This is a genomic window from Gordonia alkaliphila, from assembly GCF_023017165.1.
Classification (GTDB): Bacteria; Actinomycetota; Actinomycetes; order Mycobacteriales; family Mycobacteriaceae; genus Gordonia; species Gordonia alkaliphila.
This window is the reverse complement of record NZ_JALKBW010000001.1, coordinates 3,151,975-3,208,793: the sequence shown is the minus strand read 5'-3', so window position 1 is coordinate 3,208,793 and position 56,819 is coordinate 3,151,975. Positions and strand designations below refer to the sequence as shown.

Below are 56,819 nucleotides of genomic sequence, written 5' to 3'. Positions count from 1 at the left end.
GTCTCGGTCAGGACGAAGTTGGCCTTCTCGTTCGCCACCTTCGTGAACTCGATGGAGATCGGTGTGGCCGGTTGTCGTCCGTCTTCGAGAGTGATGTCCGCGGCCGGGCCTGCTGCGGTGGCGAATTGAGCCCAGTCGCCGGGCAGCGCCGCCTCACTCGGAGTGACGGTGACCTCGGTGCCGACCGGCGCGACACCGCCGTCGGCGCGTACCACGAAGTCCTCCGAGGAGAAGTCGATCCCGGTGTCGGTCACCACCGAAGCGCTGGAAGCCGCCGTGGACGGCATGGCGCGGCCGTCTGTCGAACAGCCGACGATGCCCAGTAGTAGGACAGCGGTGCTGACGGCGCCGAAGCGGCGGCTCAAGGTGGTCACGAGGCTCCCAGCGGTCTCCGAAACTGTTGTAGCTGAAACTATCCCTTGGCCGAATGGAACGGTGACTCATCCGGGCCGTGTCGAACCTGGTCGGTTCGTGTTGGCCGCCCGTGTCAGGTGCCGCAGAAGGTACGAAATCCGGCGCTGAACGATTCCGGTGCCGGGTCAGCCAGATCCGACCACTCGTCGCGGGGCTCGTAGGGGTGGGTGACCGCGTCGAGCAGTCGGTGGAACGGGACGAGGTCGCCCGCGGTGGCCGCGCGCAGCGCGTCGTCGAGCCGGTGATTGCGCGGAATGTAGACGGGGTTCACCGCATCCATCTCGGCTGCGATCTGCGCCGGGTCCACACCGCGGTCGGCCAACGCCGTCCGCCATCGAGCCAGCCACGGAGCGCTCGCCTCTCGGGGCAGCGCGTCGTCGAGCGGTGCGGGATCGCCCCGCAGTTCGTCGGCCAAGGCACGGAAGGTGCCGGTCCAGTCGAGGCGGTGGTGATGCATCAACGTCAGCAGGTCGTCGAGCAGCGAGCGGTCGATCGCGAGGCCGACGAGGCCGACTTTGGCGCTCAAGCCGGTGGCGAAGTGGCGCTCGTAGTGGTCATCGAAGGCTTCGAGTGCGGCGGTGGCCGCGGCGATTCCGTCGTCGGGAACGGGGGAGATGAGCGTCAGCAGTGCCTCGGCGAACCGGGCCAGGTTCCACTTCAGGGCCGCGGGCTGGTTGCCCAGCCGGTAGCGGCCGCCGTGGTCGATGGAGCTGAACACCCCGTCCGGGTCGTAGGCGTCGATGAAGGCGCAGGGGCCGTAGTCGATCGTCTCCCCGGAGATGGTGGTGTTGTCGGTGTTCATCACGCCGTGGACGAAGCCGACGAGGATCCACTGGGCGACCAGTGCGGCCTGCCGCTCGATGACGGTTTCCAGGAACACGAGGTAGCGATTGCGGTCGCCGCTCTCCGGCAGTTCGGCGAGGTCGGGGTAGTGACGGTTGATCGCGTAGTCGGCGAGCGGCCGGAGAAGGTCCGGGTGCCGGACGGCCAACTCGAAGGTGCCCACGCGCAGATGGCTGGCCGCCACGCGTGCGAGCACCGCCCCCGGCTCGGCGCCGTCACGGTGGACGTCGCGCCCGGTGGCCACGACCGCCAACGATCGGGTGGTGGGGATGTCGAGCGCGTGCATCGCCTCGCTGACGAGGTACTCGCGCAGCATCGGTCCGATCACGGCGAAGCCGTCGCCGCCGCGGGAGAACGGGGTGGGCCCGGACCCCTTCAGTTGCAGATCGAACCGGCGTCCCGCGGTGTCGACCAATTCGCCGAGCAGTAGCGCGCGCCCGTCGCCGAGCATCGGTGCGTAGCCGCCGAACTGGTGACCGGAGTACGCGGTCGCGACCGGGGTGGCGTCGGCCGGGCGTGCTGCACCGGACAGGATCGCGACACCGTCGTCGCTGCGAAGAGCCGCAACGCTCAGTCCCAGCGACTCTGCGAGTTCGTCGTTCAGGATCAGAAGCGTCGGCTCCGGGACTTCGGCACCCTGCCACGCGACGGTCAGCGGGGCCAGCGCCTCGGCGAAGGTGTTCTCGAAACCCGCGATCGCGGTGCTGGTGGGTGCGGGGGACTCTGGTGCGGCGGACACGACTGCCAGGGTAGCCGGGTCGACGACTGCGCCGGTTTCATCGCGCTACGGGTAGACGATGCCGGTGTGGGTCTGGGCGAACTCCCAGAGCTGCGCGCCGACCGCGGAGTCGTGGACGACGGGACTGTCCTGGACCACTGCGGGAGCACCGGTCAGCTGGAAGGGGCCGGACGGCCCGAAGTACTGCCCGCCGTCGGCTGTCGGATCGGTGGCGGCGCGGAGCGTGGGAAGCGCTCCGGTGTACGCGTCGTTGATGAACAGGCGCAGGACCGGCCAGGTGAATCGGCTGTGGTAGGCGCGCTGGATCCACCTGCTGCGTTCGCGCATCACGCCGGTCCGGGCGGCACCGGGGTGAGCGGCGAGCGAGATTGCGCGCGCTCGGGTCGCGGTGAAGCGGCGATCGAGTTCAGCCGCAAAGATCAACTGGGCGAGTTTGGCTTCGGCATAGGCGCCCATCGGTGTGGTCGTGCTGCCGACGCCCAGTCTCGTCGGATCGAGGCCCTTCGCGCGATGTGCGAGGCTGCCGACCGTCACCACGCGCGCGGCGGGAGCGCGAAGCAGGCCCGGGCTGAGGAGTCCGATGAGCGCGAAGTGGCCGAGGAAGGTCGACGCGAAGCCCAGTTCGATTCTGTCGGCGTTCCGGACGACCTCGGTCGGGATGTACCCGGCATTGGCGACCACGATGTCGATGGTGCGGTACTGCGCGTTGATGAGCTCGGCGCACCGGCGAATGGAGTCGGCATCCGCGAGATCCAGCGACACCACGACGACGTCCGCACCTGGATTCTCAGCGACGATTTGGGCACGGGCCGTCGCGGCGGTGCTCTGCGTACGACAGGCCATCACGACAGTCGCGCCGAGTCGCGCCAGCCCGCGCGCGGTTTCGTACCCGATACCGGAGTTGGCGCCGGTCACCACCGCGACCCGCCCCGTGAGATCGGCGGCGTTCTCGAGCGTCCAGCGTGCACCTGCGTCCTTGCGAGACACCCACGAACTCCCGTCGTCATGATTGGCCGGAACCCGTGTTCGGCACGATCAGGTTACAAGGGGGCCGTTCGATGGCCGTCAGCGATGGAGCCGATCGGCTACGACTCATCGCGCGAGTTCGCGTGAGGGCGGCTGCGGCCACATTGTCACCCGGGCTAGCTTGGCATTGAGGTCGCGTGTTCCGTTCAGTACAAGCTGTGACGACGTTCGTACTACCGCTCGCCCAGTCGGCGGCCGAGATCGATCTCGGGCAATGCCACGGAGGACTCCACGTTGTCTATGTCAAAGAATCTTGACGTTAAGCCGATGTCATCGATTGTGATTCGATGGCGGAGTTCCGTCGGCCAGGCTTCCAAGTCAGGGTCGCGAGTTGACGGCTGTCGTTGCCGCTCGCTGGCAGTTCGGAGGTCGGGGAAGTCGCGGTTGATCGCGTAGTCGGCGAGCGGTCGCAGGGTATCCGCGCAAAGATCAAATGAGCGCGTTTGATTTCGGCGTAGGCGCGCATCGGTGCGGTGGTCTCGCCCCCCCGGTCCCCAGCACCATTACGTCACTGTGATGTAATGGTGGCCGAGGCTGCCACAGCGGGGCGGTTGGTTCCGGGACTGTTCTGGAAGTCGATCTCAGTGGGTCGAGATGCTGCGTTTGCGCTATCGGAAATCTGGCGACGAAGGTGCTGGCGAGAGTTGGCGGTCTTGTTCGGTGGCCAGGCCGGCGGAATCGGTCGCTGGCTTCAGCTTGCGTAGCGGTCGTTGCTCGAGTTCGGGTGAGGGCGGCCATCCATTGCCGGATCCAGCTACGCTATCAATCGTGCCGATAAGATACATTATGTCAGGTAATGGTCCAGGCGCCGCCGGCCACCATTCTCTGCGCGGGTCCCCACCTGTCGGTACATCAGCTTCGGTAGATGTGAGCTCGATGGTCGATGGCGAGGATGACGATGGTGTGTAGCTCGTCATCGATCCGAAACAGGACTCGGTAGTCACCGCGTCGTGCGCTGTAAGTGCCGGCGAGCTCGTTGCGAAGCGGCTTGCTGAGCTGGCGGGGATTCCCGGCGAGCGGCCCCGCAATGAACTCGAGGACTGCATGGACAATGCGGCCCGGCAATCGGGCCAGGGAGCGCTTGGCTGCCGACGCGAACTCGACTGCGTACGGCCCGTCGCTCATTCGCCGATGTTGAACTCGGACTGAAGGTCCGCGAGCGAGGTGGTCTGCCCTGCGGCGTACTCGCGATCGCCGGTGGCGATGGTCTCGCGAATGCCTGACTGCGAGAGCCAGTGGATCGTCTCGTTCAGCTCGTCGAGGTCGTCGGCCGAGATGAGCACGGCCGCCGGCCTGCCGTGCTTGGTGATGGTCACGCGGTCGTGTGTCTTGTCGACACCGTCGATCAGTGCCGACAGCCTGTCTTTCGCTTCGCCGAGCGGCACTGTCGTCATGCTTCGAATACTAGCCAATGTTTAGGCCAGATTCTAGATGCGAGTGGAGAGGTTGCGTGTTGCTGATAATGGGCAGGTGCCGGATATGGATGTGGAGCTGTACCTCGACGCCGTGGTGGCAGCTGCCCGTCAGGCGCTCGGTGCCGACTTCGTCGGTGTGTACGCAGCAGGCTCGTTGGCGCTGGACGCCTACCAACGTGGGCGCAGTGATATCGATATCGCCGTCGTCTCTTCACAACCGCTGACCATGTTCGCCAAGCATGACTTGGTCGCACGGCTACGACACAGCGCGTTGCCGTGTCCGGCTCGTGGCGTGGAGCTCGTCGTCTACACCCTTGCCACCGTGCAGTCCGGCACCGCCGATCCGGGCTTCGAGCTCGAACTGAACGACGGCGCAGCAATGGCGTTCCGGCAGACCTTTCACCCGGCAGACCGTCCGGCCGCTGATGGCGCCTTCTGGTACGGAATCGACCGCAGCATTCTGCACCAGAGCGGCCGGGCGCTGGCGGGTCCCCCGGCCTCGGACGTGTTCGCCGAGCTGCCGCCCGACGCGCTTCGAGAACTTCTCATCGAGTCGCTGCGTTGGTGGATGGCGCTACCCGGACAGGACGACGACAAGCCGGCGGTCGGCGCCGACGACGCGGTGCTCGGCGCCTGCCGGGCGCTCGTTCGTCACCGCTACGGGACATGGCTGTCCAAGGTCGCAGCGGGCCGCCGACTCCTCGCCGTCGGCGATCAGTGGAGTGACATCATCGAGCGGTCGATCGCAGCCCGCGCCGGTGGTCCCCCGCCCACCGGCCGACGGGCTCGGGAGTTCCAGCAGTCCGTTCTGCAGGAGATTCTCGCCTCGAATTGACCCGCAGCCGCGGATGGCTCAATCCTCGTCGAGCAGATGCGGCACGACGAAACGGTCGATGTAGGCCAGTTCTGCGTCGGCGTCGGGCTCGGGCAGGGTGATCAGTCCGACGATGGTGCGGGCCAGCCAGCGGGCCGTCGCTGCCGATTCCGCGGAGCTTGCCGAGTCCGCAGTGAAACCGTCGAGCGCGGCGGCGATCACCTCATGCGAGATCGCGATGCGGGCAGGTAGACCGGCCTCCAGCTGGAACCACGGACCGAGTGTCGGGTCGTCGCGGACCGCCGCGAGCGTGAACACCACGCTCATCCGTACCTGCTCGCGCCGCGGGGTCAGCGCCGCGACCTTGGCCGCTACCGCCGTCACGATCCGCTCGGTGACGAGCGCGATGTAGTCGCTGATCAGCTCGTCACGGGACGGGTAGTACCGATACAACGTGGCGCGCGAGCAGTCCGCGGCGGCGGCCACGTCGGCCATCGTCACGGCCTCCACCCCCGAGGTGGCGAACAGCTCCTCGGCGGCGGCCAGGATGCGCGCCGCGGCGAGCTGTCGGCGCTCCTGCGCCAGCCAACTCTTAGGCACGGGCGCCCATCCGCATCGGGACGACGGTGGGCCGTCGAACGTAGTTTCCGGCGGCGTACTCGATGCCGTCGACGTCGACCTCGAAGTCCGGATAGGCGGCCAACAGTTCTTCGAGTGCGACGCGGGCCTGCATGCGCGCGGCGGCCGCGCCGAGGCAGTGGTGGTTGCCCTTGCTGAAGCTCATGATCTGGGTGGGCGCGCGATGGATGTCGAGTGCTGCCGCGTCGTGGCCCCAGCGTCGCTCGTCGCGGTTCGCCGACGCATACAGCAGCAGCGTCTTCTTGCCGGCCGGGATGGTGGTGTCGCCGATGGTGATGTCGCGGCTGGTGCAGCGGGCCAAGCCCTGCACGGGCGAGGTCAGCCGCAGGAACTCTTCGATCGCATCCGGCAGCAGAGTGGGGTCGTCGATCAGTTCGCGACGCTGATCGCGGTACTCGCTCAGCAGTGCCGACGCACCGCCGAGCATGCCGGTGGTGGTGTCGTTGCCGCCGGCCACCATCGTGAAGGTGAACGCCAGGATCGACAGCAGTCCGCCGGGGTTCTCGGGGTCGTCGGCCAGCCCGGCCGCCACCAGGTGCGAGACCGTGTCGTCGCCCGGGTTCTTCTTGCGGAACTCGATCAGTCCGCTGAAGTAGCCGAGCATCTCCCCGACCGCCTGGCCCGCGGTGACCATCGCCCCCGCGAGATCGCCGCCCGGATTGGCGCCGACCACCGACTCGGTCCAGCGATCGAACTGCTGCCGGTCGCTCTCGGGCACGCCGAGGTAATGCGCGACGACCATCGACGGCAGCGGCTTGAACAGGTGCTCCACCATATTCAGTTCGTCGTCGGTGTCGATCGACGCCAACTGCGTCCGCACGTACTCGCGCACCGTCGGCTCCACCTCGCGGACCTGCTTCGGCGTGAAGCCGCGCGAGACCAGCTTGCGGAAGTCGAGGTGCTCTGGCGGGGCGAGCATCACCATCGGCGGGTTGTCGGCCATGCCGATCGCTTCGAGTTCCCCGTAGGTCACCGTGAGCCCGCGGCCGGAGATGAAGTCGGCGGCGTTGGTGGCCGCGGCGGTCACGTCGTCGTAGCGGCTCAGCACATAGAAGTCGGTTGCACTCCCCTCCTCGCCGACGCGGTGCACCGGCGCATGGTCGCGCAGCCACGCGTAGCTGCCGAAGGGGTCCCGCCACGTCGGTCCCGAACGCAGGGTGAAGCCGGCGTCGGCGTAAGACATAACCTCATTCATGTCTCAACTTTGAGTCGGAGCGGTCGCTATGTCAAGAGCTTGGCGGTGTTGCTGAACGCGACGGTCAGCCGAAGCCCTGCTCGCGTGCGGCGTCGACCTGCGCTTTGACCTCGTGGTATCCCGCGACCCGGGCGATCACTCGATCGGCGGCCGAGTCGCCCGTCGGTGACGGCATCGAAGCCTCGACGCCGTAGACCATGCCGTGGAGCTCGCTGTGCAGGCGTGCGCGTTCGGCGTCGTTCAGCGCGTCCTCGCGGTCCTGGCGGAGCGACTGGTCGACGAGGTCGGCCTCGGCCGCGCATTGCGCGATCAGGTCGACGCGTCGATTGGCACCGGCCTCGAGAGTCTCGGCGGCACGCTGCGCATCGGCGAGGAGTCGGCGATCGTCGTCGTTGGGGCGCGGCAGCGCCGCGAGGCGTGCGGCGGTACCGCGCAGCGCATACGCCTGCGCGAAGGAATCGGTGATGCCGGCGAGGTCGGAGGAGAAGTCGACGTCACCGAGCCAACCGGCCTTCGCCGCCTCCGACCGCGCGACCTGTTCGGCTGCGGCGACGGCGCCGTCGATCCGGGCGATCGCGCGTGGCCCGACGGTGTCGATGCGCTGCTGCTTTGCGGCCCTGGCTTCCTCTTCGCGTCGGCGCTCGCGCGAAGCCTTGGCGGACGCGGTGCCAGCGGTGATCGCCCAGACCACGAGGGCAATGACGATCGCGCCGACGATGATCGGCCAGAATTTGACGATCACGCCGAGTACGAGGACGACGGCGACGGTCGCGAAACACCCCACATTGCTGTCGGACTGCTTGGCCACGCTCGTGCACCTCCCCTTGTGAACCGTGTCCCCAGCCTATGCGGCCCTGCCGACAAAAGGGGGCCCGGCCGCATCGGCGGCCGGGCCCTCGAGGAGGTGCGGGGTCAGTTGGCGGGGACTTCCTTGCCCATCACGGTGACGGTGACCTTGTTGGTGGCAGAGTTCCAGGTGATGGTGCCGTGCTCGAAGGTCGACTCCCGGACGTCGCCGTTGACGGTTTCGTCGCTCGTCGCGGCGCCGAGCGGCCCCTCGGAGCCTTCCTCGCCGTCGTCCGACGGCATGCCCTCCGCATTGCGTTCGACGTTCCACGCGTCGCGGATCTTGCCCCACGTGATGTAGGCCGGGGTGCCGGCGTCGCCGTTGCGGGCGGTGATCACGCCGCCGTCGAACTGCTGGTACACCACGCCGTTGTCGCTGGTGCCGGAGGCGTCGTCGCCGGTGAGAGGCTTGCCCAGATCGGCCTTCTGTTCGTCGGTGGCCGCGCTGTACTTGGCAGCGATCGGGCCGGTGAGGGTCACGGTGCTGCCGTCGGCGGCGGTCAGTTCCACCTTGCCTGCGTCCTTGGCGTCGTCGACGGCCGACGAGGCTGCGGAGGCGACGGCTGAGGTCGCCGAGGCCGCGGTGTCCTTGTTGTCGTCGCTGCTGCAGCCTGCGGCGAGGAGGGTGACGGCCGCGAGGCCCGCGATGATTCCAGCTGTCTTGCGGTGAACGATCTTCTGCATGGTCCTCCTCCGTTGATGACTGGGACGACGGCGACCGAGCCTGCGCCCGGCCCCCCATCGAGGCTATCGGCCTGTCGGTAAGTCGGTGGAAAATTCGTGTCTCGAACACTTGAACTAATGGAGATTCGAGCGTAATGTCGAACATACGAACGACGACATAGTATGTGAAGGCATATTCTGAGGAGGTGGGCCGGTGGCTACTCGACGACCGTCGCGCCACACCGTCACCGTGCCGTGGTGTCCCCTGCCGCAGCCCGTGCCGTCGCCGTGGGTCTTGGAGGACCTGTCGCCGCTCGGGCTGGAGGATCCCGAGCCCACGCTTCCCGAGGCCGATCAGGTGAACGGACTCCTCGACGTGCTGGTGAACATCGCCGAAGGTGAGAGCTTCCTGGCCTACCGGCGGCTGCGGGCGGTCTGGGACATCGTCGACCTCGTCCTGCTCGAAGCCGGCGAGGAGCTGGCGGCGTCGCAGGAATCGGAAATGTTCGACCCCTATCGGCAGGCGGCGGCTCGGGTGGCGACCGCCCTCCGGATCTCTCGCGCGGCTTCCGAGAAGTTGGTGGCCTTCGCGGACGCGGGCACCAACCGGGTGCCCGCGTTGCTCTCTCAGCTGCGCGACGGCCGCCTCACCCCGATGATGTTCGAGACCTGCGTCCGACGTGTCGAACTGGTCAGTGTGGAACACATCGACGAAGTCGACTACACGCTCGCCGAGACTTTGGGCGGCGTCGGCGCACTCTCGCAGCGACGCACCGAAGCCATCGTCGACCGTGTGGTCTACAAGATCGATCCCGACGCCGACCGTCATCGCCGTGATCGTGCCGAACTGCGGAAGGATGCCCGGGTCAAGCCGATCGACGACGGGCTCGCGAGCCTCATGGTGATCGCGTCCGCCGAGGACGCGGCCCTGGCGATGGGTGCCGTGGAAGCACTGGTGGACGCGTGCTGCGACCACGATCCGCGTTCCAAGCGAGCTCGCCGGGCCGCCGCGGCGATCGCCCGGCTGCGCGGGCTGCCCTTCACCTGCGCGTGCGAGCGCGACGACTGCACGGCCACGCTCGACGACGACGGCCTGTCCACTGCGCAGGCCAAGATCGTGCTGTACGCGATCTGCGATTCCAGCACTCTCGCCGGCGGTGACGAACCCGGCTACCTGGACGGCCACGGCGTGCTCTCCGCCGAGCACGTTCGCGATATCGCCCAGCGTGACGAGACGATCGTCCGCCCGGTGGATCTCGCCGATCTGATCGAGCCTGCTGCGCCGGTGGCTCCGGTCGATACTTCGGCGGAGGCGTCTGATCCTCCGCCCGGCGCCCGACAACGACCCCGCCCCGACAACCCGGACGCCCGTCTGGGCGAGGAAACACGTCCCGAGCCGGAATTTCGGATCTCCCGGACCGCGCTACCCAGCGATCCGTACCGGCCCACGACCACCACCGCGGTGATCGCCCGATTCCTGTTCGGAACCTGCACCACGCCGGGCTGCACGCGGCCTGCGTGGCGGTGCGATCTCGACCACGTCGAAGAGTTCGACCAGATCTGCCCGGATCGGGGCGGGCCGACGTGCCTGTGCAACCTGAATCCGAAGTGTCGGCATCACCACCTGCAGAAAACCCATGGTCGGACGCGCATCATCGACGGCAGCGTGGGTGCCGAAGCGGACTGGCGCGTGGAGTCCTGGTGGTGCGACGACCAGTTCGTCGACGAGAACGGCGACTACTGGACCTCCACCACCACGCCGGAGGGCTACACGGTGGCGCAGAAGGCGCTCAATCAGTGGCTCTTCCCCGGACTGGGCCGGCTCCGCTGCCCGCACATCGAGAACGGCGTCCGAGTGTCGACGACGAGCAGCGCTCCGGCGCCGCGACGAGCGCAGACCCGGACCGAAGCCAAACACGCCTGGCGCCGGGCACACCGAGCACGCAACCGTAGGCGGTCGGAGGCCGAAGCGATCGCCAATCCCCCGCCGTTCTGACCGCGGCGGCGGGGCCCCGGCGACGGACCTACCATGCGTGCATGGACCTCTATGTCGCCCCGGACGGACAACCGCGCTGCGGCTGGGCCGCCGACGGGCCGCTGATGCTCGGCTATCACGACACCGAGTGGGGCTTCCCCGTGCACGACGACCACCGTCTCTTCGAAAAGGTCAGCCTGGAGGGCTTCCAGTCCGGTCTGAGTTGGCGCACCATCCTCACCAAACGGCCCGCGTTCCGGGAGGTCTTCGAGGGCTTCGACCCCGTCCGCGTCGCCCTGTTCACCGACGACGACGTGGAGCGACTCCTGACCGATGCCCGGATCATCCGGCACCGCGGGAAGATCGAAGCGGTGGTCAACAATGCGGCCCGTGCACTGGAGCTGATGGACGACGCCGGCAGCCTCGCCGCGTACTTCTGGACGTGGGCGCCGCCGGCGGGCGAGATCGTCGCGCCGGCGACCATGACCACCTCGCCGTCGTCGATCGCGATGGCCAAGGATCTGAAGAAGCGAGGATGGAAGTTCGTCGGACCGACGACGGCGTTCGCGTTCATGCAGGCGATGGGCCTGATCAACGATCACGCCGAGGGCTGCACCACCCGCGGAGCGGTCGAGGAGGCCCGTCACCGCTTGTGACAGACTGGGTTTACGTGACCAGACTCAAACGGGGAGAGTTGTGCTCGGCATCATTCTGTTGATCATCGGCGGAGTCGGTCTTGTCCTGACTCTGCTGTCGCTGGTCGGTGCCGAAATCGGCAGCTTCGACGTCGACCTGGGCGATTCCGGAGTCGGCTGCACCTCCATTCTCATGCCGTTCGTCACCGGCTTCGGCCTGCTCGCCGGCGGGCTGATCGTCTTCGCCGACGCCAATGCCGCCGGTGCACTGATCTCCGGTGCTCTCGCCGGCCTGGCCCTCGCCCTCGCGGCCGGCGTCACCGCGCGCTGGCTGTGGCGCTCGGGCCAAGAACTGCCGGAGATCGACGTGATCGGCAGCTCGGCTCGCATCGTCGACCCCGTCGGCGCGGGCCGCTTCGGCACCGCCGAGGTCTCCACCACGCTCGGCGACCAGCAGATCACCGTCACCGCCGACCGGGACTTCACCCACAACGAGCGCGTCCGCGTCGTCGCCAAGCTCGACGACCGCGATGCCTACCTCGTCGAACAACTTCCCTTTTCCGACCTCGATTAAGGAACCGCTTCACCCATGTCTTCGATACTGATCGCCATTGTCGTCGTTGTCGTTCTGCTGGTGCTGATCGTGCTGCTCCTGCTGTCCCGCTACCGCGTGCCCGGTGCGGAGGAGGCGTTCATCGTCACCGGTACCGGCAAGGGCCACCAGGGCAAGGTCTACCGCGGTACTGGAACCTTCGTCCTGCCCGTGGTGCAGCGCGCCACCCGGGTCCAACTGTCGTCGATCAAGGCCGACCTGGACACCTCGACGCCCGCCAACGACGGCATCGAGCTCAAGGTCCGCGGCGTGGCCGTGGTGAAGGTCGGCGATACGCCGGAAGCCATCCTCAAGGCCGGTCCGCGTTTCGGCGACGACCTCAACCGCGTCAAAGCCCTTGTCACCGAACAGCTTTCCGGTGAGCTGCGCTCCATCGTCGGCACCATGACCGCCAAGAGCATCCTCGTCGATCGCCAGGCGCTGGTGGATCAGGTGGCGCAGTCCATCAAGGAGATCCTGGGCAACCAGGGTCTGCTGCTGGACAGCTTCTCGATCAACGACGTCCAGGACTCCGACGGTCAGTACTTCAGCGACCTCGCGGCCAAGGAGCGGTCGGATCAGGCCGCCATCGCCGCGCAGTCGCGCGCCGAAGCGCACCGCGTCGCCGAGCAGAGCCGTATCGCCAACGAGCAGGCCATCATCGAGCAGCAGCGTGAGCTCGACATCGAGCGCGAGCAGGCCCGTCAGGCCACCGACCGCGCCGCCGCCGAAGCCGACGCCGTGCGCCCGCTGGTCGAGGCCGAGCGTCGCCGCATCCAGGTGGAGAAGGACAACGAAGTGGCCGAGCAGACCGCACGTCTGCGCGACACCGAGCTCGACGCCGAGGTGCGTCGCCCGGCTGAGGCCGAGCTGTACGCCGCGCAGCAGCGCGCCGAGGCTCGCAAGGCCGAGATCGTCGCCGAGGCCGCCGCGCGCGCCGAAGGCATCCGGATCACCGGTGACGCCGAGGCGCAGGCCCTCGAGAAGCGCGCCGAGGCCCTCGGCAAACTCGACTCGGTAGGTCAGCTCGAACTGGTCCTCGGCAAGCTGCCGGCCATCGTGGCCGCGGCAGCCGAGCCGATGCGCGACGCGTCGATCACCCTGGTCGGCGACGGCGTGGATCCCCTCTCGCGCAGCGCGGGCACCGGTGTGGCCAGCAGCCTCGAACTGATTCGCGGCACCACCGGCATCGACGTCGCCGAGATGCTGAACAACCTGGGCGGCAAGGACACGCAGGAATGAGCCTCGGCAGCGCGCTGTCGTTGGCGCGCGGACCCCAGTGGCGGAATCGGATGGTGTTGGCGCCGCTGACCAATCTGCAGAGCGGCGACGACGGCGTGCTGTCGAACGACGAGTACGACTGGTTGGTGCGCCGCGGCGACGGCGGCTTCGGCCTGGTGATGACCTGCGCGGCGTACATCCGCGACGACGGCCACACCTTCCCCGGTCAGCTCGGTGTGGCCGGACCGAAGCACCTGCCCGGACTGCGGCGCCTGGCCGACGGCATCCGCGCCACCGGGGCGGTCAGCTCGATTCAGCTGCAGCACGGCGGGCGCCGCAGTGACGGTGCCCTCGACTCGGCGCTCGTCGCGCCGTGGGACGACGCAGGCAAGGGCGCGACGGCGCTCACCACCGAGGGGGTGGAGCAGGTGGTCGCCGACTTCGCGGCCTCCGCCGCACTCGCCGAGCAGGCCGGTTTCGACGGCGTGGAGATCCACGGCGCCCACGGCTACCTGCTCTCCCAGTTCCTCGACGTCCGCAGCAATCAGCGCACCGACCGCTACGGCGGGAGCACCGAGAACCGGTTCCGCGTGATCCACGAGACGGTGGCCGCCGTGCGTGCGGCCACCGGCCCGAACTTCCAACTGGGGCTGCGCTTGTCGCCGGAACGCTACGGCGTGCCGCTAGTGGAGGGGCGGGCGCTGGCTGCCGAGGTGCTGGCCGACGGCCAGATCGACTACCTCGACCTCTCGCTCTGGGATGCGTTCAAGGAGCCCTACGAGGGCGAGCACCAGGGCACGGGACTGTTGGACTACTTCACCGACCTTCCGCGCGGGCACGTGCGGCTCGGCGCCGCAGGCAAGATCCTGTCCGCGGCGCAGGCCGCCGAGATCCTCGAGCGCGGAGCCGACTTCGCGGTGATCGGCACCGGCGCGATCATCCACCACGACTTCGCCCGGCGGGCCACCGCCGACCTCGGTTTCGAGTCCGAACCCCAGCCCTTCCCGGCTCAGCGCTTGCGCGACGAGTCGGTCGGGCCGGAGTTCCTGAACTATCTGTCGACCGGCTGGGACGATTTCGTCCTCGCCGACTGAGCTCGTCTACCGGGCGCGGCGGCGGGGACGCAGGCGGCTGTTCGGCAGCGGCGGCGCCGGGATCCGCTCGTCGGCGGTCCAGCCGGCGACGGTGCCGAAGCGCTCGGCGTGCTCCTCCCACTGCTCCCGGTATTCGACGATCTCCTCGTGGGTGCGGCCGACGAAGTTCCACCACATGATGAGGTCCTCGTCGAACGGCACGCCGCCGAGCAGGATGATCCGGGCCTGCGTGGCGCCGGGATTGGCCAGGGTGAGCGTGCTGCGCCCGGGTCCGGCGTAGCCCATCGCCGACCGCTCCAACTCCACGCCGTCGAACCGCAGGGTGTCGGTGTCGAGCAGCGCACCGTGCTCGAAGCTCGGATCCACCTCGACGGTCACCTCTGCGCCGGCATCGAGGATGATCTCGGCACCCAGCATCGGGGTGGACGTGGACACCGGCGACGACGATCCGACCAGCGTGCCGATGAATACGCGCACGCTCCCGACGTCGCCGGGCAGCGGCACCGACTCGGGCGCATGGAACTGAAAGTCCTTCTGCCCGTTGCGATCTGCGTCGGGCAGTGCGAGCCATAACTGCACGCCGTGCAGCACGTCGGTCTCCGGCGTAGAGATCTCCGAATGGCTGATGCCGTAACCGGCCGACATCAGGTTCAACTCCCCCGGACGCACCATGGCATGCACGCCATTGCTGTCGGTGTGCTCGATCTCGCCCTCGAAGAGCCAGCTGACCGTCGCCAGTCCGGTATGCGGATGCGGCAGCACCCGCATGCCCCCGGAATCGTCGACGCGATCGGGCCCGTAATGGTCGGCGAAGCACCACGCGCCGACCATCGAGCGGTCCTTGGTGGGCAGCGTGCGTTGCACCAGCATGGCGCGCGGACCGCCGAGCGGCACCCTGCGCGCCGGGATCACCTCGAGGCCGGACTCCGGTGCTCCGGTGCATTCGGTCTCGACGGGGCCGACCTCGACGTTGCTCATGCCGCGAGCCTCGTGTCCTCTTCCCGCTACAGGCCCAAGACCTGAGCCTTCTTGGCAGAGAATTCCTCTTCGGTCAGAATCCCCGCGTCGCGCAGCTGCGCGAGCTTGGTCAGCTGCTCCACCTGATCGTCGATGGCGGTGGACGCCGAGGTCGCGGGAGCTGCAGGGGGCGCCGGGGCGACGTACTGCGGAGTAGCGGCGCCCTGGGCGGCCCACCGCTGCTGCTGGCGGCGCTGGACGCGGCCGTGCACGGCGCTGGCGACTCCGGCGCGGGCGGCTGTCTTGAACAAGCTCATGGATGACTCCTTGCAGAAAGTGTGCGGAAAGTGGGGCCGGGCAGGTCAGGCGTCGAGAGAATCGAGCGCGGCTTCGAGGTCGTCGATCGCGACCGGGCCCTCGGCGATGACGGCGGCACCGTCGGCGGCGAACGCCTCCAGCACACTGCGCATCCCGAGCTCTTCGTAGATCACGACGCACGCGAGCGATCCACTGGTGACGGCACCGCTCACGGTGGCGATGTCGTCCTCGTCGAGCAGGCCGGTCACCGCGCCGTCGAACTCGGCGAGGTCCAGACCGTCGATCGAACCGAGGTCGTGCGGGACCACCGTCGACAGCGTGCCGTCGGCGTTCTTGCGGAAGAACTCCAGGTCGATGAGATAGAGCGAACCGCGATCGACGCGCTCGACGAGGGCGGCGAAACCACCCGCGCCGATCTGGCCGCCGGGAAACTCGAGGATCAGGTAGCCCACGGGGCCGAGATGCTGTTCTGGCATGAGGCCACATTACCGTGGCCGCACGTCAGTGTTCGGCGGTAGCGGTGATCGCCCCGATACTAGGCACGAACCGCGACGGGAGCAGACACCACGAGTGCGGGGATGTCGGCGACCGAGTCGAGGATGTGGTCCGGGCCGGCCGCCGCCAACAGCGCGCGTCCGGTCTGGCCGGTCAGCACGCCGACCGCGGTGGCCCCGGCGTTGCGCCCGGCCTGCACGTCGACGGCGGTGTCGCCGACGGCGATCACCCGGGACACGTCCTGCACGCGGCACCGCTCCATCGCGCGGAAGATCATGCACGGCGCCGGACGGCCCGCGGGCACGTCGTCGGTGGTGACCACTGCGTCGAGCTGCTCGGCACCTCAGCCCAGCGAGGCCAGGAGCGGCTCGGCGACGGCGCGGTCGAAACCGGTGGTCAGCGCCACCTTCACGCCCCGGGCGCGCAGTGCGGCGAAGGTTGCGGCGGCGCCGTCGATCGCCTGCGGCGGATGCGCGGCGTAGGTCTCGGCCAAGATCGCGCGGAAGCGGTCGAAGGCGGCGAGCACGGTGTCGTGGTCGGCCTCGATGCCGCCGAGTCGGGCCAGGTTATCGATGGCGGTCACCTTGTCGGTGCCCATCCAGTGCTGCAGGTCGGCGGGAGCGACGGTGGCGCCGAGCTCCTCGACGCAGATGCGAAGGGCGTCGTACACGGCGCCGCCGTCGTTCACGGTGGTGCCGGCGATGTCGAAGGCGACGAGGTCGAAGGCCGTGGGGTCGGGCATGAGAGAAGATCCGTTTCTGTGCGGGTGGTTGGTTCAGGCGAGCCGGAGGAGGGAGCGGCCGCCACCGGCGGCGGTGAGCCGGTTGTCGATGGTGATGACGCAGTGGCCGGGTACGTAGCGGTCGTCGGCCGACTCGAGGATGCGGCCGGTGGAATCGGAGGTGATCCGGCAGGCCCGCAGCAGCGGGGAGCCGACCGACACAGCGAGCTGTGCGGCGTCCTCGGCGTCGGCGGCCACGGCGTCGACGCGATGGCGGGCGCTGTCGAGGTCCACGCCGGCGGCCAGCAGGAAGCGGTTGAGCGACCCGGCATCGGGGTCGAACTCCATCAGGAGACGGCCGACGTCCCAGATGAACGTCGAGCGCTCCAACAGGGCTGGCGTGCCGTCGAGCGTCCGCAGCCGCACCAGGGACAGCACCGGATCACCCTCGGCGATGTGCAGTTCTTCGGCGGTCTGCGCATCCGCGCGGTGCCGCGACTGCAACAGCGTGTGCTGCCCCGGTTCGCGACCCTGGGCCCGTGCCCACGCGGTGAACGAACCGAGCTCACTCGACGGATGGGCGGCGCCGCCGCGGACGGTCGGCGCCTTGCCCCGGCCGCCGACGAGGAGGCCTTCGGCGCGCAGCGCGGCCAAGGCCTGCCGGACCGTGCCGCGGGACGCGCTGAACTCGCGGCACAGCTCGGCTTCGCTGGGGGCGCTGGACCCGGCCGGCCAGGCGCCGGACGCGATGCGTTGCCGCAGTTCCTCGGCGAGACGCTGGTGGAGAGGGGAAGTCACACACTTGAGCATACAAGTGGAGTGAACTTGTGCGTGATCATCAAGTGAACAGCAGAAGTACAGCATGGACCTGGATGAACGATTGTTGAACTTGTCTGAACAAGCTGCTCCTCGAGTTGCCGAGCCGCCCTCGGGGCCGCATGGTTCCAGTCGTGAACAACGAATGTGATGTCCTCGTCGTCGGCGCCGGAGTGCTCGGCCTCGGCCACGCCCTCGCCGCACTGGAGCAGGGCCAGCGGGTGATCGTGCTCGAGCGTGAACACCGGATCGTGGGCGCCTCGGTCCGCAACTTCGGCCACGTCGGCGCCACCGTGCAGTCCGGTGAACTTCGCGACCTGGCTCTGGGCGCTCGGCAGCGCTGGCTGTCGGTGGCCGACGCCGCCGGTATCGAAGCCCGGCGCGAGGGCGCAGGCCTGGCCGTGGCCCGTCGCACCGACGAACTCGAGGTGCTGACCGAGCTGGCCGGCAGCCGCGACAGCGTCCGGTTGCTGACCCCGGCGCAGGTCGTCGACCGCCTCGGTGGCGCCGGGGCCGACGACATCGTGGGCGGCGCCGACCTCGGCGACGACCTGCGGGTGGATCCGCGCACCACGGTCCCCCGCCTGGCCGCCTGGGTCGACGCGCAGGACGGTGCCGAGATCCGATGGAACACCGCCTATCTCGGCGCCGAACCCGTGGGCGACGGAGTGCGCGTGCGCACCTCCCGCGGCGAGATCCGGGCCCGCCGGGTGTTCGTCTGCGTGGGCCACGACCTGGACCGGGTGGCCCCGACGGTGGCCGCCGACGCCGGCGTGCAGCGCTGCGGGCTGTCGATGATGCTCACCGAGGATCCCGGCTTCCGCGTCGCCCCCGCAGTCCTGACCGCCACCTCGCTGCTGCGCTACGGCGCGTTCGCCGACACCGCCGCGGCGGCGGTGCTGCGCGAGCGCCTGTCCGCCGAGCGCCCGGACCTCATCGCCGCCGACACCAACATCATGTTCACCCAGCGCCCCGACGGTGGTCTGCTGATCGGCGACTCGCACCTGCTCGACGATTCCCTCGACCCCTTCCTCGACGAAGCGGTCTTCGACCTGCTGCACCGGGAGGTCGAAACGGTGCTCGGTCGTCGGCTGGCCATCCGCCAGCGCTGGCAGGGCATCTACGCCGCCCGCCCGGACGGGCCCTACCTGGTGGCCGAGCTGGCACCCGGCGTCACCGCCTGCTCGGTCACCACCGGTGTCGGTATGACGGTCGGCCTGGAACTGGCCGCCCGCACCGTCGCCGCCGTCCCCGCCTGATCCCGCACCTTCTCTCCTTCTCCTCCCCCAGACTCTCCCTCCCAGACGAAAGCGAAACCTCATGAAGACATTCCTGCGCGGAGCGGTCGCTATGGCGACCGCCCTGTCTCTCGCCGCCGTGACCGCCTGCGGCGGCACCGGATCGGGCGCCTCGGACCCGAACTCGGTGACCGTCTACAGCGCCGACGGCCTCGGCACCTGGTACGAGACCCAGTTCGAGGCGTTCACCGAGCAGACCGGCATCACCGTCAACTACGTCGAAGGCGGCTCCGGTGAGGTCCTCTCCCGGGCGGAGAAGGAACGCTCCAATCCGCAGATGGACGTGCTGATCACCCTGCCGCCGTTCATCCAGCGCGCCGACGACCAGAAGCTGCTGGCGCCCACCAAGGACGCCGACGGCAGCACCGATGCCAACTACGTGGCCCTGGCCAACAACTACTTCGCGATGATCCGCGGCACCGGTGTGGCACCGGCCCCGCAGACCTGGAACGACCTGCTCGATCCGCGGTTCGCCCAGAAACTCCAGTACTCCACCCCCGGGCAGGCCGGCGACGGCACCGCCATGCTGCTGCTCCTGCAGCACGTGATGGGTGAGCAGCAGGGCCTGGACTACCTCGGCGCGCTGCAGGCCAACAACGTCGGCCCGCCGGCGTCGACCGGCAAGCTCGGACCCAAGGTGGCCAAGGGCGAGCTGTCGGTGGCCAACAGCGACGTGCAGATGGCGCTGGCCGCGATCGCCGCGGACAAGGCCGCCTACGAGGTGTTCTTCCCGGCCGGCGCCGACGGCGTCCGCACCACCGTCGCCCTGCCCTACTTCATGGGTCAGGCGGCCAGCGCACCGCACGCGGCCAACGCCGGCAAGCTGATCGACTTCCTGATGTCGGTCCCGGTCCAGCAGACCCTCGCCGAGCAGGTCTACGGCACGTCGCCGCGCGCCGACGTCAACGCCACCGGCCCGCAGGCCGCGGCGATCACCAAGGCCCTCGACGGGGTCACGATCTGGGAGCCGGACTGGACCGCGGTCAACGCCCGCTTCGACGCGCTGATCGACGCCTACAACCAGGCGACCGGCCAGTGAGCGCCCCGGCTTCCGCGGCGTCGACCGCCGCCGTCGACGTCGCCGCCCCCGCCGTCGCACTCCGCGGGGTGAGCGTGGCCTACGGCGACACCGTCGCCCTGGCCGACTGCTCCTTCGAGGTGCGGCGCGGCGAGACCCTCGCCCTGCTGGGCCCGTCCGGCTCGGGCAAATCGACCGCACTCAAGGCCATCGCCGGCTTCGAGAACGTCGTCGGCGGCACCGTGGAGATCGGCGGCCGCGATGTGACCGGACTGTCCCCGGCCGCCCGCGGCACCGGCTTCGTGATGCAGCAATACGCGCTGTTCCCGCACATGAGCGTGCGTGCCAATGTGTCCTTCGGACTCAAGGCGCAGAAGGTGGCGCGCGCCCAGATCAAGCCGCGGGTCGACGAAGTGCTGCGCATGGTCGGCATGTTCGGCTTCGCCGACCGGCTGCCGCGCGAGCTCTCCGGCGGCCAGCAGCAGCGCGTGGCGATCGCGCGGGCGTTGGCACCGAGCCCGTCGTTGCTGCTGCTCGACGAACCGCTCTCCGCCCTGGACACCCGCCTGCGCGAGGAGATGTTGATCGAACTGCAGCAGCTGCGGCGCGACCTGCCGGGCATTGCGATCGTGCACGTGACCCACGATCAGGCCGAGGCCCTCGCCCTGGCCGACCGGATTGCGATCATGCGCAACTCCCGGCTGGAAGCCATCGACACCGCCGACCGGCTGTTCCACCAGCCGCCCAGCGAGTTCGCCGCGACCTTCCTCGGCGGTGCTGACATCCTGCCCGCCCGGGCCACCGCGCCGGTCGTCGCCGGCGGCGTCGGCACCTTCGAGCACGGCGGGCTGCACCTGCGCGCCGTCTCGGCCACCGCCCTGGCCGGCGACAAGCACGTCGCCCTCGCGGTGCGCCCGTGGGCGTGGGAACTGTCCGAGCAGCCGCGCGACAACGCCGTCCAGGTGCTCGTGCACGACAGCCAGTGGCGCGGCGCCGTGCGCCACGTGCGGGCCCGGGTGGCCGCCACCGATCAGTTCATCGGCGTGGACGTGCCGGTGCTCGACGCCGCCCCGGAGTCCGGTCGGCAGATGTGGGCGCACGTCGCACCCGAGCACGTGCACGTGGTGCCCGCGGAGAAGAGCGCATGACCGCCGTCCTGGACCGGCCCGCGCCGAGCACGCCGCCGCGCCCGCGCGCGGTGGCGCCGCGGCTCCGCAAGACCCTGCTGGTGGCCGGGCCGCTGCTGATCCTGGCCCTGAGCCTCGGCTACCCGCTGATCTGGGCGGTGTCGTCGTCGTTCACCGATCGGTCCGGCGCGTACGTCGGCACCGCCACCTGGCAGGCCGCCCTCGGCGACGACGCCGTGCAGAAGGCCTTCGTCAAGACCCTGCAGATCGCCGCGCTCTCCACCGCCGGCTGCGTGGTGGTGGGCACCTTCCTGGCCTTCGTGCTGGCGTTCATCCCGTTCCGCGGGTCGTCGCTGGTGGTGCGCATCATCGAATCGGTGGTGGCGTTGCCGTCGTTCCTGATCCCGTTGGCGTTGGGCGTGCTGTTCGGTCCGGTGGGCGTGGTCTCCAGCGCCACCGGGCACCGGTTCTCGTTCATGAGCTCCATGCTGGGCGTGGTGCTGGCCGAGATCGCGTTCTACACCCCGTTCGTGGTGCGCCCGCTGCTGGCGGCGTTCACCTCGTTCCCCAGCGCGCACATCGACGTGGCCTCGTCGCTGGGGGCAGGGCCGCTGCGGATCGCCGCCCGCGTCATCGCCCCGCGGGTGTGGCCGGCGCTGGCCGCAGCGGCCGCACTCACCTTCCTGCTGACCCTCAACGAGTTCGGCATCGTGCTGTTCACCGGCGCGAAGGACGTGATGACGCTGCCGATGCTGATCTACACCAAGTCGATGGTGTCCTCGGACTTCGCCACCGCCGCGGTGCTGGCCACCATTCAGCTGGTGCTGTCGGTGAGCGCCTACCTCCTCTACCGGACCATCGTGCGCCGCTTCGGCGCCACCACCTAGGAGCCCTTCGATGCTGATTCGCAGCTCCACCGGCCGTCGCCTCATCTGGGCGGTGTTCGCGCTGGTCCTCGGCGTGCTGGTGATCTCCCCGATCGCGGTCACCGCGATCACCGCGTTCGCGCAGACCTGGAACTCGGCGTTGCCGTCCGGTCTCACCACCGACCACATGGCCAGCACGCTCACCGCGTCGAACATGCAGAGCATTCTGGTGTCCATCCAGACCGCACTCATGGCGTCGGCGGTCGCGGTGGCGCTCGGCACCTGGGCGGCGTTGGCCGCCCGGTCGGCACGGCCGCGCCTGCGCGCCGTGATCGACCCCGCCTTCCACGTGCCGGTCGCGGTGCCGTCGGTGGTGATCGGTCTGGCCGTGCTGATCGCCTTCTCGCGCTCGCCGCTGATCTTCAACGGCACCCCGTGGATCGTGATTCTGGTGCAGGCGCTGCTGGTGCTGTCGTTCGCGTTCTCGATGGTGTCGGCCGCGGCCAAGGGCCTGGATCCGGCCCTCGATCAGGTCGCCGGTTCGCTGGGCGCCTCGGGCCGACGCACCCTACCCTGCCGCTGCTCACCCCGGCCATCGCCGCGGCCGCCGGACTATCGGTGGCGCTGTGCATGGGCGAGCTCGGCGCGACGATCATGGTGTACCCGGCGTCCTGGCGGCCCCTGCCGGTCACCATCTTCACCCAGTCCGATCGCGGTGACCTGTTCGGCGCGGCCGCCAACACCCTGCTGCTGGTCCTGGTGACCGTCGCGATCCTGGGCGTGCTCAGCCGGTTCCGGTCGCGCGCCCAGGTGCGGTAGCGGATCAGAGCCCGGCGGCGGCCACGATCTGTTCGGCGGCCAACGCCGGGGTCAGGCTGCCGTCGAGCACACCGCGCTCGGCGGTGGCCCGGACCTGCTGCACCGCGGGATCGTCGGCCAGCTTGGACAGGAACGCCTCCTGCACCATGGCCCACGTCCACTCCACCTGCTGGCGGGCGCGGCGCTTGTCGAACTCGCCGGCCGCGGTCAGCACGTCCCGGTGCTCCAGGATCTTGGCCCAGTACTCGTCGACGCCGGTGTTCTCCCGGGCGCTCATGGTGAGCACCGGAGGAGTCCACAGGGCGTCGTGCGGGTAGATCAGCCCGAGGGCGTTCCGCAGCTCGCGGGCCGCGCCGCGCGCCTCGTTGATGTGCTTGCCGTCGGCCTTGTTCACCACGACGATCTCGGCGAGCTCCAGCACGCCCTTCTTGATGCCCTGCAACGAGTCACCGGTGCGCGCCAGCGTCAAGAAGGTGAAGGTGTCGACCATGCCGGCCACACTCACCTCGGACTGGCCCACGCCGACGGTTTCCACCAGCACCACGTCGTAACCCGCGGCCTCCACCAGCACGATAGTCTCGCGGGTGGCCTTGGTGACGCCGCCGAGCGTGCCCGACGACGGCGACGGCCGGACGTAGCCCTGCGGCGCCGCCGACAGCTGCCCCATCCGGGTCTTGTCGCCCAGGATGGAGCCGCCGGTGCGGGTCGACGACGGGTCGACGGCCAGCACCGCCACCCGATGACCGAGGTCGATCAGGTGCATGCCGAGCGCCTCGATGGTGGTCGACTTGCCCACGCCGGGTACACCCGTGATGCCGACGCGGAACGACTTGCCCGCGTGCGGCGTAAGGTTCAGCAGCAGTTGCTGCGCCGCGGCCCGATGGTCGGGGCGTACCGATTCGACCAGCGTGATCGCGCGCGCCAGCAGCGAGCGGTTGCCGGCGAGCACGCCCTCGGTGAGGGCGTCGACGTCGACCTTGCTCATACAGACAGGTCCAGGCCCTGCTGATCGGCGAGCTTGCGGATCAGATCGACGGCCGAGTCGGCGATCACGGTGCCGGGCGGGAAGATCGCCGCGGCGCCGGCCTCGTACAGTTCGTCGAAGTCGCCGGGCGGAATCACACCGCCCACCACGATCATGATGTCCTCGCGACCCACCTCGGCCAGCGCCTGCTTCAGAGCGGGCACCAGCGTGAGGTGACCGGCCGCCAGCGACGAGACACCGACGACGTGCACGTCGTTGTCCGCGGCCTGGCCCGCCACCTCTTCCGGGGTCGCGAACAGCGGCCCGACGTCCACGTCGAACCCGAGGTCGGCGAACGCGGTCGCGATGACCTTCTGGCCGCGGTCGTGGCCGTCCTGGCCCATCTTGGCCACCAGGACGCGGGGACGACGACCCTCGGCGTCTGCGAAGGCGTCGACGACGGCCATCGCCTCGTCGATGTTGCTCACCGAATCACCTGCTTCGTTGCGGTAGACACCGCTGATGGTGCGGATCTCGGCCTGGTGGCGGCCGTAGACTTTCTCCATGGCGTCGGAGATCTCGCCGCCGGTGGCACCGTGGCGCGCGGCCTCGATGGCCAGCGCCATCAGGTTGTTGTCCAGGTCGCTGCCACCGGGCTCGGCGGCAGCGCGGGTCAGATCGGCCAGCGCGGCGTCCACGGCGGACTGATCGCGCTCGGCACGCAGCTTCTCCAGCTTGGCCAGCTGCTCGGCGCGCACCTTCGAGTTCTCGACCTTGAGGACCTCGATCTCTTCGTCCTCGGCGACGCGGTACTTGTTGACGCCCACCAGCGGCTGCTGGCCGGAGTCGATACGCGCCTGGGTGCGGGCGGCGGCCTCTTCGATGCGGAGCTTCGGCAGGCCCTCGTTGATGGCCTGCGTCATGCCGCCGGCGGCCTCCACCTCGGCGATGTGGGCGCGGGCCTTGTCGGCCAGCTGCGCGGTGAGCCACTCGACGTAGTTCGAGCCGGCCCACGGATCGATCGGGCGGGTGGTGCCCGACTCCTGCTGCAGCAGCAGCTGGGTGTTGCGGGCGATGCGCGCGGAGAAGTCGGTCGGCAGGGCGATCGCCTCGTCGAGCGCGTTGGTGTGTAGCGACTGGGTGTGGCCCTGGGTGGCGGCCATCGCCTCCACGCAGGTGCGGGCCACGTTGTTGAACACGTCCTGCGCGGTCAGCGACCAGCCGGAGGTCTGCGAGTGGGTGCGCAGCGACAGGCTCTTCGCGCTCTTCGGCTCGAACTTCTCGACCAGTTCGCTCCACAGCAGGCGCGCGGCACGGAGCTTGGCGACCTCCATGAAGAAGTTCATGCCGATGCCCCAGAAGAACGACAGGCGCGGCGCGAACTTGTCGATGTCCAGCCCAGCCTCCAGACCGGCACGGATGTACTCCACGCCGTCGGCCAGGGTGTAGGCCAGCTCCAGGTCGGCCGTCGCTCCGGCCTCCTGGATGTGGTAGCCGGAGATCGAGATGGAGTTGAACTTCGGCATCTTGGCGCTGGTGTAGGCGAAGATGTCGGAGATGATCCGCATGGACGGGGCCGGCGGATAGATGTAGGTGTTGCGGACCATGAACTCCTTCAGAATGTCGTTCTGAATGGTTCCGGCCAGCTTCTCCGGCGGCACGCCCTGCTCTTCGGCGGCCACCACGTACAGCGCCAGGATCGGCAGCACCGCGCCGTTCATGGTCATCGACACCGAGACGTTGCCGAGATCGATGCCGTCGAATAGCTGACGCATGTCCAGGATGGAGTCGATCGCGACACCGGCCATGCCGACGTCACCGGCCACGCGCGGGTGGTCGGAGTCGTAACCGCGGTGGGTGGCGAGGTCGAAGGCCACCGACAGGCCCTTCTGACCGGCCGCGAGGTTGCGGCGGTAGAAGGCGTTGGACTCGGCGGCGGTGGAGAAGCCCGCGTACTGGCGGACCGTCCACGGCTGGTTGACGTACATCGTCGGGTACGGGCCGCGGATGAACGGCGCCTCACCGGGGATGGAGTCGAGCGGGTAGCTGTCGGCCGCGGCGGTCTCGTCGCGGTCGGCGCGGGTGTACACCGGCGCCACGTCGATCTGCTCGGGCGTATGCCACACGGTCTGCTCGGCGGTGTAGCCGTGCGTCCCGGCGAGGGAGTCGACGAGGGCTGAGGAATCGTCGGCGTCCGGGGTTCCGGTGAGGCCGTCGAGATCCAGTTCGACGTCGGAGAAATCGGGAATCATGTTCTCGCTCATGGTCTTTACTCCCCCGCCTGCGCGGTGATGGTGTCCAGCAGCTCGGTCAGGGTGGCGACGGCGTCGATGCCGACGCGCAGGGAACCGTCCGGGGCGTCGCCGCCGTCGGGCCATTCCTTGTCCGGACCGGCCAGCAGCACGCGGTCGATACCGGCGGCGCGGGCCGCGGCCAGCACGGCCGGACCGTCCTGCGCGTACCGCGCCTTGGTGCCGCACAGCACGGCGATGGTGCCCGCACCGGTCGCGACCTGCGCGACGGTGTCGGCGGTGACCGGACCGGGGTTGACGGCCTCGATACCGCCGGCGGCGAGCAGGTTGGCGACGAAGGTGGTGCGGCCGTTGTGCTCGGCGACGCTGCCCAGCGGCAGCAGCAGGACGGACGGGCGCACGGTGGCCGCGTCGGCGCGGTCGCGCAGCTGCTCGAAGCGGCGCGCGACGCGGGCCAGGCCCGCGGTGGCGGTCGGCACGTCGGTGGTGTCGGCGAGGGCTTCAGCGAAGGCCGCTTCACCTAGATTCGGGAACTCGGAGACACCGGTGATCGGGGCGCTGCGGTCGGCGACGGCGGCGTCGCGGGCGGCCAGCGCCTCGTCGATCCAGGTGCGGATCGAGGAGAGTGCCTCGGTGTAGCCGCCGAGACGCTCGACGTCGGTGAAGACCTTCCAGCCCGCCGCGGCCAGGTCGGTGGTGAGGTCCTCGACGAACCAGGAGCCGCCGGCCGGATCCAGCACACGGCCCACGTTGGACTCCTCCAGCAGCAGCAGCTGGGTGTTGCGCGCGATGCGGGCGGAGAAGGAGGCCTTGGACGAGCGGGCCGACAGCGGCAGCGCGGCGTCGTAGCCGAGGACGGTCACCTGGTCGGCGCCGCCGACACCGGCGCCGAAGGCGGCGACGGTGGTGCGCAGCATGTTCACCCACGGGTCGCGCTGGGTGAGCATCGACAGGTCGGTGACGGCGTGGGTGAGGGCGGCTCCGGCGTCGGGGGCGCCGAGTACCTGGGCGACGCGGGCCCACATGAGCCGCAGCGCGCGAAGCTTGGCGATGGAGGCGAACTGGTCGTCGCCCACCGAGACCGCGAAGGTGATCTGGCCGAGCGCCTGCACCGGGGTCCGGCCGGCGGCGACGAGATCGCGGACGTGGGCGAGTCCGGCGGCGACCAGCAGGCCGATCTCCTGGGCGTTGGTGGCGCCGGACTGGGCGAAGTCGGTGCCGTCGACGCGGAAGGTGCGCACGCGCTCGGGGGCGTTCACCGCGAGGGCGACGGCCGCCTCGACGGCGACGGTGGCTCGCCCGGAGAAGGCTGCGGTGTACGGCGACAGGCCCAGGCTGTGCGTGGTGGACGCCATCGCGGGCGCCTCCTGCGGCGGTGCCGGGCGGTCGGCGAGGACCCGGAGGAACTGCTCGGCGGCGGCGATGCCGTCGGCGCCGGCGTCCAGGGTCACCGGAAGCAGGTCGAGGTAGATGTCGGCCAGGATCGTCGCCAGTTCCGCGTCACCGGCGGCCGCGAGCCACACGCCGCTGGCACCGTTGCCTGCCGCCTCGAGGATGGCTTCGTTGAGGTCGGCCGCGCTCTGGCCGAGCAGATCGCCGAAGCGTTCGGTGACGCGCCAGCCCTGGTGGACGTCGCGCTGCGGATCCGCGCCGCGGACGAACGGGAAGCTGCCGGGCAGACCGCGTTCGCTGTTCTCATCCTTGCGGGTGTACAGCGGGCGGACCGTCACGTCGTCGCGGGTCGGCGTCGACAACAGAGCTTCCGGGGTGTCGGGCAGATCGGCCGGATCCACCCGGCGGCCCTTGGCGAGGACGGCCGCGGCGGCCGTCGACCACCGCTGGTAGTCCTGGTCGAGTTGCTCCCGCGTATGCGGTGTGCCTGCTGCGGTCATAGCTGCCGATGTCCTCCGTGCTCGCTGGCGGTGCGCCTTCGAGCACATTATCCGATAGTGACTGTCCCTCTATCCGCCCCGGCCTGTGAGGCCGCACACGTGGGGGCGGGCCCTAGACTCTTCGTGTGCGCCGCCATCTTCGTTCCCGAGTCGTCGAGGAGCCCGTCGACCTCGCGACCGGGACGGTCGGCCCCGCTGCCTCGCCCACCGGTCGGCGGAACGTCTGGCGGGCGGTCCTCGGTCTGGCCGCGGTTCTCGTGGTGCTGGTGGCCGCCTATTTCGTCCCGCTCCCCTCGATCGAGGTGGTGCGGGAATGGTCGGACTCGGTCGGTTCGTGGTTCGTGGTCCTCTTCTTCGCGGCGTACTTCCTCGGCGCGATCGCGCCGCTGCCGCGGTCGCCGTTCACCGTGATGTCCGGGCTCTTGTTCGGGCCGCTCGTCGGTTTCGCCGGTGCCATGCTGGCGTCCTCGGCGGCCGCCGTCGTGGCCTTTCTGCTCGCTCGACGACTGGGCCGCGCCCGCGTGCAGCGGCACTTGGACCGGGCGGTGTTCCGGTCCATCGAGGAGCGTTTGGAGCGACGCGGCTGGCTGGCGGTGGGGTCGCTGCGGATGATCCCGGTGGTGCCGTTCGCGGTGGTGAACTACGCGGCGGGCCTGTCGTCGGTGCGGCTGGCGCCGTACACGGTGGCGAGCATCCTCGGCACGATCCCGGGCACCGCGGCCGTCGTCTTCCTGGGCGACGCGTTGGCCGGCGAAGCCGATCCGGTGATGGTGATCGCCTCGGGCCTGCTGTTCGCGGTGGGCGTGATCGGGCTCATCGTCGACGCCCGTCTCCCGGTCGCCGAGTAGCCTTCGTCGGCAGGAACTCCCCGGGGCGGTGCGGGTCTCCGGTGATCAGCCCGAACCCTTGACAACCAATTTTCAAGCTTTGATACTTGATTGATAGAAATCAAGATCTAGGGCTTGAGGGGTGCGGAATGATCGTTCTCACCGCAGATCAGCGATCCAGCCGGACCGACGTCGACCGGGTACCCGACCTGCTGCGCCGGTACGCCGACCTCCCCGCCGTGCGGGGCTTCGACCGCACCGCCGGCGACGAGGTGGAGGCAGTCTTCGACGACCCGGAACGCGCCGCCGCGGTCGCCGTGGAATTGGCCGCCTCCGGGTTCTGGAGCGTTGGCCTCGGAGTGGCCGACGTCGAGACTCCCCTGCCGTCAGCGGCGCGCGCCGGCCGCGGCACCGCGTTCATCGCCGCGCGCGAAGCCGTCGAAGCGGCCAAGAACCGGCGCGTCCCGCTGCAGGTGGTGGGCCCGTCGCCGTGGTGTCTGCACGCGCAGACCGCCGCCGCACTCCTGGTGGACCTGCTGACCGAGCGCACCGAGGCCGGCCGCGAAGCGGTGGCACTGGTCGCCGGCGGTATGACCCAAGCGCACGCCGCGAAGAAGCTGGGGATTACGCCGCAGGCGGTGTCGCTGCGACTGCGCACCGCGCGCTGGGATCTGCAGCGTGACACCGAACGCCTCGTGGTTCGGCTGTTGACCCTGAGTGAGGAGGACCGATGATCGCGCTGATCCTATTGGTGGTGGCGACCGTCGTCGCCTTCGTCGGCGTGCCGCTGCGCACTCGCCTCGTCGTGGATGAGCGGCGCAGCGATGCCGATGTCCGACGCTACGACCTCGTCATGGCGGTCGCGATGGCGGCCTTCGTCGGCGCTGCGGCGATCGCAGTCGGGGTCGCCGGCGGGCTGAGCGGTGCAGCGGCCGTCGCCGGCCAGGTGATCGCGGTGATCGCGTCGGCGGTGACCGGCGGCTACGTGGTGCGCACCGTCCTCGCGTTCGGTGGGATCCCCACGCGCAGTGAGAATTTCGACGATCCGGCCCCCGACCCACCGCTGCGCGGCGGCCGCGTGATCGGCCTGATGGAGCGCGCCGGCGTGACGGTGAGCCTGCTGCTCGCGTGGCCGGCCGGCATCGCGGTGATCCTCGGGATCAAGGGCCTGGCCCGCTTCCCGCAACTGCGCGAACATCATGCGAGCGAACAGTTCATCCTCGGCACCTTCGCCTCGGTGCTGTGGGCCTGCGCGCTCGGCGGGATCGGCTACCTGCTGGGCCGCTGAGTCGCTGCGCTCGGTCTACTCCGGGGGCTCGGTGACGAAGTCGAGGAGTTCCTCGACGCTGCGGATCAGCGGGACCTCCAGCTCGCGGTAGCTGGACACCGCGTTCAGCACTCGACGCCACCCGTCTTGCGGTGTGCCCCAACCCAATTCGTCGCAGATACCGGTCTTCCAGTCCGTGCCCATCGGGATCGTCGGCCACGCGTCGATCTTCACCGCGGCCGGCTTCACGGCCTGCCACACGTCCACGTAGGGGTGCCCGCACACCAGCACGTGCGGGCCCACCTCGGCGGTGAGCTTCTCCTCCTTGGAACCGGACACCAGGTGATCCACCAGGACGCCGGCCCGACGGTGCGCGGCCGGCTGGAAATCGGCCAGGGCGTCGTCGAGATTGTCCAGACCGTCCAGGCTCATCACCACGATGCCTTCGGCGCGCAGATCGTCGCCCCAGACGCGTTCGAGCAGCGTCGCGTCGTGCACGCCTTCGACGAAGATGCGGCTCGCCCGCGCAGTCCGCGCCCGCTGCTTCGGCAGCGCCCGCGAACCGGACGCGGTCCGAATGGTCTGCGGCGCGTTCGGGCCGCGCCCGCGCGGACGGACCAGCGTGACCGGTTTGCCGTCGATCAGGAACGCGGCGGGGTACGCGTGGAAGACGCGGGTGGCCCCGCGCCGATCCTCCAGCCGCACCATGTCGGCGGCGTAGGTCTTCTCCCAGCCGACCACGGCGCCGCAGAAACCGGTGGCCGCATCCTCCACCACCAGGCCCGGTTCGCCGGCCACCTCGGGAGCCTTCGGCTTGCTGCGGCGCGGCTGCGCCAGAACGTCACGTCCGTAGCGATCATTGGTCACGAGTCCCCAGGCTAGGCCACGCGGAGGGTTCGGCGGCGACGACGCTCCGCGTATCGTGGAGAGGTCATGTCACGATCACTGCCCAGCCCCACGACCGGCCTGCTGCGGGCCTGGCCGGCGTCCGCACTCGCCGTGTGGAGCGCCGCCTGGCGCGCCGGTCTCGCCTCCCCCGACGACGTCCTGCACACGCTCCACGACTACGCCGAGACGCACGACGTCGACACCGGCGGCACCGCGTTGGACCTGGTCCGGCTCGTGGGCGCCGCCCGACGCAGCGCGGTGGTGTTCCCCGCGCCCGGCGATGCGCAGGGCCTGCCGTCGGAGGCCGAGGACGTACTGATTCTGGACCGCGCGGACGGCCCGCCGCTCGCGCTCACCGCGCGCGGCACCGCCGAGCGGTGCCGCTGGAGCGTGCGGGAACTCGGCCCCGACGTGGACGTCCTGGCGCTCGGCGGCGACCAGACCGCGGGCGAACTGGAATACGACCTGCGGGAGGCCGTCGGCGAGGCGGCGACGGTGATCGCCGGCCTCGCCGGACCGCGAGTCGGCGGTCCCGCCGACCTTCGCGACGCACTCGCCGCGCGGACGGCGGCCGTCTCGCTGGACCTGCCGCCGCACGACCGGCAGCGCGTGGACCGGATGCTCGCCACCGCCGCACAGATCGACGCCATCGTCGAGCTCGCCGGTGGCGGTCTCGGCGCCTCCGCGCAGCAGGTGGAGAATGCCGACGCTCAGCTCCGCCGCCTCTCGACGCTGACCCGCCGGGCCCGCGCCGCCGCGATCAACACGCTCCTGCGCGACTACTACCGCGACTGACGTCCTACCGGGTGGGGCGCGGCGGCAGCTGGCAGCAGCCCGGCCGGCAGAGCGCGCCGTTGTCGCCGCAACCGAGTGCGGACGTGTCACCGCCGCCGTCGGCGTAGTCCTCGATCAGATCGGCGATCATCGCCAGGAACGCCGGGTCGGTGCCGACCGTGTCGGCGCGGGCATAGCCCATCCCCAGTTCCTCGGCGCGCTGCCGAGCCTCGGTGTCCAGATCCCAGACCACTTCGAGGTGGTCGGAGACGAACCCGATCGGACACACCACCACGCGACCGACGCCTTCCTCGGCCAGCGCGTCGAGGTGGTCGCAGATGTCCGGCTCCAGCCAGGGCACCTGGGGCGGACCCGAGCGCGACTGCCAGACCAGATCGTGGTTCTCGACGCCCAGCTCGTCGGCGACGCGTTGCGCCGCCCCGGCCACCTGGCGCGAGTACAGGTGCCCGCCGTCCTCCGGCGGCCCGGCGGTCCGGTCGGCGCCGAGCGGAATCGAGTGCGCGGTGAACACCAGTCGAGCCGGGGCGCCCTCCCCCAACTCGGCCAGCGCACGACGGACCGCCGCCGCGGCCGCGGCGACGAAACCGGGGCGGTCCCAGAACTGCGGAAGTTTGCGCACCAGCAGGTCCGACGAGCCGTCCACCTGCGCCAGCGCACCGGCGAGGTCCTCGTGGTACTGGCGGCAACCCGAGTAACCGCCCCACGCGGACGTCGGGAACACCAGAACCCGACGGTGGCCGTCGCTCCGCAGAGCGGTCAGCGCATCGGCGACGAAGGGTGTCCAGTTGCGGTTACCGAAGTAGATCGGCAGATCCGTGCCGCGCGAACGCAGCTCGGCCTGCAGCGCCGCGATCATGTCCAGGTTCAGCCGGTTGATCGGTGAGATGCCGCCGAAGTGCAGGTAGTGCTCCACCACCTCCTCGAGCCGCTCGGGCGGCACCCCGCGACCGCGCGTGACGTTCTCCAGGAACGGACGAACGTCCTCGGGACCGTCCGGTCCGCCGAAGGAGTGGAAGAGGACGGCGGTGAACTGCTCGGATGCGGCCGCCGTCATGTCAGCTCAGCAGGTTCTCGGGGAACCAGGTGTTGTGGCTGGCACCGCCGTCGACGTAGACGATGGAACCGGTGGTGGCCGGGAGCCAGTCCGACAGCAGCGCGACGACGCTCTTGCCGACCGGGGCGGGATCGTCGACGTTCCAGCCGATCGGCGACGCACCGTCCCAGTACTCGTTGAGCATGTTCAGCTTCTTGGCATCGTCGGTCGCGGTGCCGGAGATCGCCTTGGCGGCCAGGGTCTTGATCGGACCGGCGGCCACCAGGTTGGAACGCACCTTCTTGGCGTACCCCACCTCGCGGGCCACGTAGCGGTTCACCGACTCCAGCGCGGCCTTGGCCACGCCCATCCAGTTGTAGTCGGGCACAGCGGTGCGCGGATCGAAGTCCATGCCCACGATGGAGCCGCCCTCGTTCATCACCGGCAGCACGGCGCGCGCCAGCGACGCGTAGCTCCACGCCGAGATCTCGAAGGCCTTGGCCGCGTCCGGGCCGGGGCCGTCGAGGAACGGCAGCGCATCCGGACCCATCAGGGTGCGCGGGGCGAAGGCGATCGAATGCACCACGCCGTCGATGCCCTCCGGGGCCAGTGCGCGCACCTGATCGGCCAGGGCGCCCAGGCTCTCCTCGTCGGTCACGTCCAGACCGATCGCGTCGGGCACTTCCTGCGGGAGGCGCTTAGCGATGCGGTTGATGAGCCGCAGCCGCTCCGGGATGCCGGTGATGATCACCTTGGCGCCGGCCTCCTGTGCCTGCGCCGCGGTAGCGAAGGCGATGGAGGCGTCGGTGATGATGCCGGTGACGAGAATGGTCTTGCCTGCGAGGATTCCGCTCACGGGATGCTCCTAGAAAGTAGTGGGGTGGGTCAGTGACCCATGCCGAGGCCGCCGTCGACGTTGATCACGTTGCCGGTGACGTAGGCGGAGTCGTTCGAGGCGAGGAAGCTGACGACGGCCGCCACCTCTTCGGGCTGGCCCATGCGCTTGGCCGGAATGGCCTGGTCCACCGCGGTCTTGGTGTAGTCCTCGGGCAGCGCGCGGGTCATGTCGGTGTCGATCAGGCCCGGGGCCACCACGTTGGCGGTGATGTTGCGGCCGCCCAGCTCGCGGGTCACCGAGCGCGCCAGACCGATCACGCCGGCCTTCGACGCGGCGTAGTTCGCCTGGCCGGGGGTGCCCATCATGCCGACAACCGAGCCGAGGTAGATGAACCGGCCCCAGCGCTTCTTCAGCATGTCGCGGGTGGCGGCCTTGGTGACGCGGAAGGCGCCGGTCAGGTTCGCGTCGAGCACCGTGGCGAAGCTGTCCACGCTCATCCGCATGATGAGGGTGTCCTCGGTGATGCCGGCGTTGGCGACGACCACCTCGACGGGGCCCTGGTGCTCGGCGACCTCGGCGAAGGCGCGGGTCACCGACTCGTCGTCGGTCACATCGCACTGCACGCCGAACAGGCCCTCGGGGGCGCCGGAGCCGCGGTGGGTCACGGCGACCTTGTGGCCGTCGGCGGCGAGGCGCTGGGCCACGGCCAGGCCGATACCCCGGTTACCGCCGGTGACGAGCACCGAGCGCGGAGTGAATTCGGGGGTCTGTGCATTCTCTGACATGGTTGTCCAACCTATCTCACGGAAGTCGGCGGTTGAGGAAGAGGGCACCCGCGGTCCCGGCGAGCACCAGCAGCGTTCCCGCGATCATCCACGGGCGGGAGTTGTCGCCGCGCTGGCGTTCGGTGCCGATCTGTTCGCGCAGCGTCGAATAGACCTTGTTCAGCTCGTCCAACGACGACGCGGTGTAGAAGTTGCCGCCGGAGATGTTCGCGATCTGGCGCAGCGAATCGTCGTCGACGGGCACCGGCACGCGCTGCATCTGGCCGTTCGGCCCCTCGAGTTCGACGGTGCCGCTGAGTGTTCCGAAGGAGATGGTGGAGACCGGGATGTTCTCCTCCTTGGCCTTGCGGGCTGCGGTGAAGCCGCCGCGCTCGGCGTTCGGGCTCTCCGGCACGGTCTGCTTGCCGTCGGACAGCAGCACCACGTGCGCGGGCGGCGCGTGCGAGTCGCCGCCGAGCGCCGAGTTGAGCGTCTGAATCTGGTCGAGCGCCGCGAAGATGCCCTCGCCGGTGGCCGTCTTGTCGGCCAGCTTCAACTTTCCCAGCGCGTTCTTGGTGGCGTTGTGGTCGGGCGTCGGCGACACCAGGGTCGACGCGGTGCCGGCGAACGACACCAGACCCAAATTGATGCCCGCGGTCAACTCGTCGGCGAAACGCTTGCCCGCCGCCTGCGCGGCTTCCAGGCGCGACGGCGCCACGTCGGTGGCCATCATCGAGTTGGAGACGTCCACCACCAGCATCACGGTGGCGCGGTTGCGCGGCACGTCGCGTTCGGCCAGCGGACCGGCCATCGCAATGGTCAACAAGAGCAGGCCGACGGCCAGCACACCGAACGGCACGTGCCGGAACCGGTCGCGCGCGCCCGGCGTGACCGACCGCAGCACGTCCAGATTGGCGAAGCGCAGGGCGCGGGTCTTCCGCCGCCGCATCTCGATGACGTACGCCGCCACCAGTGCGACGACCAGCAGGATCGACAGCAGCCACCACGGGTGGCCGAACCAACGGCTCATCTACCGCACCCCCGCCGCACGACGTCGACGGCCCACGAATCGCACGGTGTCGGCGATCCAGTCGCGATCGGTCTGCAGCGTCAGCACCGCCCCGCCGCAACTGCGGAACGCGGCGTGCACCTGCTCCCGGTGGGCGGCCGCGGCGGCCGCGAAGTCCGCGCGCACCTGCGGCGTCACGTCGATTTCCAGCACGTCGCCGGATTCGGCGTCGGCCAGGGTCACCGGGCCCACCGGGGGCAATGCGATGTCCAGTGGATCGAGCACCTCCACACCGAGCAACTCGTGGTGGGCGCCGATGGCGCGCAGCGAACGCGTCCAGTCGAGGGGGCCGAGGAAGTCACTGATCACCACGGCCAGGCCGCGGCGTCGTTGCGGACGACGCAGGGCTTCCAGACCCGCGTTCAGGTCGCCGCGGACACCGGCGTTGCTGCGATGGGTGGTGGCGAGCGTCTTCAGCAGGTTGCGGTCGTGGGCGCGGCCCGAGCGTGCGGGCACGCGCGCGATGGTGTCGCCGGTGACGACGACGGCGCCGTGCCGATTACCGCCGCCGGCGGTCAGGTGGACCACCGCGGCCGCCGCGGCGACGGCGAGGTCGCGCTTGGTGTGCTCCCCCGACCCGAAGTCGAGGCTGGCGGAGGCGTCCATCACGAACCAGGTCTCCAGCTCGCGGTCGGCGATCATCTGCCGGACGTGCGGCTGCGTGGTGCGTGCGGTGACCGACCATTCCATCCGCCGGATGTCGTCGCCGGGCTGATACGGTCGCGCCTCGCCGGGCTCGGAGCCCGGCCCCGGAATCAGGCCGAGGTGGGCACCCTGGAGCACGCCGTCCAGCTTGCGACGGACCGTCAGCTCCAGGCTGCCCAGCGCCGCCGTCAGCTGCGGGTCGTCGAGGTCACCTCCGCGCAGAGACGGCAGATCGCTATTGGCCGACATGACCCTCCGGGGTCGGCGCCTGCTGCGGCGCGGCCTGCTGCTGCGGGACCGGCTGCTGCTGCGGTGCTTGCTGCTGCGGGACCGGCTGCTGCTGCGGTGCTTGCTGCTGCGGGGCCTGCGGGTACTGCTGGGGAGCGGGCTGCTGCGGCACCTGCTGCTGCGGTGCCGCGCTGACCTGCGGAAGTCCGACGGTCTGCAGGATCCGGGTGATGATCTGGTCCGGCGTCACCTCGTCGGCGAGCGCGTCGTAGCTGAGCACCAGGCGGTGACGCAGCACGTCCGGAATGATCTCGACGACGTCCTGCGGGATCACGTAGTCGCGGCCGCGGATCACCGCGAGGGCGCGGGCAGCGGCCACGATGCCGAGGGTGGCGCGCGGGGAGGCGCCGTAGCTGAGCCAGGTCGCCACGTCGGTCAGGCCGAGATCGGCCGGACGCCGAGTGGCGTCGACGACGCGCACCACGTAGTCGACCAGGGCGTGGTGCACGAAGACGCCGGCGGCCACCTTCTGCAGGCGGATGGTGGTGGCCGGGTCCAGGATCTGCGAGGCGGTCGGCGGCTCGATGCCCATCCGATAGACGATCTCGCGCTCCTCCTCCACCGACGGATAGTCGACGAGGACCTTGAACAGGAAGCGGTCGCGCTGCGCCTCGGGCAGCGGGTAGACGCCCTCGTTCTCGATCGGGTTCTGGGTGGCCATCACCAGGAACGGATCGGGCATCGGGTAGGTGATGCCGCCGATCGACACGTGCCGCTCGGCCATCACCTCCAGGAGGGCCGACTGCACCTTGGCCGGAGCGCGGTTGATCTCGTCGGCCAGCAGGAAGTTGGTCACCACCGGACCGAGCTCGGTGTCGAACTCTTCGCGGCCCTGCCGATAGATGCGGGTACCGATGAGGTCGGTCGGCACCAGGTCGGGAGTGAACTGGACGCGCGAGAAGTCGCCACCGATCACGGTGGCGAAGGTCTCCACCGCGAGCGTCTTGGCCACGCCGGGCACGCCCTCGAGCAGGATGTGGCCGCGGGCCAGCAGGCCCACCATGATCCGCTCGACCAGTTCTTCCTGACCCACGATGACGCGCTTGACTTCGTACATCGCCCGTTCGAGGAGTTTGACATCCTCGGGGGTGAGTGCGTTTTCCGCGGCGGCTGAACTCAAACCGGTGACTCCTCTGTAGCTGACGGTGCTGCGAGCGACTCTACCGACCGCCGCGACGGTCAGAGTAGACGCACGACATTCGGCATGGCGCCATCGGTCCGCACCGGCGAGATCTTCACGACGCTGCCCGACTGGGGCGCCTCGATCATGGTGCCGTCGCCCAGGTACATCGCCACGTGGGCGCTGGCGTTGGGGCCGTAGAAGATCATGTCGCCGCGGCGCATCTCGGCCAGCGGAACGTGCGGCCCGGAGGTGTACTGATAGCCGGAGTACTTGGGCAGATCGATGCCGACGCCGGCGAAGGCGTAGACCATCAGGCCCGAGCAGTCATAGCCGATCTTGTTGTAGTCGCCGTAGCTGTCGGCCACGCCGCCGTCGCGGATACCGAGCGTCGGGCCGTCGGCGTTGCCGCCGCCCCAGGCGTACGGGATGCCCATCTGCGACTTCGCGCGATTGACGACGAGCTCGACGGCCTGCGGTCCCCGCAGACCCGGCCGGGTGATGCCGCCGCCTCCTCCGCCGCCGCCGAAGAGCGCACCCAGCGAACCGGTGCCGAGGCGGGAGATCACGCCGTCGGGACCGTCGCCGATGCTGGATCCGCCCAGACCCAACTCGTCGAGCAGTTCCGAATGCGGGATCTGCTGCTCGCCGATCAAGCCGGCCAGCAGTTGCGTGCCGGTCTCCAGAGCCAGCTTGGCCACCAGGGCTGCGGCCTCGGCGGCCGCGTTCTCGGTGCCCTCCACCTGCGTGGACGGGAGCTGTTCGAGGACGTCGCTCAGCACGGGTGGGGGCGACGTCGGGGTCTTGGTGCCCCGCTGCTTGTCGAGCTTGTTCACCAGTGCGGTGCGCTGGTTGAGCAGGCTCGACCGCTTGGTGTTCTGATCGGTGACGGCCTGGCGGGCGTCGTTCACGGCGGCGATCGCATCGGCGCGACGACTCTCGGCGCCCTTGGCGGCCGCGGCGGTCTGCTTCCGCGTCGCCGACGTCGCCGCGACCCGCTTGGCCTGCTGGCCGCGCATCGCCTGCAGTCGTGCGACGGTGGCGCGCTGTTCCCGGCCCATCTGCTCGACGCTGGTGAGTTGGTCGAGCACCTTGCCGGGATCGTCGGACGAGACGTAATCCGACATCGTGCCGAGGCGATTGTTGCCCTGCCGGTTGACAGCGCGCATGAAGTCGTCGAACGTGCGCTGCGCGTCGGCCACCTGCTGGTTGGTCTTGGTCAGTGCCGCCCGTGCGGCGTCGTCCGTGGCGGCGGCCACCTGCTGGGCGGCGAAGGCGTTCTGGAAGTCGACCAGCGCCTTGTTCACGGCCTGCTGCTTGATGGCGACCGTCGTGGTCAGCTGCGACAGGTTCTGGTCGATGGTCGCGATGTCGTTGATCAACTCCGCGACCGGGGACGGCTTCTTCGCCGGGTCGGCCACCGCGTGGCCTGCGGTCAGCGTGCCCACCACCAGCAAAGCGCTGAGAGTGCCGCCGCGCATCGCCTGACGTGCGGTACTGGTTGCTCGCTTCAACAGAAGTACTCCCTTTGTGTCCCTGTTGAGTACCCGCGACGCATCTGTCTCACTGACACGTCCATCCCCTGGTTACTCAAAAGTGTCTACTGCACCGTACGTCACATCGGACACACCAGGAACCCGACAGGATGAATTACAAACGAGTGATTACCTGCGGAAATGCACTGAACAGCGGAAAGAGTGCTCGCCCCTTGCCCGTCACAGTTGGGTAACGCCGAAGGCTCAGCCGCGACGGCGAACCATGGCGATGCGAGCGCCGACCGCACCCAGTACGACGAGCACGATCAGCAGGATCGTCAGGACGGTCCAGTCCACGTGCGGATCGGTGGCGCGGTCGTAGATCTGCTGCGCGGCGACGGCCGGGCTGGTGCCCGCTTTGACCTCGCCGGTGCCGTCCTCGAGTTCGACGCGGCTGAACTCGTCGGAGGCGGTACCCATGCCCGACGGCCCGATCACCAGCACGGTGCCGCCCACCTGCGACTGCAGTTCGGTGGCGATGTCGCGGTACACGGTGAACGGCGAATAGCTGGTCTCGAGCACCACGATCTGCAGGTCGTATCCGTCGGAGGCGGCGCCTGCGACCACCTGCTCCAGCGCGGACACCTGGTCGGCGGGGGCGTAGACCCCGGTGGACTGCAAGGCCGCAGCGATCGCCGGAATGTCCAGATCTGCCCACTGCGCGGTGGTGTCGATCGGTGCGGCGAGCACGAAGGTGGCCAGTGCCGGCGTCATCTGGAGCTCCTGCGAATCGGAGAGGTACGGACGCGCTCACCTTACGGCAGGCGTGTTCGCTCACTTGATGGCGACGCGCTACCCGCCGTTCCCGCCAACCAGTACGCCCGTACTGCTATGATGTGCGGGTAGCAGTTCTTCCGTCGACACAGCCCGTCGGCGATCACCCGCGATGAGAGTGGAGCACACCTTGAGCAAGGATTCGTTTGGCGCCCGCGGCACGCTGGAGGTGGGAGACGACTCGTTCGAGATCTTCCGCCTGTCGGCCGTCCCCGGCACCGAGAAGCTGCCCTACGCGCTGAAGGTTCTCGCCGAGAACCTCCTGCGCACCGAAGACGGCGCGAACATCACCGCCGATCACATCAACGCGCTGGCCAACTGGGACCCCAACGCCCAGCCGAGCGTCGAGATCCAGTTCACCCCGGCCCGCGTCCTGATGCAGGACTTCACCGGCGTGCCCTGTGTCGTCGACCTCGCCACCATGCGTGAGGCCGTCAGCGCCCTCGGCGGCGACCCGAACAAGGTCAACCCGCTGTCCCCCGCCGAGATGGTCATCGACCACTCGGTGATCCTCGACGTCTTCGGCCGCGCCGATGCCTTCGAGCGCAACGTCGAGCTGGAGTACCAGCGCAACGGCGAGCGGTACCAGTTCCTCCGCTGGGGCCAGGGCGCGTTCGACGACTTCCGCGTCGTCCCGCCGGGCATGGGCATCGTCCACCAGGTGAACATCGAGCACCTGGCGCGCGTCGTGATGACCCGCAACGGCCAGGCCTACCCCGACACCTGCGTCGGCACCGACTCGCACACCACCATGCAGAACGGCCTGGGCGTGCTGGGCTGGGGCGTGGGCGGCATCGAGGCCGAGGCCGCGATGCTCGGCCAGCCGGTGTCCATGCTGATCCCGCGCGTCGTCGGCTTCAAGCTGACCGGTGAGATCAAGCCGGGCGTCACCGCCACCGACGTGGTGCTGACCGTGACCGACATGCTGCGCCAGCACGGCGTCGTCGGTAAGTTCGTCGAGTTCTACGGCGCCGGCGTGGCCGAGGTCCCCCTGGCCAACCGCGCCACCCTGGGCAACATGAGCCCCGAGTTCGGCTCCACCTGCGCGATCTTCCCGCTCGACGACGAGACCATCAACTACCTGCGCCTGACCGGCCGCACCGAGGAGCAGCTCGCTCTCGTCGAGGCGTACGCCAAGGAACAGGGCATGTGGCACGACACCGAGAACGAGGCGCAGTACTCGGAGTACCTCGAGCTGGATCTGGGCACCGTGGTGCCGTCGATCGCCGGCCCGAAGCGTCCGCAGGACCGCATCCTCCTGTCGGAGTCGAAGGTGGCCTTCCGCAAGGACATCCACAACTACGTCGAAGAGCACATGCCCGCCGAGCACACCCAGCTCGACGAGGCCGTCGAAGAGTCCTTCCCGGCTTCTGACCCGGCCGCGCTTTCCTTCGCCGACGACGGCGCAGTGAACGTGCAGTCGGCCGCCAACGGCGCCGAAGGCCGCCCGAGCAAGCCGGTCACCGTCACCTCCGACGGCAACACCTTCGTGCTCGACCACGGTGCGGTCGCGGTCGCCGGCATCACCTCCTGCACCAACACGTCGAACCCGTCGGTCATGATCGGCGCAGGCCTGCTGGCCCGCAACGCCGTCGAGAAGGGCCTGACCTCCAAGCCGTGGGTCAAGACCAACATGGCGCCCGGTTCGCAGGTCGTGTCCGACTACTACGACAAGGCCGGACTGTGGCCGTACCTGGAGAAGCTCGGCTTCTACCTGGGCGGCTACGGCTGCACCACCTGCATCGGCAACACCGGCCCGCTGCCGGAAGCGATCAGCAAGGCCGTCAACGACGAGGACCTGACAGTCACCGCCGTGCTGTCGGGCAACCGCAATTTCGAGGGTCGCATCTCCCCCGACGTGAAGATGAACTACCTGGCGAGCCCGCCGCTGGTCATCGCCTACGCTCTGGCCGGCACCATGGACTTCGACTTCGAGACCGAAGCCCTGGGCCAGGACACCGACGGCAACGACGTCTTCCTGAAGGACATCTGGCCGTCGGCGCAGGAGATCGACGACACCATCAAGTCGGCGATCAACGCGGACATGTTCACCAAGTCGTACGCGACCGTGTTCGACGGTGACGAGCGCTGGCAGGGTCTGAACACCCCGGACGGCGACACCTTCGAGTGGGACGAGAAGTCGACCTACGTCCGCAAGGCCCCGTACTTCGACGGCATGACCATGGAGCCGGACCCCGTCGCCGACATCAAGGGCGCGCGCGTCCTGGCGCTGCTGGGCGATTCGGTCACCACCGACCACATCAGCCCGGCCGGTCCGATCAAGCCGGGCACCCCGGCGGCCCAGTACCTGGACGCCAACGGTGTGGCCCGCAAGGACTACAACTCGCTGGGTAGCCGTCGTGGCAACCACGAGGTGATGATCCGCGGCACCTTCGCCAACATCCGTCTGCAGAACCAGCTGCTCGACGGCGTGTCCGGCGGCTACACCCGCGACTTCACCCTCGAGGGCGGCCCGCAGTCGTTCATCTACGACGCGTCGGTCAACTACCAGGCCGCCGGCATCCCGCTGGTGGTCCTGGGTGGCAAGGAGTACGGCTCGGGCAGCTCGCGCGACTGGGCCGCCAAGGGCACGGTGCTGCTCGGCGTCAAGGCCGTCATCACCGAGTCGTTCGAGCGGATCCACCGTTCCAACCTGATCGGCATGGGCGTCGTGCCCCTGCAGTTCCCGGAGGGCGAGTCGGCCAAGACCCTGGGCCTGGACGGCACCGAGGTCTTCGACATCACCGGCCTGGAGAAGCTCAACGAGGGCGTCACCCCGGAGACCCTGAAGGTCACCGCCACCAAGGAGAACGGCGACGTCGTCGAGTTCGACGCCGTGGTCCGGATCGACACCCCCGGTGAAGCCGACTACTACCGCAACGGTGGCATCCTGCAGTACGTGCTCCGGAACATGATCCAGAGCTGATAGACAGTGCCACGGGTCAGCGATGACCGGCTTGCCGCGCGTCGTCGGGAGATTCTCGACGGCGCGCGGCACTGTTTCGCCGAGTACGGCTACGACGGGGCCACGGTCAAACGGCTGGAAGAAGCCACCGCGTTGTCGCGGGGTGCGATCTTCCACCACTTCAAGGACAAGGAAGCACTCTTCCTCGCCCTGGCGCGGGAAGACGCCGAACGGATGGCCGACGTGGCCGCCCAAGAGGGTCTGGTGCAGGTGATGCGCGACATGCTCGCCCGCCCCAAGGACTTCGACTGGTTGGGTACCCGGCTGGAGATCGTCCGGAAGATCCGCAGCGATCCGGCGTTCGCCCAGGCCTGGGCCGCGCACAACGACGACCTGGAGGCGGTCACCCTCGCTCGCCTGCAGCGAAAGCGGGAGGACGGCAGCCTCCGCAAGGACGTGCCGACCGAGGTGCTGGTGACCTACCTGGACCTCGTGCTCGACGGGCTCATCACCCGCCTGGCCACAGGCCAGTCGACCGACGATCTGCACGCCGTGCTCGACCTGGTCGAAGCATCGGTCCGCGCTGGGGACTGACACAGCGGCAGGCGTCCGTCGGCGGTGGGGTCATACAGACCCGCGGGGATTCCCCCCACCGCCGACGGGAAGTCGGGTTAGCGTGAGGCGTACCTCACCTTCCTGACTCAGTAGGAGCCCCGTGTACCCCGGAAACCACCTCGCCGCCGCGGCCGACAAGGCCGCGCTGATCCGCCCTTCCACCGGAGAGAGCGTGACGTATGCCGAGCTGATGGCACGGTCGACGAAGATCGCCAATCATCTGCGTGAGCTGGGTCTGCGGCCGGGCGACACCGTAGCGGTGGTGTCCGACAACGATCTTCGCGTCTTCGACGTCTACTGGGCCGCGGTCCGCAGCGGCATGTACGTGACCGTGGTGAACAACCACCTGACCGCGCCCGAAGTGAACTACATCCTGGCCGACTGCGGCGCCGGCGTGCTGTTCGCCTCCGCGCTGGTGGCCGACGCGGTCGCGCTCGCGGCCGAGGTGATCGACCGCTCCGACCGCCGGATCGCTTGGGGCGTAGGCGGAATCGACGGATTCACCTCGTACGACGAGGTACTCGCCGTCGCGTCGGATGCGCCGCTCACCACCCAGCCGCGCGGCACCGACATGCTCTACTCCTCCGGTACCACCGGACGCCCCAAAGGCATCCGACCGCCGCTGCCGGAGGGGCAGGTCGACGAGATCCCGGACACCGTCAGCGCAGTCTTCGGACCGTTCTACGGTTTCGGACCGGACACCGTGTACCTGTCCCCCGCACCCGTGTATCACGCTGCGCCCCTTCGCTATTGCGCGATGGTGGCGTCGCTGGGCGGCACCGTGGTGATGATGGACCGATTCGAACCGGAAGAGGCTCTGCGCCTCATCGAGGAGTACTCGATCACCCACAGCCAGTGGGTGCCCACCATGTTCGTCCGCATGCTGAAGCTCCCCGACGAGGTGCGCGGCCGCTACGACCTGACGAGCATGCGGGCCGCGATCCACGCCGCGGCGCCGTGCCCTGCCGAGGTCAAGCGGAAGATGATCGAGTGGTGGGGTCCGGTGATCCAGGAATACTACGCGGCCACTGAGGCCGCCGGCGTCACGCTGATCGGACCGCAGGATGCGCTCGAGCGGCCCGGCTCGGTCGGTCGTGCGGCACTGGGCGTGATCCACATCTGCGACGACGACGGCAACGACCTTCCGGTCGGCGAGGTCGGCACGGTGTATTTCGAGCGGGACTTCGCCGCCTTCACCTACCACAACGACCCGGAGAAGACGCGAGCCTCGCGTCACCCGCAGCACGAGTTCTGGGCCACCACCGGCGACCTCGGCTACCTCGACGAAGAGGGGTTCCTGTATCTGACCGACCGCAAGGCGTTCATGATCATCTCCGGCGGCGTCAACATCTATCCGCAGGAGTCGGAGAACGTCCTGATCAATCATCCGGCCGTGAGCGACGTCGCGGTGCTGGGCCTGCCCGACGACGACCTGGGCGAGGTGGCTCGCGGTTTCGTGGAATTGGTCGACGGGGTGGAGCCCACGCCGGCGCTCGCCGACGATCTGATCGCCTACGCCACCGAGCAGTTGGCGGCGTACAAGGTGCCCCGGTCCATCGATTTCCTCGACGACCTGCCGCGCACGCCCACGGGCAAGCTGGTCAAGGGGGAACTGCGCAAGCGGGTGCTCACGCCAGTTCGATGATCTCCTGATATTCGTCGGACCAGTGGTCCTCGGTGCCGTCGGGCAGCAGGATCACGCGCTGCGGATCGAGGGCCGCCGCAGCACCGGAGTCGTGGGTCACCAGGACCACGGCCCCGGTGTAGCTGCGCAGGGCTTCGAGAACCTGCTCGCGGGAGATCGGATCCAGGTTGTTGGTCGGCTCGTCGAGCAGCAGGACGTTCGCGGCCGACGACACCAGGCCGGCCAGGGCGAGACGGGTCTTCTCGCCGCCGGACAGCGTCCCGGCGGGCTGCTCCAGCTGGGCGCCGGAGAACATGAACGCGCCCAGCAGGCCGCGCAGGTCCTGCTCCCCCGCGTCCGGGGCGGCGTGGCGGATGTTCTCCCAGACCGTGGCCGCGTCGTCGAGGGTGTCGTGCTCCTGGGCGAAGTAGCCCAGCTTCAGCCCGTAGCCGGGCTCGATCGTTCCGAGGTCGGGTTCCTCGGTGCCGGCCAGCAGCCGGAGCAGAGTCGTCTTACCGGCGCCGTTGAGCCCGAGCACCACCACGCGGCTGCCCTTGTCGATGGACAGGTCGACGCCGGTGAAGATCTCCAGCGACCCGTAGACCTTGGTGAGGCCCTGCGCGGTGAGCGGCGTCTTGCCGCACGGCGCCGGTTCGGGGAAGCGGATCTTCGCGGTCCGGTCGGCCACGTGCTCGGCTTCGAGTTCGTTCATCATCTTCTCGGCGCGCTTGAGCATCTGTTGCGCCGCAGTGGCTTTGGTGGCCTTGGCGCCGAGTTTGGCGGCCTGCACCCGCAACGCGCCGGCCTTCTTCTCGGCATTGGCGCGTTCGCGGCGTCGACGTTGTTCGTCGGTCGCACGCTGATCCAGGTAGCGCTTCCAGTTCATGTTGTAGACGTCGGCCTCGCCGCGCACCGCGTCCAGGAACCAGACGCGGTTCACCACGTCGTTGAGCAGTTCCACGTCGTGGCTGATCACCACCAGCCCGCCGTCGTGGTTCTGCAGGAAGGTCCGCAGCCAGGCGATCGAGTCGGCGTCGAGGTGGTTGGTCGGCTCGTCGAGCAGCAGCGTGGTGTCGGACTTACCGGAGCCGTCCGAGGCGGCGAACAGGATGCGGGCGAGTTCGACGCGACGACGCTGACCGCCGGAGAGCGTGCGCAGTTCCTGTTCGAGCACGCGCTCGGGCAGCCCGAGGTTGCTGCAGATGCGCGCCGCCTCCGACTCGGCGAGATAGCCGCCGAGCGTGCCGAAGCGTTCTTCGAGCCGGGAGAACTTGGCGATGGCCCGGTCGCGGTACTTGTCGTCGGTCGCCTCGGCCATCAGGGTCTGCTGCCGGGCCATCTGCGCGAGGATCTCGTCGAGGCCGCGCGCCGACAGCACACGGTCCTTGGCGAGGATCGACAGATCGCCCTCTTTGGGGTCCTGCGGCAGGTAGCCGATCGGCCCATTGCGCCGGACCGAACCGGCGTACGGCTCGGTCTCACCGGCCAGGATACGCAGGCTCGTGGTCTTGCCTGCGCCGTTCCGCCCCACCAGGCCGATGCGGTCGCCGGGGGCGATGCGCAGGGCGTCGCCGGGCGCGGACAGCAGCGTCCGGGCGCCCGCTCGTACCTCAAGGTCGGTCGCGGTGATCACGTCGCACCATGCTACCGGCGCGTCGGCAGGCCCCGAAATCGTGCGATGACGCCGTAGTGGTCAGTGCCCGGCACCTCGAAGCTCGCGAAGTAGACCGGCTCGGGTCCGCCCCGGGACAGGACGCGATCGATGGCCAGCAGCGGCGGGAACCACTTGTCGGCCGGATAGGTGCGGACCATTCCGGCACCGGTCCCCTCGGCCGCATCGGTCATGGCCGGGTGCCCCTCGGACGTCACCATCAGTTGCCGGTACTGCCGGTGGTCGTAGGTGGCGTTGAAGTCGCCCGCCGCGATCACCGGACCGGTCTCCGCGGACAGCACCGTCGACAGTTCCTCCAGTTCCCTGCGCCACTGGTCGGCGGTGTCCGGGTACGGGGGCATCACATGGATGCCATAGACGGCGATCGGCCGGCGGCCCGGAACCTCCACCACCACACGCAGATTCGGCAGCCAGAAGCCGTCGAGGCGGCGCTGGTCGGAGATCGGGTAGCGCGACAACACGGCGCCGCCGTTGCCTGCGACGGCCGGATAGGCCACCGAATACGGCAGGGCCGCGGCGATCGGCGAGGCCTCCAATCGGCCCCACGCCGCCGGCGTCACTTCGGTGACGGTCAATACGTCGACCTCCTCGCGCGCCACCATGTCGGCCAGTTCGCCGAGATCGGCCCGCCCCTGATCCAGATTGAGCTGCATCACGGTGAACTCGCCGGGTCCGGACGATGTCGCGCTGAAGTACAGCGGCGCCTGCGTCAGCAGGCCGACGAGCACCACGACCGCACCGATGCCGAGCACCCACCATGCGCGCACGATCAGGGCCAGCAGCAGACCGATCAGCGCGACGGCCATGAGCATCGGCACGAACGCGACGGCACTGGTGATCAGATCGCCGGTGAACTGCGTGTAGTGCAGATAGATGCCGAGGAGGCCGACCCCGACCGCCACTCCGGCGACCCACCTGCCACTGCGCACCCACACGGCCCTCACCCTACGGGTCCACTAGCCTGGAACGATGACCGATCTGATGATCGTCGGCGCGGGACCGGCCGGGCGAGCACTGGCGCATCGGGCGGCGAGGCACGGCGTGCAGGTGACCCTGGTGGATCCGGCGCCGGAGGCCCGGTGGGCGATGACGATCGGCGCCTTCGTCGACGATCTGCCCGACTGGCTCGATCCGACCGTGGTGGCCGCGGCCGCCGATGAGACGGTGGTCTACACCCCGCGGCGTCGATCGCTCCCCCGCGCGTACGCGGTGCTCGACGCCGCGGCGCTGCAGGATGCCCTGACGCTCGACGCCGTGCACGTGGTGCCTGCGGCGGCAGCGCGGGTCACCGCCGATCGCGTACACACCGTCGACGGTCGGCAGTTCACCGCGCGGGTCGTGGTGGATGCGCGCGGAGCCGCCGAGGTGTCGACGACGATTCCGCGCCAGCGCGCGGTCGGGACGTTCGTGGCCGCCGCCGATACGGCCCCGGAGATGGTGCTGATGGATTGGCGCGCCACCCCGGTGCACCGGCCGTCGTTCAGCTATCGCGTGCGCGTCGACGCGCATCGGGACCTCGTCGAGGAGACGTCGCTCGCAGCGGACCCCACGGAGATCGGGCGCGCAGAACTGGCGCAGCGCAACGCCGCGCGCCTGCCGGGAGCTCGCGTCGGCCCAGAAGAATGGGGCGGGGACGAGTGGGTGGATTTCCCGATGTATGCCACCGCGGCACCGTGGCGGCAGACGCCGGTGCGCTTCGGGGCGGCGGGCGGATTGATGCATCCGGCGACCGGCTACAGCGTCGCCGAGTCGTTGCGGTGCGCCGACGTGCTCGCGGCCGATCTCGCCGCCGGCGGCGTCGGCGCCGCCCTGTGGCCGCGGTCGGCTCGCTGGGTGTATCGCCTGCGTCTTCGCGGGCTGGCGGTGTTGCTCGGCTTCGACGGACCGCAGCTCACGGCTTTTTTCGACGCCTTCTTCGCACTCCCGATACGAACACAGCGAGCCTATCTGTCCGGTCGCACCGACCTGACGGGGGTGCTGGCGGCGATGCTCGCTGTGTTCGTGCGGGTGCCGTGGCGACTGCGCGTCGCCGTGGCGTTGGGGTTTCTGCGACCCGGTTCTCTCAGGCCTGGGCGTCGGGTGCCTGCGCCTGGGCCTCGGCGATCGCCTTGTCCACGTCGAGGGCCTTGACCTGCTCGAGGAGCGAATCCAGGGCCTGCGGCGGCAGTGCGCCGGCTTCGTTGAAGACGAGATGACCCTTCTTGAAGACCATCAGCGTCGGGATGGAACGGATGCTCGCGGCCTGCGCGAGCTGCTGCTCCGCCTCGGTGTCCACCTTGCCGAAAACGATGCCGTCGTGCTTCTCCGCTGCGGCCTCGAAAGTCGGGGCGAACTGGCGGCAGGGACCACACCACGACGCCCAGAAGTCCACCAGGACGATCTCGCTGTCGAGAACTGTCTGCTCGAAATTGTCACCGGTCAGTTCGATTGTGCTCATGTCTTCCTTAACGTCGTCGCGTCGCTCGGTTATTCCGAGGCTACCGGTGCGGCGGCCCGCCCGGGAACTGCGGCGGAAGGTTGGGGCGCGGCTGATTCAGCACGGTGGGCTGCTCGCCCAACGGCGGTGACGTCGGCCGCGGGCGCGGCGGCGGCTGTTGGGCCTGGGGGCGCGGCTGTGGATTCTGCGGGGGCCGCGGATTGTGTTGGGTCGGGCTGCTGCTGGGGCCGGGGCGGGGGTCGGGTCCAGTTCTGCGGCTGCGGCGGCATCGGCGGACGCGGCCCATCTGCGGCCGATCGGCGGCCGGCGCGGCCGGGCGGCGGCGACGGCGCAGCAGCATCCAGGTCATTCCGCCCAGCAGCAGCACGCCCGCGCCGATGAGCGGCCCGATCCACACCCACGGATTGAGCGAACTGTCCTGCTTCGGCGCCACCGCCAAGGTCACGCCGTGCCTCTCCAGGTACGAGCGCAGCGCGATGTTGTCGGTGATGAAGTTGAAGGACGCCTTCTCATCGCGCAGGGCAGCGCCCGAGGAATTGGTACCGACCACCGCGCCGTCGGCGCCCACGGTCGGACCACCGGACATGCCCTGGCCGAGCACGGCGGAGATCTCGGTGCGGTACAGGCCGTTGTCGCTGTTCTGCCGCGACGAGACGGTGCCGTTCTTGTACGACGGCTGCGCGATGGCCGTGGACTCGTTGGTCGACTGCACAGCGCCGGGGAAACCGACGGCGACCACTTCGTCGCCCGGTTCGGGCGCCTCGGCGGAGATCACCAGGGCCCGGAGTCCGTCCCGCGGAGCGACCTTCACCAGCGCGTTGTCGCCCTCGTCGAAGCTCTGGTAGTTCACCACGTCGACGGCGGTCCACTCCGGGAACAGCTGATGGTCGCCGGTGGGTTGACGCAGGCGCACGGTGGTGGCCGCACCGGTGTCGCCGTTCGGGGCACGCACGGTCCATTCCTCGGCGACGGCCTGTTCGTAGATCCGCGACGCCCACGCGTCGTCGCGCCCCTGCGCGCGGGCGACGGTCTCCACGGCACGCTGCCGGAAGGCATTGAGGATGCCCTCGTCGGACGGATCGACGCAGTGCCCGGCGGTCGCCACATAGCCGGCCGGGTCCACCACGTAGCCGGTGCAGTTGCCGGTCACGGTGAGGTCCTCGAGCCAGCGGTTGCCGCTCTCGAACGGGATCTGCACGGCCGCGGTGAACTCGGTCTGCAGGAAGACGAGCGACGGTCCCACCGTGTCCGCGATGGACCCGGAACCGTCGGCTCGTGCCATCCCCGCGCCCCCGGTCGTGAACGCGAGCACGCCTACTGTCAGCAGCGCCAGCGCGCGCGGAAACGTCCTCACGCGGCTGAAAGTATCACAGGCCTCAGACGGTGAACCCGAGGGCGCGCAGCTGTTCGCGACCGTCGTCGGTGATCTTGTCCGGGCCCCACGGCGGCAGCCAGACCCAGTTGATCTCCACGTCGGTGCACAGGCCGCTGCCGACGAGTGCGCCGCGCGTCTGATCCTCGATCACATCGGTGAGCGGGCAGGCGGGCGAGGTGAGCGTCATGTCCAGGCGCACGGCGGCGTCCTCGTTCACCTCGAAGCCGTAAACCAGGCCGAGGTCGACGACGTTGATACCCAGCTCGGGGTCCACCACGTCGCGCATCGCCTCTTCCACGTCGTCGTGCGACGGCAGAGCGGTGTTCGGTTCGGTCATCTCAGACTCCAGTCTTCTCGTGAATTTGGGCCAGCGCGTCCTTGAAGGCCAGCCAGCCGAGCAGAGCGCACTTGACGCGCGCCGGGTACTTGCTGACGCCGGAGAAGGCGATGCCGTCGCCGATGAGGTCCTCGTCGCCGAGGTCGGCGCCCCGCGAGGTCAGCATCCCGTGGTACGACTCCACGGCCGCCAGGGCCTGCTCGGTGGTCAGACCGACGATCTGGTCGTAGAGCACCGAGGTGGACGCCTGCGAGATCGAGCAACCCTGGCCGTCGTAGGAGACGTCGGCGATCACGCCGTCGTCGACGGCCACCCGCAAGGTCACCTCGTCGCCGCAGGTCGGGTTGACGTGGTGTACTTCGGCACCGAAGGGTTCGCGGAGACCGCGACCGTGCGGGTGCTTGTAATGGTCCAGGATCACTTCCTGGTACATCTGCTCCATTCGCATGGTCAGTCCTCTCCTCCCCCGCTGGTGCCGAAGAACTCCTGCGCCCGCCGGATGCCTGCGGCCAGGGCGTCGACCTCGTCGACGGTGTTGTACAGCGCGAACGACGCGCGGGCGCTGGCGGCGACGCCGAGACGTCGGTGCAGCGGCCACGCGCAGTGGTGGCCCACGCGGATGGCGATGCCCTCGTCGTCGAGGATCTGTCCGAGGTCGTGGGCGTGGATGCCGTCGACGACGAAGGAGATCGCAGCGCCGCGGTCGGTGCTGTCGGCCGGGCCGATCAGGCGCAGTCCGTCGATCGCGCCGAGCTGCTCCAGGGCGTGGTCGACGAGGACGTGTTCATGCGCGGCGATCTCGTCCATGCCGATCGCCTCCAGGTACTCCACGGCGGCGCCGAGCCCGATCACCTGCGAGGTCATCGGCACGCCGGCCTCGAAGCGCTGGGGCGGCGGCGCGTAGGTGGAGCCCTCCATGGTGACCGTCTCGATCATCGATCCGCCGGTGAGGAAGGGCGGCAACTGCGCCAACAGCTGCGCGCGCCCGAACAGCACACCCACGCCGGACGGGCCGAGCATCTTGTGCCCGGAGAACGCGGCGAAGTCAACGCCGAGGGCGTGGAAGTCCACCGGCAGGTGCGGCACCGACTGGCACGCGTCCAGCACGGTGATCGCATGCACCGCGCGGGCCCGGGCCACCAGCTCCGGCACGTCGGTCACCGCACCGGTCACGTTGGACTGGTGCGTGAAGGCGACGATCTTCACTGAATCGTCGAGGGTCAGCGAGTCGAGGTCGATCCGGCCGTCGTCGGTCACGCCGTACCAGGCCAGCGTGGCTCCGGTCCGTCGGCACAGTTCCTGCCAGGGCACCAGGTTCGCGTGGTGCTCGAGCTCGGTCACCACCACGGTGTCCCCCGGGCCCAGCGGCGCACCGTCGAACACCGCGGCCGATCGCGCATCACCCAGAGCGTAGGCCACCAGGTTCAGCGCCTCGGTGGCGTTCTTGGTGAAGACGATCTCGTCGACTGCGGCACCCACGAAACCGGCGATCGCCGCCCGCGCGTGCTCGTAGTCGTCGGTGGCTTCCTCGGCCAGCTGATGGGCCCCGCGATGCACGGCGGCGTTGCGGTTCAGGAGGAAGTCCCGCTCGGCGTCGAGCACCTGGAGCGGTCGTTGCGACGTGGCGCCCGAATCGAGGTAGACCAGCGGCCGATCCTCGCGCACCGTGCGCGCGAGGATCGGGAAGTCGGCCCGGATCCGGTCGAGGTTCACTTCGCTGCGACGGCGGAGGTGAACCGGACGTAGCCGTTCTCCTCGAGCTCGTCGGCCAGTTCGGGACCGCCGGATTCCGCGATCCGGCCGTCGACGAAGACGTGCACGTGGTCAGGCTTGATGTAGCGCAGAATCCGGGTGTAGTGGGTGATCAGCAGGACGCCGCCGCCTTCGCTCTCGCGGTAGCGGTTGACGCCCTCGGAGACCACGCGCAGTGCGTCGACGTCCAGGCCGGAGTCGGTCTCGTCGAGCACGGCGATCTTCGGCTTGAGCAGCGACAGCTGCAGGATCTCCAGGCGCTTCTTCTCGCCGCCGGAGAAGCCTTCGTTGACGCCGCGGTCGCCGAACGCCGGGTCGATCTCCAGCGCGCTCATCGCTTCGCGGTTCTCCTTGACCCAGTGGCGCAGCTTGGGGGCTTCGCCGCGGACCGCGGTGACCGCGGTGCGCAGGAAGTTCGACGTCGAGACGCCGGGGACCTCCACCGGGTACTGCATGGCCAGGAACAGGCCGGCGCGGGCGCGCTCGTCGACGCTCATGGCCAGCACGTCTTCACCGTCAAGGGTGATCGAACCCTGAGTGACGGTGTAGCGCGGGTGACCGGCGATGGCGTAGGCGAGGGTCGACTTGCCCGAGCCGTTGGGGCCCATGATGGCGTGCGTCTGGCCCGAATCGAGGCTCAGATTGACGCCCTTGAGGATGTGGATGGGCTCGGCGTCGGCGTCGGCCGGGGTCACGTCGACGTGCAGGTCGCGGATTTCGAGAGTGCTCACAGTTGGTCTCGTCTTTCTTCAGGCAGGCTGGGGCGCGCTCAGGCGCCGGCGGATTCGAGTTCGGCTTCGATGGCTGCTTCGAGCCGCTCGCGAAGTTCGGGGACGGTGATCTTGGCCAGGACCTCGCCGAAGAAGCCGCGGACCACCAGGCGGCGTGCCACGTCTTCGGGGATGCCGCGCGACTGCAGGTAGAACAGCTGCTCGTCGTCGAACCGGCCGGTGGCGCTGGCGTGTCCGGCGCCGCGGATCTCGCCGGTCTCGATCTCCAGGTTGGGGACCGAGTCGGCGCGCGCGTTGTCGGTCAACACCAGGTTGCGGTTGAGCTCGTAGGTCTCGGTGCCCTCGGCGGACGGCCGGATCAGCACGTCGCCGATCCAGACGGTGCGGGCCTCGCCGCGCTTGTCACCGGACGGGTCACCCTGCAGGGCGCCCTTGTAGGTCACGTGCGAACGGCACATCGGTGCGCTGTGATCGACCAGCAGACGCTGCTCGAGGTGCTGGCCCGCGTCGGCGAAGTACAGGCCCCACAGTTCGGCGTCGCCGCCGGGAGCGTTGTACTGCACGCGCGGGGACAGCCGAATGGTGTTGCCGCCCAAGCTGATCGCAAAGTGACGGAGGGTGGCGTCGCGGCCGAGCGCGAGGTGGTGCGCGGTCACGTGCACGGCGTCGTCGTCCCAGTCGTGCACGTTGACCACGGTCAGATGCGCACTGTCGGCGGCGATGATCTCGACGTTCTCACCGATGGTGCCGCCGCCGCGCTGGTCCAGGACCACGGTGGCGTGCGAGAACGCCTCGGCGTGGATCTGCACGTGCGAGTAGGCCACCTGGCCCTCACCCGGGCCGGTCATGGTGATCACGACGGGCTCGGCGACCTGCGCCTCGCGCTCGATGGTCACCACGGTGGCCTCGGTGAACGACGAATAGGCCTGTGCCGCAACGCGATCGAAGGGCACGCCGGCGGTGCCGAGGCGCTCGTCCGTGCGGGTCACGGTCTCGGTGCGGACACCGTCGCCCGCACCCTCGACTACGACGGTCGTGGTCGAGGTGGCCTCGGCGGTGCCGTTGTGCAGTCCGCGCAGGCGGCGGAACGGGGTGAACCGCCACGCCTCTTCACGCTGACTGGGCACCTCGAAGGCGTCCACGTCGTACGAGGTGAACAGCTCGCCCTTGTTGACCACCACCGCGGCGGGGGCGTTGTCGGTGATCGTGCTCTTATCCGGGGCCGCCATCAGCCGACCGATCCTTCCATCTGCAGCTCGATGAGCCGGTTCAGTTCCAGTGCGTATTCCATGGGCAGTTCCTTGGCGATGGGCTCCACGAAGCCGCGCACCACCATGCCCATGGCCTCTTCTTCGGTGAGGCCGCGGCTCATCAGGTAGAAGATCTGATCGTCGCTGACCTTGGAGACCGTCGCCTCGTGCCCCATCGTCACGTCGTCCTCGCGGATGTCGACGTACGGGTAGGTGTCGCTGCGGCTGATCTGGTCCACCAGCAGGGCATCGCATTCCACGGTGGAACGGCTGCCGTGGGCGCCCGGATTGATCTTGATCAGGCCGCGGTACGACGACCGGCCGCCGCCGCGAGCCACCGACTTGGAGATGATGTTGCTCGACGTGTTCGGCGCCAGGTGGACCATCTTGGATCCGGTGTCCTGGTGCTGGCCGGGGCCGGCGAAGGCCACCGAGAGCACCTCGCCCTTGGCGTGCTCACCGGTCAGCCACACGGCCGGGTACTTCATGGTGACCTTGGAGCCGATGTTGCCGTCGACCCATTCCATGGTCGCGCCCTCTTCGGCCTTGGCACGCTTGGTCACCAGGTTGTAGACGTTGTTCGACCAGTTCTGAATGGTGGTGTACCGGCAGCGGCCGCCCTTCTTCACCACGATCTCGACCACGGCCGAGTGCAGCGAGTCGGACTTGTAGATCGGTGCGGTGCAGCCCTCGACGTAGTGCACGTAGGCACCCTCGTCGACGATGATCAGGGTGCGCTCGAACTGGCCCATGTTCTCGGTGTTGATCCGGAAGTAGGCCTGCAGCGGGATGTCGACGTGGACGCCCGGCGGGACGTAGACGAACGAGCCGCCCGACCAGACCGAGGTGTTCAGCGCGGAAAACTTGTTGTCGCCGGCCGGGATCACGCTGCCGAAGTACTCCTGGAAGATCTCCGGGTGCTCCTTCAGTCCGGTGTCGGTGTCGAGGAAGATGACACCCTTCTCCTCCAGGTCCTCGCGGATCTGGTGGTAGACCACCTCGGACTCGTACTGCGCGGCCACACCGGCCACCAGGCGCTGCTTCTCCGCTTCGGGGATGCCGAGCCGGTCATAGGTGTTCTTGATGTCCTCGGGCAGGTCTTCCCACGACTGCGCCTGCTTCTCCGTGGACCGCACGAAGTACTTGATGTTGTCGAAGTCGATGCCGCTCAGGTCGGCGCCCCACGTCGGCATCGGCTGCTTGTCGAAGATGCGGAGGGCCTTGAGGCGCTGCTCCAGCATCCATTCCGGCTCGCTCTTCTTCGCGGAGATGTCGCGCACCACGGCTTCGGACAGGCCGCGCTGGGCGGAGGCGCCGGCGACGTCGCTGTCGGACCAGCCGTAGCCGTACCGGTCGAAGGACGCGATGGTCTCTTCCTGGGTCAGCGGGGCCGGAGCAGTGGTCGCGGCGGGGTCAGTGACCGTCATCGTGAGGCCTTTCCGTCGGTGTTCGGTGCTGTAGTGGATTTTGGGGCTGTAGCGGATTCCGGGGCGGGTGTTCGTCGTGCGATGGGTACGTGCGTGGTGCACACGCAGTCGCCGTTGGCGATAGTCGCCAACCGCTGAACGTGCGTCCCGAGCAATTCGGTGAATCGTGCGGTCTCGGCTTCGCACAGCTCCGGAAACTCCGTCGCGACGTGCGCCACCGGACAGTGGTGCTGGCAGATCTGCACGCCGGTGCCCACTTCGCGCACGTTGGCCGAATAACCGGCGCTGGTGAGTGCGTCGGCGATGTCTTCCACGGTGCGGACCACGTCGTCGTCGCCGGTGGCGGGCGCCACCGAGGCGACCATGCCGTCCACCCGATCGCGAGCGAACTCCGAGACGGCCTGCTCGCCGCCGACGTCGCGCAGCTTGCGCAGCGCGGCACCGGCGAGGTCATCGTAGGCGTGTCGCAATTTGCCCCGACCGTTCGGGCTGAGCTGGAACCACTTGGCCGGACGGCCGCGGCCGCCCTTGCCGAAGCCGGGCGCCGCCGTCTGCACATCGCCCGCATCGAGCAGTATGTCCAGGTGGCGACGGACACCGGCGGCACTGATGCCGAGTCGGTCGGCGATATCACTCGCGGTGAGCGGCCCCTCATCGATCAAGAGGGAGACGACGGCAGCGCGGGTCTGGCCGTCAGCGCCAGGCCCGTCTGCGAACTGCTCGATGAGCAGCGAGTTTCCACCGTCCATGCTTTTCACAACATTATTGTGACGTAATTATTCCCGGGCTTCCAGCAAGGGTGACCTAAGCGGGTCCGTGTCGACGGGTCGCCGGAACCGGTGCCCGGATGCCTTAGAGTCTGACGGGTGCGGAACGTTCCAGGAGTGCGCGCTGCGCTCGATCACCTCGGCCTGTCTCGGCCGTCGAGGAACACCGACATCGATGCGACCGGCGATTACGGCGTATCGCTGGCCCGGTTGCACGGCGAGGACGCCCACGTCGGACCGCTCAACCCGCTGGAGAACAAGCGGCTGCGTCGCATCCGGTTGTTCGGCACCACCGGCGCCGTACTGATCCTGATCGGTTCGCTCGGCACCGGCATGATGCCGGTGCTGCAGAACCCGATCGTCGGCATGCGAGTGCTCTCGCTGCCCTCCCGGATGTTCTCCACGGCACTGACCATCTCCATCGGCGGCA

The 56,819-nt window shown here is 69.2% G+C and carries 55 protein-coding genes and 2 pseudogenes (2 of these 57 only partly in view); 20 read left to right on the top strand and 37 right to left on the bottom strand.

Translation table 11 applies throughout. The annotated features are described in order from the left end of the window. From MUG78_RS14675 to MUG78_RS14655, 5 genes are all read right to left on the bottom strand, one after another. On the bottom strand, positions 1–38 hold the 5' end (the start) of the coding sequence (locus tag MUG78_RS14675; protein ID WP_246996007.1) for a hypothetical protein. It extends 1,156 nt beyond the left edge of the window; the window shows 38 of its 1,194 coding nt (coding positions 1–38); it begins with the start codon at positions 36–38; the stop codon falls past the left edge of the window. Positions 39–487: 449 nt separating this feature from the next. Then, on the bottom strand, positions 488–1,996 hold the full coding sequence (locus MUG78_RS14670) for a protein adenylyltransferase SelO (protein WP_246996005.1): 1,509 nt from the start codon (positions 1,994–1,996) through the stop codon (positions 488–490). A 45-nt stretch (positions 1,997–2,041) separates the two neighbouring features. Further along, complete coding sequence (locus MUG78_RS14665; RefSeq protein ID WP_246996003.1) at positions 2,042–2,983, bottom strand: oxidoreductase; 942 nt, start codon at positions 2,981–2,983, stop codon at positions 2,042–2,044. 891 nt (positions 2,984–3,874) lie between these two features. Then, positions 3,875–4,147 carry a type II toxin-antitoxin system RelE family toxin gene (locus MUG78_RS14660; RefSeq protein ID WP_246996001.1) on the bottom strand — a complete coding sequence of 91 codons (273 nt, stop codon included), beginning with the start codon at positions 4,145–4,147 and terminating at the stop codon, positions 3,875–3,877. Then, positions 4,144–4,416, bottom strand: coding sequence for a type II toxin-antitoxin system Phd/YefM family antitoxin (locus MUG78_RS14655; protein ID WP_246995999.1), 273 nt, complete (start codon positions 4,414–4,416; stop codon positions 4,144–4,146). The genes MUG78_RS14660 and MUG78_RS14655 overlap by 4 nt, the downstream gene beginning before the upstream one ends. Before the next feature lie 85 nt (positions 4,417–4,501). On the opposite strand from MUG78_RS14655, the gene MUG78_RS14650 reads away from it, so the two are divergent. Continuing rightward, positions 4,502–5,272 (top strand): nucleotidyltransferase domain-containing protein, encoded by a 771-nt coding sequence (locus MUG78_RS14650; RefSeq protein WP_246997079.1) that lies wholly within the window; start codon positions 4,502–4,504, stop codon positions 5,270–5,272. A gap of 18 nt (positions 5,273–5,290) precedes the next feature. Here the strand turns inward: MUG78_RS14650 and MUG78_RS14645 are convergent, their stop codons facing one another. The 4 genes from MUG78_RS14645 to MUG78_RS14630 all read right to left on the bottom strand — a co-directional run bounded on the left by MUG78_RS14645 (position 5,291) and on the right by MUG78_RS14630 (position 8,615). After that, positions 5,291–5,851: a TetR/AcrR family transcriptional regulator gene (locus tag MUG78_RS14645; RefSeq protein WP_246995997.1), complete on the bottom strand. Its 561-nt coding sequence runs from the start codon at positions 5,849–5,851 to the stop codon at positions 5,291–5,293. Beyond that, positions 5,844–7,085: a cytochrome P450 gene (locus tag MUG78_RS14640; protein WP_246995995.1), complete on the bottom strand. Its 1,242-nt coding sequence runs from the start codon at positions 7,083–7,085 to the stop codon at positions 5,844–5,846. The genes MUG78_RS14645 and MUG78_RS14640 overlap by 8 nt, the downstream gene beginning before the upstream one ends. Positions 7,086–7,149: 64 nt before the next feature. After that, entirely contained in the window at positions 7,150–7,893 is a 744-nt protein-coding gene (locus MUG78_RS14635; protein ID WP_246995993.1) for a hypothetical protein, read from the bottom strand. Between the two features lie 104 nt (positions 7,894–7,997). After that, positions 7,998–8,615: an LGFP repeat-containing protein gene (locus tag MUG78_RS14630; RefSeq protein WP_246995991.1), complete on the bottom strand. Its 618-nt coding sequence runs from the start codon at positions 8,613–8,615 to the stop codon at positions 7,998–8,000. Between the two features lie 193 nt (positions 8,616–8,808). Between MUG78_RS14630 and MUG78_RS14625 the strand changes: the two genes are divergently transcribed. From MUG78_RS14625 to MUG78_RS14605, 5 genes are read left to right on the top strand one after another with little or no spacing between them, the layout of a single operon-like run. Next, a complete protein-coding gene (locus tag MUG78_RS14625) occupies positions 8,809–10,590 on the top strand; it encodes an HNH endonuclease signature motif containing protein (protein WP_246995989.1) in 1,782 nt (593 codons plus the stop codon). 41 nt (positions 10,591–10,631) lie between these two features. Further along, positions 10,632–11,225, top strand: a complete 594-nt coding sequence (locus MUG78_RS14620; protein ID WP_246995987.1) for a DNA-3-methyladenine glycosylase I — start codon at positions 10,632–10,634, stop codon at positions 11,223–11,225. A 40-nt stretch (positions 11,226–11,265) separates the two neighbouring features. Beyond that, on the top strand, positions 11,266–11,778 hold the full coding sequence (locus MUG78_RS14615) for a hypothetical protein (protein WP_246995986.1): 513 nt from the start codon (positions 11,266–11,268) through the stop codon (positions 11,776–11,778). A 15-nt stretch (positions 11,779–11,793) separates the two neighbouring features. Next, positions 11,794–13,038, top strand: a complete 1,245-nt coding sequence (locus MUG78_RS14610; RefSeq protein ID WP_246995984.1) for a flotillin family protein — start codon at positions 11,794–11,796, stop codon at positions 13,036–13,038. Continuing rightward, positions 13,035–14,111: an NADH:flavin oxidoreductase gene (locus MUG78_RS14605; RefSeq protein WP_246995982.1), complete on the top strand. Its 1,077-nt coding sequence runs from the start codon at positions 13,035–13,037 to the stop codon at positions 14,109–14,111. The genes MUG78_RS14610 and MUG78_RS14605 overlap by 4 nt, the downstream gene beginning before the upstream one ends. Positions 14,112–14,117: 6 nt before the next feature. Here MUG78_RS14605 and MUG78_RS14600 read toward each other — a convergent pair whose 3' ends face one another. The 5 genes and pseudogenes from MUG78_RS14600 to MUG78_RS14575 all read right to left on the bottom strand — a co-directional run bounded on the left by MUG78_RS14600 (position 14,118) and on the right by MUG78_RS14575 (position 17,400). After that, positions 14,118–15,089: a pirin family protein gene (locus MUG78_RS14600; protein WP_246995980.1), complete on the bottom strand. Its 972-nt coding sequence runs from the start codon at positions 15,087–15,089 to the stop codon at positions 14,118–14,120. 26 nt (positions 15,090–15,115) lie between these two features. Further along, positions 15,116–15,385 carry an SHOCT domain-containing protein gene (locus MUG78_RS14595; RefSeq protein ID WP_246995978.1) on the bottom strand — a complete coding sequence of 90 codons (270 nt, stop codon included), beginning with the start codon at positions 15,383–15,385 and terminating at the stop codon, positions 15,116–15,118. A 45-nt stretch (positions 15,386–15,430) separates the two neighbouring features. Next, positions 15,431–15,862 (bottom strand): DUF6325 family protein, encoded by a 432-nt coding sequence (locus MUG78_RS14590; protein ID WP_246995976.1) that lies wholly within the window; start codon positions 15,860–15,862, stop codon positions 15,431–15,433. A gap of 59 nt (positions 15,863–15,921) precedes the next feature. Next, positions 15,922–16,623: pseudogene (locus MUG78_RS18460) on the bottom strand (phosphonatase-like hydrolase). Between the two features lie 33 nt (positions 16,624–16,656). Next, entirely contained in the window at positions 16,657–17,400 is a 744-nt protein-coding gene (locus MUG78_RS14575) for a GntR family transcriptional regulator (RefSeq protein WP_246995970.1), read from the bottom strand. A 152-nt stretch (positions 17,401–17,552) separates the two neighbouring features. Here MUG78_RS14575 and MUG78_RS14570 point away from each other — a divergent pair, with 152 nt between their 5' ends. The 5 genes and pseudogenes from MUG78_RS14570 to MUG78_RS14550 all read left to right on the top strand — a co-directional run bounded on the left by MUG78_RS14570 (position 17,553) and on the right by MUG78_RS14550 (position 22,546). Continuing rightward, on the top strand, positions 17,553–18,677 hold the full coding sequence (locus MUG78_RS14570; RefSeq protein ID WP_246995968.1) for a TIGR03364 family FAD-dependent oxidoreductase: 1,125 nt from the start codon (positions 17,553–17,555) through the stop codon (positions 18,675–18,677). A gap of 61 nt (positions 18,678–18,738) precedes the next feature. Continuing rightward, positions 18,739–19,755: a 2-aminoethylphosphonate ABC transporter substrate-binding protein gene (locus tag MUG78_RS14565; RefSeq protein WP_372493249.1), complete on the top strand. Its 1,017-nt coding sequence runs from the start codon at positions 18,739–18,741 to the stop codon at positions 19,753–19,755. Then, a complete protein-coding gene (locus tag MUG78_RS14560; protein ID WP_246995963.1) occupies positions 19,752–20,882 on the top strand; it encodes an ABC transporter ATP-binding protein in 1,131 nt (376 codons plus the stop codon). Before MUG78_RS14565 ends, MUG78_RS14560 begins: the two co-directional genes overlap by 4 nt. After that, entirely contained in the window at positions 20,879–21,748 is an 870-nt protein-coding gene (locus MUG78_RS14555; protein ID WP_246995961.1) for a 2-aminoethylphosphonate ABC transporter permease subunit, read from the top strand. Before MUG78_RS14560 ends, MUG78_RS14555 begins: the two co-directional genes overlap by 4 nt. Positions 21,749–21,758: 10 nt before the next feature. Continuing rightward, positions 21,759–22,546: pseudogene (locus MUG78_RS14550) on the top strand (ABC transporter permease). Between the two features lie 4 nt (positions 22,547–22,550). Here the strand turns inward: MUG78_RS14550 and meaB are convergent. The 3 genes from meaB to MUG78_RS14535 are packed head-to-tail and all read right to left on the bottom strand — an operon-like array spanning position 22,551 to position 27,654. Further along, complete coding sequence (gene meaB / locus MUG78_RS14545) at positions 22,551–23,531, bottom strand: methylmalonyl Co-A mutase-associated GTPase MeaB (protein WP_246995959.1); 981 nt, start codon at positions 23,529–23,531, stop codon at positions 22,551–22,553. Next, a complete protein-coding gene (scpA, locus tag MUG78_RS14540; RefSeq protein ID WP_246995956.1) occupies positions 23,528–25,774 on the bottom strand; it encodes a methylmalonyl-CoA mutase in 2,247 nt (748 codons plus the stop codon). The genes meaB and scpA overlap by 4 nt, the downstream gene beginning before the upstream one ends. A gap of 5 nt (positions 25,775–25,779) precedes the next feature. Further along, positions 25,780–27,654, bottom strand: a complete 1,875-nt coding sequence (locus tag MUG78_RS14535) for a methylmalonyl-CoA mutase family protein (RefSeq protein ID WP_246995954.1) — start codon at positions 27,652–27,654, stop codon at positions 25,780–25,782. Between the two features lie 125 nt (positions 27,655–27,779). Here MUG78_RS14535 and MUG78_RS14530 point away from each other — a divergent pair, with 125 nt between their 5' ends. The 3 genes from MUG78_RS14530 to MUG78_RS14520 all read left to right on the top strand — a co-directional run bounded on the left by MUG78_RS14530 (position 27,780) and on the right by MUG78_RS14520 (position 29,769). Next, positions 27,780–28,502: a TVP38/TMEM64 family protein gene (locus tag MUG78_RS14530; protein WP_246995952.1), complete on the top strand. Its 723-nt coding sequence runs from the start codon at positions 27,780–27,782 to the stop codon at positions 28,500–28,502. 128 nt (positions 28,503–28,630) lie between these two features. After that, a complete protein-coding gene (locus tag MUG78_RS14525) occupies positions 28,631–29,215 on the top strand; it encodes a hypothetical protein (protein WP_246995950.1) in 585 nt (194 codons plus the stop codon). Beyond that, on the top strand, positions 29,212–29,769 hold the full coding sequence (locus MUG78_RS14520; RefSeq protein ID WP_246995948.1) for a hypothetical protein: 558 nt from the start codon (positions 29,212–29,214) through the stop codon (positions 29,767–29,769). The genes MUG78_RS14525 and MUG78_RS14520 overlap by 4 nt, the downstream gene beginning before the upstream one ends. A 15-nt stretch (positions 29,770–29,784) precedes the next feature. On the opposite strand, the gene MUG78_RS14515 is transcribed toward MUG78_RS14520, so the two are convergent. After that, a complete protein-coding gene (locus MUG78_RS14515; protein ID WP_246995946.1) occupies positions 29,785–30,615 on the bottom strand; it encodes a DUF3097 domain-containing protein in 831 nt (276 codons plus the stop codon). A gap of 66 nt (positions 30,616–30,681) precedes the next feature. Here MUG78_RS14515 and MUG78_RS14510 point away from each other — a divergent pair, with 66 nt between their 5' ends. Further along, positions 30,682–31,431 carry an Rv1486c family protein gene (locus MUG78_RS14510; RefSeq protein WP_246995945.1) on the top strand — a complete coding sequence of 250 codons (750 nt, stop codon included), beginning with the start codon at positions 30,682–30,684 and terminating at the stop codon, positions 31,429–31,431. Positions 31,432–31,435: 4 nt separating this feature from the next. Here MUG78_RS14510 and MUG78_RS14505 read toward each other — a convergent pair whose 3' ends face one another. The 8 genes from MUG78_RS14505 to MUG78_RS14470 form a co-directional block, all read right to left on the bottom strand. Further along, complete coding sequence (locus tag MUG78_RS14505) at positions 31,436–32,485, bottom strand: ferrochelatase (RefSeq protein WP_246995943.1); 1,050 nt, start codon at positions 32,483–32,485, stop codon at positions 31,436–31,438. A 1-nt stretch (position 32,486) separates the two neighbouring features. Further along, positions 32,487–33,320, bottom strand: a complete 834-nt coding sequence (inhA, locus tag MUG78_RS14500; RefSeq protein WP_246995941.1) for an NADH-dependent enoyl-ACP reductase InhA — start codon at positions 33,318–33,320, stop codon at positions 32,487–32,489. 29 nt (positions 33,321–33,349) lie between these two features. After that, positions 33,350–34,087: a 3-oxoacyl-ACP reductase FabG1 gene (gene fabG1, locus MUG78_RS14495; RefSeq protein WP_246995939.1), complete on the bottom strand. Its 738-nt coding sequence runs from the start codon at positions 34,085–34,087 to the stop codon at positions 33,350–33,352. A 16-nt stretch (positions 34,088–34,103) separates the two neighbouring features. Next, a complete protein-coding gene (locus MUG78_RS14490; protein WP_246995937.1) occupies positions 34,104–35,096 on the bottom strand; it encodes a VWA domain-containing protein in 993 nt (330 codons plus the stop codon). Beyond that, positions 35,097–36,029, bottom strand: a complete 933-nt coding sequence (locus MUG78_RS14485) for a DUF58 domain-containing protein (protein ID WP_246995935.1) — start codon at positions 36,027–36,029, stop codon at positions 35,097–35,099. It lies immediately after the preceding gene. Further along, positions 36,016–37,125 carry an AAA family ATPase gene (locus tag MUG78_RS14480; RefSeq protein ID WP_246997077.1) on the bottom strand — a complete coding sequence of 370 codons (1,110 nt, stop codon included), beginning with the start codon at positions 37,123–37,125 and terminating at the stop codon, positions 36,016–36,018. Before MUG78_RS14480 ends, MUG78_RS14485 begins: the two co-directional genes overlap by 14 nt. A 122-nt stretch (positions 37,126–37,247) precedes the next feature. Continuing rightward, on the bottom strand, positions 37,248–38,702 hold the full coding sequence (locus tag MUG78_RS14475; RefSeq protein ID WP_246995933.1) for an NlpC/P60 family protein: 1,455 nt from the start codon (positions 38,700–38,702) through the stop codon (positions 37,248–37,250). A 225-nt stretch (positions 38,703–38,927) separates the two neighbouring features. Beyond that, complete coding sequence (locus tag MUG78_RS14470; protein WP_246995931.1) at positions 38,928–39,437, bottom strand: Rv1476 family membrane protein; 510 nt, start codon at positions 39,435–39,437, stop codon at positions 38,928–38,930. 172 nt (positions 39,438–39,609) lie between these two features. On the opposite strand from MUG78_RS14470, the gene acnA reads away from it, so the two are divergent. The 3 genes from acnA (at position 39,610) to MUG78_RS14455 (ending at position 44,662) form a co-directional block, all read left to right on the top strand. After that, a complete protein-coding gene (acnA, locus tag MUG78_RS14465; protein ID WP_246995929.1) occupies positions 39,610–42,423 on the top strand; it encodes an aconitate hydratase AcnA in 2,814 nt (937 codons plus the stop codon). A gap of 6 nt (positions 42,424–42,429) precedes the next feature. Then, positions 42,430–42,996, top strand: a complete 567-nt coding sequence (locus MUG78_RS14460; RefSeq protein ID WP_246995927.1) for a TetR/AcrR family transcriptional regulator — start codon at positions 42,430–42,432, stop codon at positions 42,994–42,996. Positions 42,997–43,117: 121 nt separating this feature from the next. Beyond that, a complete protein-coding gene (locus tag MUG78_RS14455) occupies positions 43,118–44,662 on the top strand; it encodes an acyl-CoA synthetase (protein WP_246995925.1) in 1,545 nt (514 codons plus the stop codon). Here the strand turns inward: MUG78_RS14455 and MUG78_RS14450 are convergent. Both MUG78_RS14450 and MUG78_RS14445 read right to left on the bottom strand, forming a co-directional pair. Further along, positions 44,646–46,274 carry an ABC-F family ATP-binding cassette domain-containing protein gene (locus MUG78_RS14450; protein WP_246995923.1) on the bottom strand — a complete coding sequence of 543 codons (1,629 nt, stop codon included), beginning with the start codon at positions 46,272–46,274 and terminating at the stop codon, positions 44,646–44,648. The genes MUG78_RS14455 and MUG78_RS14450 overlap by 17 nt on opposite strands. Before the next feature lie 11 nt (positions 46,275–46,285). Further along, entirely contained in the window at positions 46,286–47,215 is a 930-nt protein-coding gene (locus MUG78_RS14445) for an endonuclease/exonuclease/phosphatase family protein (RefSeq protein WP_246995921.1), read from the bottom strand. Between the two features lie 67 nt (positions 47,216–47,282). Between MUG78_RS14445 and MUG78_RS14440 the strand changes: the two genes are divergently transcribed. Further along, complete coding sequence (locus tag MUG78_RS14440; RefSeq protein ID WP_246995919.1) at positions 47,283–48,443, top strand: lycopene cyclase family protein; 1,161 nt, start codon at positions 47,283–47,285, stop codon at positions 48,441–48,443. On the opposite strand, the gene trxA is transcribed toward MUG78_RS14440, so the two are convergent. The 9 genes from trxA to MUG78_RS14395 are packed head-to-tail and all read right to left on the bottom strand — an operon-like array spanning position 48,376 to position 56,371. Beyond that, a complete protein-coding gene (gene trxA, locus MUG78_RS14435) occupies positions 48,376–48,750 on the bottom strand; it encodes a thioredoxin (protein WP_246995917.1) in 375 nt (124 codons plus the stop codon). The two genes, MUG78_RS14440 and trxA, sit on opposite strands and share 68 nt — an antisense overlap. Before the next feature lie 40 nt (positions 48,751–48,790). Beyond that, entirely contained in the window at positions 48,791–50,104 is a 1,314-nt protein-coding gene (locus MUG78_RS14430) for a S1 family peptidase (RefSeq protein WP_246995915.1), read from the bottom strand. A 22-nt stretch (positions 50,105–50,126) separates the two neighbouring features. Then, a complete protein-coding gene (locus MUG78_RS14425; protein WP_246995913.1) occupies positions 50,127–50,462 on the bottom strand; it encodes a metal-sulfur cluster assembly factor in 336 nt (111 codons plus the stop codon). 1 nt (position 50,463) lies between these two features. Then, complete coding sequence (gene sufU / locus MUG78_RS14420) at positions 50,464–50,910, bottom strand: Fe-S cluster assembly sulfur transfer protein SufU (protein ID WP_246995911.1); 447 nt, start codon at positions 50,908–50,910, stop codon at positions 50,464–50,466. A 2-nt stretch (positions 50,911–50,912) separates the two neighbouring features. Further along, positions 50,913–52,175, bottom strand: a complete 1,263-nt coding sequence (locus tag MUG78_RS14415) for a cysteine desulfurase (protein ID WP_246995909.1) — start codon at positions 52,173–52,175, stop codon at positions 50,913–50,915. After that, positions 52,172–52,945, bottom strand: coding sequence for a Fe-S cluster assembly ATPase SufC (sufC, locus tag MUG78_RS14410; RefSeq protein ID WP_246995907.1), 774 nt, complete (start codon positions 52,943–52,945; stop codon positions 52,172–52,174). The genes MUG78_RS14415 and sufC overlap by 4 nt, the downstream gene beginning before the upstream one ends. 38 nt (positions 52,946–52,983) lie before the next feature. Next, positions 52,984–54,174 (bottom strand): Fe-S cluster assembly protein SufD, encoded by a 1,191-nt coding sequence (gene sufD / locus MUG78_RS14405; RefSeq protein ID WP_246995904.1) that lies wholly within the window; start codon positions 54,172–54,174, stop codon positions 52,984–52,986. After that, the gene (gene sufB, locus MUG78_RS14400; RefSeq protein ID WP_246995902.1) at positions 54,174–55,622 is read right to left on the bottom strand and encodes a Fe-S cluster assembly protein SufB; all 1,449 of its coding nucleotides are present in this window, start codon (positions 55,620–55,622) and stop codon (positions 54,174–54,176) included. The genes sufD and sufB overlap by 1 nt, the downstream gene beginning before the upstream one ends. Further along, positions 55,619–56,371: a helix-turn-helix transcriptional regulator gene (locus MUG78_RS14395; RefSeq protein ID WP_246997075.1), complete on the bottom strand. Its 753-nt coding sequence runs from the start codon at positions 56,369–56,371 to the stop codon at positions 55,619–55,621. The genes sufB and MUG78_RS14395 overlap by 4 nt, the downstream gene beginning before the upstream one ends. Before the next feature lie 117 nt (positions 56,372–56,488). Here MUG78_RS14395 and mptB point away from each other — a divergent pair, with 117 nt between their 5' ends. Next, positions 56,489–56,819, top strand: the start of a protein-coding gene (mptB, locus tag MUG78_RS14390; protein ID WP_246995900.1) for a polyprenol phosphomannose-dependent alpha 1,6 mannosyltransferase MptB. Its footprint extends 1,433 nt past the window's final position; 331 of the gene's 1,764 nt are visible here — the first part of the coding sequence; it begins with the start codon at positions 56,489–56,491; the stop codon falls past the right edge of the window.

Coding starts and splice junctions, on each gene's coding strand:
- MUG78_RS14660 (WP_246996001.1), bottom strand. CDS start 4,147: ATGAGCGACGGGCCGTACGCAGTCGAGTTCGCGTCGGCAGCCAAGCGC.
- MUG78_RS14655 (WP_246995999.1), bottom strand. CDS start 4,416: ATGACGACAGTGCCGCTCGGCGAAGCGAAAGACAGGCTGTCGGCACTG.
- MUG78_RS14650 (WP_246997079.1), top strand. CDS start 4,502: ATGGATGTGGAGCTGTACCTCGACGCCGTGGTGGCAGCTGCCCGTCAG.
- MUG78_RS14640 (WP_246995995.1), bottom strand. CDS start 7,085: ATGAATGAGGTTATGTCTTACGCCGACGCCGGCTTCACCCTGCGTTCG.
- MUG78_RS14630 (WP_246995991.1), bottom strand. CDS start 8,615: ATGCAGAAGATCGTTCACCGCAAGACAGCTGGAATCATCGCGGGCCTC.
- MUG78_RS14620 (WP_246995987.1), top strand. CDS start 10,632: ATGGACCTCTATGTCGCCCCGGACGGACAACCGCGCTGCGGCTGGGCC.
- MUG78_RS14610 (WP_246995984.1), top strand. CDS start 11,794: ATGTCTTCGATACTGATCGCCATTGTCGTCGTTGTCGTTCTGCTGGTG.
- MUG78_RS14605 (WP_246995982.1), top strand. CDS start 13,035: ATGAGCCTCGGCAGCGCGCTGTCGTTGGCGCGCGGACCCCAGTGGCGG.
- MUG78_RS14600 (WP_246995980.1), bottom strand. CDS start 15,089: ATGAGCAACGTCGAGGTCGGCCCCGTCGAGACCGAATGCACCGGAGCA.
- MUG78_RS14595 (WP_246995978.1), bottom strand. CDS start 15,385: ATGAGCTTGTTCAAGACAGCCGCCCGCGCCGGAGTCGCCAGCGCCGTG.
- MUG78_RS14590 (WP_246995976.1), bottom strand. CDS start 15,862: ATGCCAGAACAGCATCTCGGCCCCGTGGGCTACCTGATCCTCGAGTTT.
- MUG78_RS14565 (WP_372493249.1), top strand. CDS start 18,739: ATGAAGACATTCCTGCGCGGAGCGGTCGCTATGGCGACCGCCCTGTCT.
- MUG78_RS14555 (WP_246995961.1), top strand. CDS start 20,879: ATGACCGCCGTCCTGGACCGGCCCGCGCCGAGCACGCCGCCGCGCCCG.
- meaB (WP_246995959.1), bottom strand. CDS start 23,531: ATGAGCAAGGTCGACGTCGACGCCCTCACCGAGGGCGTGCTCGCCGGC.
- scpA (WP_246995956.1), bottom strand. CDS start 25,774: ATGAGCGAGAACATGATTCCCGATTTCTCCGACGTCGAACTGGATCTC.
- MUG78_RS14535 (WP_246995954.1), bottom strand. CDS start 27,654: ATGACCGCAGCAGGCACACCGCATACGCGGGAGCAACTCGACCAGGAC.
- MUG78_RS14525 (WP_246995950.1), top strand. CDS start 28,631: ATGATCGTTCTCACCGCAGATCAGCGATCCAGCCGGACCGACGTCGAC.
- MUG78_RS14520 (WP_246995948.1), top strand. CDS start 29,212: ATGATCGCGCTGATCCTATTGGTGGTGGCGACCGTCGTCGCCTTCGTC.
- MUG78_RS14510 (WP_246995945.1), top strand. CDS start 30,682: ATGTCACGATCACTGCCCAGCCCCACGACCGGCCTGCTGCGGGCCTGG.
- MUG78_RS14505 (WP_246995943.1), bottom strand. CDS start 32,485: ATGACGGCGGCCGCATCCGAGCAGTTCACCGCCGTCCTCTTCCACTCC.
- fabG1 (WP_246995939.1), bottom strand. CDS start 34,087: ATGTCAGAGAATGCACAGACCCCCGAATTCACTCCGCGCTCGGTGCTC.
- MUG78_RS14490 (WP_246995937.1), bottom strand. CDS start 35,096: ATGAGCCGTTGGTTCGGCCACCCGTGGTGGCTGCTGTCGATCCTGCTG.
- MUG78_RS14485 (WP_246995935.1), bottom strand. CDS start 36,029: ATGTCGGCCAATAGCGATCTGCCGTCTCTGCGCGGAGGTGACCTCGAC.
- MUG78_RS14480 (WP_246997077.1), bottom strand. CDS start 37,125: ATGTACGAAGTCAAGCGCGTCATCGTGGGTCAGGAAGAACTGGTCGAG.
- MUG78_RS14470 (WP_246995931.1), bottom strand. CDS start 39,437: ATGACGCCGGCACTGGCCACCTTCGTGCTCGCCGCACCGATCGACACC.
- acnA (WP_246995929.1), top strand. CDS start 39,610: ATGAGAGTGGAGCACACCTTGAGCAAGGATTCGTTTGGCGCCCGCGGC.
- MUG78_RS14440 (WP_246995919.1), top strand. CDS start 47,283: ATGACCGATCTGATGATCGTCGGCGCGGGACCGGCCGGGCGAGCACTG.
- trxA (WP_246995917.1), bottom strand. CDS start 48,750: ATGAGCACAATCGAACTGACCGGTGACAATTTCGAGCAGACAGTTCTC.
- MUG78_RS14425 (WP_246995913.1), bottom strand. CDS start 50,462: ATGACCGAACCGAACACCGCTCTGCCGTCGCACGACGACGTGGAAGAG.
- sufU (WP_246995911.1), bottom strand. CDS start 50,910: ATGCGAATGGAGCAGATGTACCAGGAAGTGATCCTGGACCATTACAAG.
- sufD (WP_246995904.1), bottom strand. CDS start 54,174: ATGGCGGCCCCGGATAAGAGCACGATCACCGACAACGCCCCCGCCGCG.
- sufB (WP_246995902.1), bottom strand. CDS start 55,622: ATGACGGTCACTGACCCCGCCGCGACCACTGCTCCGGCCCCGCTGACC.
- MUG78_RS14395 (WP_246997075.1), bottom strand. CDS start 56,371: ATGGACGGTGGAAACTCGCTGCTCATCGAGCAGTTCGCAGACGGGCCT.